Here is a 57671-nt window from a genome sequence, read left to right as displayed (position 1 = left end):
GACGGCAGCCCAAATAAAGGTATTTAAAAAGAAAAGGCCGCTCCAAAGACAGTTATTCACTGACTTTGGAGCGGCCTTTTCTTAAATAAATATAGCGGCACGGTACTACATTGTGCACTTGTTATTGAAATTTATGCATGGCTGCTATGGCTTTCTGTGCGCCCACGATCAAATTATACAAAAGAGAATTTTGAGAAAACACCAACTTTCTTATTTTCGTTTGTAATCTCAGAAGTGAATGTAAAACCTTCAGCCACTTCAAACAAGTATTATTGGTTCCTAAAATCATATTTATCATGAGGGACATTAAGAGTATGCCCGTTAATGACGACCGTGTCATTGTCAATCCAATCGATATTGGCTGTCTCCTCCCGATAATTCCAATAAATATTTCTACTTGTATTCTTTTCTTCATTAAACACTAATTCGCCGCGAACAGCGTATGAAACGGTCGCACCGCCATTTGTTACATAAGCCTTCAATTTAACATTAAATAAGGAAGTGTAATCCAAATTTTGCTAAACTAGTAGTGAAGGAGAACGGAGAAGAAGGTTATAAAATGCAGTGGAAAAATGATTAATCTGCCATTTCGAGAGGAGAATAATGTATGAAAAAACCAATAATGATGATATCGATCTTCTTCCTTTCTATGATCCTTGCCAGTTGTCAAATGGCGGACGGGAATAAAACGAACGGAAGCAATAATGGCCAAATTCAAGAAGAAAAGTGGCCCGCGCTTAAAACGGTAAGCGGCAGAAAAATTATCGCTGAACTGGAACAAACAACGACTGACACAAAAATACGGAACGAAGCGTTTGCGAAAGTGAAGGAAAGTGAAGAACTGAATAGAGGGCTTTTCGGTAAAAACACCCCAGAGTTACGGGAAGATTTAGGTGTTCAGTGGATTGAAGCCGAAGCGGCAATGCAAGCAATTGAAAAGATTTTTGGCGGCCATGGGGGAGTAAACGATGTCGGCGTTATTTTCTCAGAAAATCAATCGTCCGGTGCGGATCAACCGGGGTTTTGGTTAGGTATTAAAGAACCGGATGAAAAAGTAACTGAATTTGTCGAAGAGCTCCAAAAACAAGTAGACGAAGGGAAGATTCTAGCAAAATACATTTATATTTTTCAGAGTGAATTTACCCAAAGCGAAAACAATGAACTAATGGATCGAGTGTCTGCTGCAGTGAAAAAAATGGCAAGCAGCCATGCGACTCCAGACCGTGTTTCATACGGAGTATCAGTCGATACAATCACAGGCACAGTAGAAATCTCACATGATTTTTTGACGGATAAACAAAAAGAAGCGATTCAAAAGCAGTTTCCTGATCATACGTTTTCTATCACACAAGAAGGTCGGTTAGTGGCCGGACTTGGTGAAGCAGATATCGAGTATCCTAAAAAGAAAATCACACGCACACTATCAAAAGAAGGTGCGTATGTGATGAGCGTCTCAGAAAGTTCCATGCTAGTTGTCGAAGCCACCCCAATGGATTTTTCAGCAACAGGAGGTGAAAGTAATTTCTATTCGGCGGTTTCTTACAGCTTCCCTAAAGCGGATGAAAAAGTAGAGGTGGGCCAGCGTGTGCTAGTTGAAGCATCCGGTCCAATTATGGAGTCTTATCCCGGGCAAGGTTCAGCAAAATATGTAGAAGTGCTGCCGACGTATCAACCTGAAAAGGCTGATTTAACAGAAGCGGAAGTTGTGCGTCAAGCAATCAAACAATCAAAGAAAGAGGGCGGATTTGTACTCGCTGTCAGCCACATTGCATTTGACGTGAAAACAGATCAATGGAAGGTAGAATTCACGCAAGATCAAGATGTGTTCGAGGTTGTTGTGGATGATAAAAGAGGGGAGCTCAGTGACAACTGACTTGGAGCAGCTGTTACTGTTAGACTATAATCAACAGTTAGTGTTCGATTGTTTTAAATAACTTTATTGTTAAAAATGTTGAGCAGAGGATACTATGAGGTTATCGTTAATGTTCAGTAGTTCAAAAAGAATGTAATAGAAAAGGAAAATGAAGGTGAACACTATGAATGGACAGGAAGTTTATACTCGATTGATTGAAAATTATAATGAAAGCGGCTTGTCCCGTTCGGGGGTTAGTGGTAAACGCCTAGCGAGTCGGATTTCTGATATATCAGAAATAGGTAGAACTGAAGAAGGTGGATCCCATCGGATTGGTTTTTCAAAAGAAGAGAAACAAGCAAAACAGCTTGTGATGAAATGGATGACCGAAGCCGGATTGGAGGTAAAAGAAGATGGAGCAGGTAACGTGTTTGGAAGGCTGGAAGGCAGAGATAAACAACTCTCTGCTCTTTTATCAGGTTCTCACGCTGATACCGTTCCAAATGGTGGCCACTTTGACGGAATATTAGGTGTGTTAGTTGCGCTTGAAGTTGCGGAAGCGTGGAAAGAAACGGGGTATATACCGGAATATCCATATGAAGTGGTTATTTTCTCTGATGAAGAGGGAGCGAGATTTAATGACGGTTTTACCGGGAGTCGTTCTATGACTGGAATTGTGGATATGGAGAAACAAAAAAAGTTAATTGATTATGAAGGCAACAGCTTTGAGAAAGTGCTTAATCAGGTGGATCTTACAAGCGAACAATTTTTTTCTGCTAAAAGAGATTTGAAAGAGATTGAGGCGTTTATCGAGGTACATATTGAACAAGGCATACTCCTCGAAAAGTCTGATATACCTGTTGGCATTGTGAGCGGCATTGCAGGTCCGAGTTGGCTGGAAATTACTTATAGAGGTACCGCCGGGCATGCGGGGAACACACCGATGAATCATAGAAACGACGCTTTAGTTGCTGCAGGGGAGCTTGTTTGCCATATTCCATCTTTGCCAATGAAGGTAAGTTCAACGGCGGTCGCCACTGTTGGAAAGATGGAGGTAAAGCCGAATGGTATTAATGTCATTCCTGGAGAAGTCACCCTGTTTGTTGATATACGTGATATTTATGAACATACACGGGATGAATTAATCAAGTTAGTTATAAATGCGGCAGAAGATATCTCTAAAAAACACAAGATAGAATCAGAGTACAATGAAGTTCTTAAAATCGAACCCGTTCCAATTAAGGAAAAAATGATGGAGAAATTAAAAAGATCTATCGAAGCAAAGGGTATTGAACCATTTTTTTTACCAAGTGGTGCCGGTCATGACTCTATGATTCTCGGACGCTTTATTCCGACAGCCATGTTGTTCGTCCAAAGCAAAGACGGTATTAGTCATAACCCACTTGAATGGTCCTCTTTAAATGACTGTGTTCATAGTGTTCACGTGTTAAAGCACTTTCTCGAAAATTATTAGATGTAAACTCATAACGAGTTTTCTTTATAAAATAAAGTGACTAAGATGAAATTGTTTGTTTAATGATATAGTAATTAATTTTAAAAATAAGGTTCCAATTAATAATATTATTCAAATGCTGAGACCCTTGGTTTTATTAGGGTGTCAGCATTTTTTGTGTCCTTTTTCAGTTTTAAATCGCTAGGGTCTTATTTTAATAAACGATCGAATTAAGAATATGAATTGAAGGTTGATCACGATCTAGCGTCTAGGCAGCTTACAGCGCTCAAAATGAATAAGAAGAATGGCTTATTTAAGACGAGGTAAGGAAAAGAATCTTTATTTATACGTTGGCCAGTAATTTTTATTGTTGAGCAATTATATAAACCACTCCTGTGAAAACGATTACTTTCAGAAAATTCCATAAAAAAATCCTTGCCAAATTCCGATATTTTAATATAAAATATCAATAAATGATAACAGGTTATCAATTATTGATAATTGTCTATCTAAAATAAAGGGGTGAAATCAGATGAAAAGATTTTTGAAAAGTGCATTATTCATCGGAATTGCTTTATTGTTCATAGCAGGATGTTCAAATGGGGAAAAACAGAATGCGGATGGGACTATTACTCTTGAACTAGGACACGGAGGAAGTTTAGATTCTCACCTTAACGAAGGTGCAACTAAATTTAAAGAACTAGTTGAAGAAAAATCAGAAGGCAAAGTTACTGTGAATATCCATCCGAACTCTGAATTAGGTGCAGAAAGGGAAATGACAGAATCTGTACAAGCTCAAAGTTTAGATGTGGCTATCGTTTCCACTGGACCCGTCGGAAATTTTGCTGATAAAGTAAACGCTTTAGATTTTCCGTTTTTATTTAGAGATCACAAGCATGCTGAGAAAGTGTTAGACGGCAAGGTTGGCGAAGAAATATCTAAACAATTAGAGGAGACAAATTTAAAGAATTTATATTGGGTAGATAATGGGTCATACCATATAGTTTCTAATGAAAAACCAATAAATAAGGTTGCAGATTTGAAAGGATTAAAATTTAGAACACAAGAGAACCAAATCCAAATTGATACCATTAATGCTTTAGGCGCAACGGCAACACCTGTTCCGTTTAGCGAACTTTTTCTTGCAGTTCAGCAAGGCGTAGTTGATGGCCAAGGTAATTCTCTGGCTGTGTTAATTCCAAATAAATACTACGAAGTTCACAAATATTTAACGACTACAAACCATATGTATTCTGCTGGAATGATCCTGATGAACAATGAAAAATTCAATTCATATCCTGCAGATGTCCAAAAAATCTTAATGGAGTCAGCAAAAGAAGCTGGTACGCACGAGAGAGAGTTTGTTCAGAAGTTAGAACAAGAATATAAGAAAACCGCACAAGAAAACGGTATGAAAATAATTGAAAATGCAGATTTAAAACCATTTAAGGAAGCAGTAAAGCCTGTTTATAAGAAATATGAAGACAAATATGGAGAACTCCACAAAATTATCGAAGAAACAAAGTAATTAAATATAAACATTCAACTTTCTATAGTTTTCCTTTTACTATAGAAAGTTGTTATTTCACTAAAAGGTAGTGAGTCAAATTTTTCAGAATATTAAGTTGTTAAATGAACATAATTTTCAAAGTTACGGACATGTTCTTAATACTGACAATAACTTTAACATTATAAATGAAGGAAAAAGTTTCAAGTGGAATCACTTAGTGCCTTTTAACACTTTTTTATCTAAAGAAGGCCATAATATAGGAATTCTAAGGACGGAGTTATTTGATGCAACAATTAGCAAATTAGAAAGACATCGATTTACTTCTCAACTTTTCTATCCGATTAGCGGAAAAAGGAGCTTAGTTGTTGTCGCTAAAGGCAGTGAGAAAGAAATTGATATGTCAAAAATAGAAGTTTTTATGATGAATGGCAATCAGGGAGTATGTTTTCACCCTTTAACATGGCATTATCAACTGATACCTATTGATGGTCCAACGGAATACTTAACAATTATGTTAAAAAGCGACAAGCCGGACATCGAATATTCAAATGAGTTCCCACCCTTTACCATTGAGAAAAAAACAATTCTTGGAAAAGAGGTATGAAATGCAAAAAATTAATGAATTAGATATACCGGGTCCTAAAAGAGATTATATCGGTTATGGAAGAAGTGGTTTTTCTGTTAACTGGCCAAATGATGCACGAGTCGTTCTGAATGTTGTTGTAAATTATGAGGAAGGTTCAGAACAAATGAAATCCTTAGGTGATATAGAGAACGAAGGGTTTGTTGAGTTTCCAAATTCAATTCCTAATAATATGAGGGATTTAGCGGTTGAATCTGTATATGAGTATGGCAGCAGAGTAGGAATTTGGAGATTACAAAGATTATTTGATGACCTTGATATTCCAATTACCGTGTTTGGATGTGCATTAGCTCTAGAACGAAATCCAGAGGTAGGCTCCTGGATTAAGGAAGCCGGACATGATGTTTGCTCACATGGCTGGAGATGGGAAAAGGTTTGGAATCTAACCCGAGAACAAGAAAAAGAGCATATTTCATGGGCAGTGAAATCGATTGAAAAAACTTGTGGGATCGCACCACAAGGGTGGTATTGCAGATATGGGCCTTCAATCCACACTCGAGAATTACTTGTTGAGCATGGAGGATTTGTTTACGACTCTGATGCGTATAATGACGAACTGCCTTATTATACAAAAGTTAATGGGATAAAACACCTTATTGTTCCTTATTCTCAAACATTAAACGACGGGAAGTTCATTCGTCCTCAAGGTTATGGAGGTCCTGCAGATTTCTTAGATTCATTAAAAAGAACTCTAGATTACATGTGGGAAGAAGGAGAAACTCACCCGAAGATTATGTCCATTGGATTGCATCCAAGAATTATTGGTCAGCCTTCTAGAATATCCGCATTACGTGAATTTCTTGAATATGCCAAACAAAAAGAAGAAGTTTGGATAGCTAGACGGTTAGATATTGCGAAACATTGGTTAGGACATTATTGAATTTCATTCTCTAAATAAGGAGCAATGCTATATGAGCAGCATTATACAAATGGTTGACAATATTAATAAAGGTATAAGAGTATTTATCGCTCTTAGTTTAGGAATTATGTCAATTGTTATCATAGCACAAGTAATATCAAGATATTTTTTTGGCGCTGCTTTTACTTGGGCTGAAGAAGTTTCTCGTTACTTAATGGTTTATTCCGTCTTTTTAGGTGCAGCATTGGCATTAAGGACGCACTCTTTAATAGCGGTAGAGGTAATAGCTGAAAAAATATCATTTCATGCAAAAAGAACGCTGAAGATTATTGTTTATCTTCTAGCGATTATATTTTTTAGTGTTTTACTCATTAAAGGGATAAATATACTTGGCAATGTGCAAATGCAACGTACTCCTGCTTTGCAAATCTCTATGTCAATCCCTTATTTAGCAATCCCTGTTGGAGCGGCAGCACTTATATTAAATTCTGTAGCAGTTATTCTAGAATTAATTATAAATAAAAATCCTCCAGAACAAGAGGAGGTCTAATTATATGGTATATGTTTTATTAATTTGTCTCTTTGCACTTTTAGCCTTGTCGGTTCCTATTGCAGTCGCCATTGGTTTATCTTCAGTTATTGCCATAATTTTCGCTGGTAACATACCTTTAGACGTACTTGCACAAAAAACCTTTACTTCTATAGATTCGTTCCCATTAATGGCTATCCCATTTTTTATCTTGGCCGGTACTCTGATGGAAAAAGGCGGTATCGCTAAACGGTTGATACGTTTTTCAAATTCCTTAGTAGGCTCTTTAACAGGTGGATTGGGAATGGTTGTTGTTGTAACTTCTATGTTCTTCGCTGCTATTTCTGGATCAGGAGTCGCTACAACCGCGGCTTTAGGATCAATTCTTATTCCGGCGATGATTAAAAAGGGTTACGATCGAAGTTATGCCGGAGCACTTCAGGCGATCTCAGGTGAGTTAGGAGTCATCATCCCGCCAAGTGTATCCATGATTTTGTTCGGTGTTGCAACTGGCGTATCAATTGGTGACTTGTTCTTAGCAGGTATCATTCCTGGTATTTTAATAGGTGCCTCATTGATACTGATGGTATTCATTATATCGAAAAGAAGAGGATATAAAGGTGAGTCTAACATTCCAAAAGGGGAAGTACTAGCCGCTTTTAAAGATGCCTTATTAGCCTTATTTATGCCAATTATCATTTTAGGCGGCATATATGGTGGAGTTTTTACACCAACAGAAGCAGCTGCAGTTGCGGTTGCCTACTCATTTATTGTAGGCTTCTTCATTTATAAAGAAATAAAAGTTAAAGATCTAGTAGCTATTTTATCTAAATCAATGATTACAACTTCAATAGTAATGTTCATTATTGCTAACGCAGGTCTTTTTAGTTTCATTTTAACAAGAGAAGGGATTCCTCAAAAAGTAGCTACGTTTTTCTCAGAGGTAACAGCATCACCGATTGTATTCTTATTAATTATCAATATTTTGCTGTTAATTATTGGTATGTTCTTTGATGGCGGTATTGCCATTATTATATTAGCTCCTTTATTGACACCAGCTGCCGTAGCATTGGGGATTGACCCTGTTCATTTCGGTATTATCATGATTACTAATTTAGCCATTGGAATGTGCACACCACCATTAGGCGTCAACTTATTTGTGGCATGTCAAATAGCTAATATTAGATTAGACCAAATTACAAAAGCTATTCTTCCTTTCTTAGCAATAATGATCATAGATGTGCTTTTAATAAGTTATCTGCCTCAATTGAGCTTATTTTTGGTTGAGTTATTTAAATAATAATGTAGGCGGTCTAAAACAAGTCTTCTTTTGAGGATTTAGCAAAGTGATAAATATGACATAAAAAACACAGTCTTTTAGATACATTGAAATTTGTTAGGAGGATATACATGAGCAGTGTGATAACCATTAAAGGAAATATAGTTTTGCCAACAGAGATATTGTTTGATTCCTATTTAACTATGAGCGATGGGAAGATCACTGATATTTCTAAAGAAACAACTAGCGCTAATGTTATTGATGCTACTAATCAATATATTCTGCCAGGGGCCATTGACGCCCATGTTCATTGTTACAGTTCATTAGCAGAAGGATTCACCAACGCAACAAGGTCGGCCGCTGCAGGTGGAGTGACAACGATCATTGAAATGCCATATGATGCAGATAAATTAATTTGTACACAAGAACTTTTTGATAATAAAATAGGGCTTTTAGAACAAGAAGCCGTTGTAGATGTGGCTATGCTAGCGACAATCGCACCCCAAGGTGGCCTTGACCAAATTCCTTTATTAGCACAATCAGGAGCATGTGGATTCAAAGTTTCTTTATTTAATACTGATTCAACACGTTTTCCAAAAATTGATGAAGGTGAATTATTTGAAGCATTTCAGGAAATTGAAAAAACCGGAAGACCGGTCGGAGTTCATGCAGAAACGGACTCCATTGTAAGAAAATTTATTGAAAAGCATGCAGAAGAGGGTGAAAATGACCCGGCTGCCCATTGTAAAAGCAGACCAAAAGTGGCTGAATCAACAGCGGCGCTAACAGTAATGGAATTAGCACACTATACGAATGTAAAACTTCATTTATATCATTGTACTTTCCCCAGGGTGTTTGATTTAGTTGCTTACTATAAGGAGCAGGGAACAAACGTTACAGCTGAAACGTGTACTCATTACTTAACATTGTGTGAAAATGATATGAATAGATTAAAAGCAAAAGCGAAAATTAACCCTCCGCTTCGTTCTGAATCAGATATGGACATTTTATGGGAATTGTTAGCACTTAATCAAATTGATATGGTGACATCAGATCATGCCCCTTGGACGATAGATAAAAAACAAGCAGATAACATTTTTGAAAATTCATCGGGTGCACCAGGTGTTGAAGTGCTGCTGCCAATTTTATTTAGTGAGGGTGTAGCAACAGGAAAAATATCTTTATTACAACTCGTTAAAGTGTTAAGTGAAAACCCGGCCAATCGTTTTGGATTAGGTCATCGAAAAGGAAAAATAGAAGTTGGATATGACGCAGACATTGTTATCTTAAATCCGGAAGAAAAGTGGGTTTTAGATGAAAGCCAAATGCACTCTACTGCAGGATGGAGTCCATACAATGGAATGGAGATGCATGGAAAGGTTAAACGGACTTTTGTAAGAGGAAAAGAAGTATTTAATGGCAAAATAACTGGTAATCCTGGTGACGGTACATTCATTAGTGCTGTGCATACTAGAGAGGTGTAATGATGAACTATTTTGATCAAAATGATGAAAGAATAAAAAATGACATACTTGTCCTGTCTAAAATGATCAATGAAAACGCCGAGGGATATACTAGAAGGCCTTTTACAAAGTGGTATGCACAAAGTCGAAAATGGTTAGCAGAAGAAATGAAAAAATGTGGACTAGACGTTCAGATCGACGCTGCTTCAAACCTGATCGGTAAGCTTGAGGGGGAAAACAAAGAATTACTTCCCATCATGATCGGTTCCCATACGGATACCGTGACGGGCGGCGGAAGGTTTGATGGGATCATTGGCGTCGTGGCAGGGATTGAAATTGCTAGACAATTAAAAGAAAAAAATATTAAATTAGAGCATTCTCTATTAATTGTAGACTTCACGGCTGAAGAGCCTAGTGAGTTTGGCATTTCAACTATTGGCAGCAGGGGAATGGTTGATAATTTAACTGAAGAGATGTTAAACCGAAAGGATCCCGAAGGTTTAGTGCTTCGTGAAGGGATAAAACTTGCAGGGGGAAGACCGGAGGATATTTCTAGAGAAGCTTTAAAAGCTGGAGATGTTTCTTTATACTTAGAATTGCATATTGAGCAAGGTCCTGTTTTAGAGCAAACGAATAATGAGTTAGGCGTAGTCACTGGAATTGTAGGAATTCAGCGTTACCAGATTACCGTGAATGGACAACCCAATCATGCGGGAACAACCCCAATGAATATGCGATTTGATGCTTTAACTGGTGCCTCTAAATTAGTATTAGCGATAGAAGAAATTGCAAATAAGCCCTATGAAGAGCAAGTGGTTGGTACTGTAGGCAGGTTATTTGTTGAGCCGAATGGATCAAATGTTGTTCCGGGAAGAGTTGTATTTGATGTTGAGTTACGCTCATTAAACACAAATATAGTCGATCATATGGTTGAACAAATAAAAACTGAAATTAAAAGCATTGAAAATAGCAGGCAATTGTCTGTTTCCATTGATAAATTATCGCAATCAGACCCAATAGTAGTTAAAGAAGAAGTAATAAAAGGAATTGAAGCAGGTTGTAAAGGAGTAGGAAGAACCATTTATTTACCTAGTGGGGCAGGACATGATGCCAATCAAATAGCTAAAATTGCTCCAATAGGTATGATTTTTGTCCCTAGTAAAGATGGTAAAAGCCATTGTCCTGAAGAATGGACGGAGTACGACCAAGTGGCGAAAGGCGTTAAAGCATTAGGCAATGCCCTTTTATATTTTGATAAAAGAGATAATTCATAGCTTTTTCAGGTTTTTGATGTACATTTTAGTCTGAGAGCAGCATCTATGGCCTCCTTACTAAAACCCCCTCATTCCGTTAGGTTAGGGGGTTCTTTTTAAATACATAGGAAATCTTCAAGGAGAGAATAAAAATGAGTACAATGAAGACTCTAGAAATACTGGACTTATTTGATTTCGAAACTAGGGAATTAACTGTTGCTAAAATATCAGAGAAATTAAATCAGCCGCAAAGTACCGTATATAGGCATGTGAGAATATTAAAAGAAAAAGGATACTTGATGGATGATCATGAAGGAAATTATAAACTAGGTTATAAATTTTTAAAATTCGCTAAAATAGTAACGATGGATACGAATATAACGGTCGTATCAAATCCTATCATGCAGAAATTAACAAAAAAGATAGGGGAAACCTCACAATTAATGGTTTATTCAGATTTGCAGGCTATTTGTCTTTCATCGGTTAATTCTGGAGAAAGAATCCAAGTCTCAGCGGAGGTCGGCCAGATCTTCCCATTGTATGGAGGATCGTCCTCAAAAGCTTTACTTGCTTTTCTTGATGAAAGTATATTAAAGGAACTATTTGAAAAAGGTATAGTAAAAAAACACACTGAAAATACAAAGGCAACTATTGATGATCTGAAAAAAGATTTGCAATTAATACAAAAAAGAGGATACGCATTTTCAGATGGTGAAATTGATCAGGGAGTTGCAAGTTTTGGTGTTCCAATTTATGACTATAACCATAGAGTGATTGCTTCTTTAAGTATTGTCGGCCCAAGAGAAAGATTATTAGAAAAAGATGATAAAGAAATCATTACTGAATTAATTAAAGCTAGAGATGAAATTCAAAGTTTTTTATAAAATGAAAGTTGTTATTGGATTGTTAACATATAAGTGAAAAAACAGACGAATGAACATTACCGTTCATTTGTCTGTTTTTTTCCAGGATAATTTGTTGAATCGTTAAGTTCGGAGGATCAAGTTGGCCGCATAAAACACAAATCCTAAGGTAAGAATAAGAAATCAATCATTATTAATGAGGAAGGAGAAGTGGAAGATGGATAAGAAGGAGATTAAGAAAAAGACTCCGCATCAACTAATGTCTGAAGAAAATAATGGGTTGAGCGGTACGCAAGAAGTTTTGTATCAGAGTGAATTTAATAAAGCGGATGCAGCGTGGAAAAGTGAGGATAAGAACGAGGGTAATAACCAGTAATACACAAAAGCAAAAAGGTAACGAACAAGGGATGTCCAAAAAGCTAAACTATGGGACATCCTTTTTTTTCATTACAGTCAGTACTCATTAGTTTATAGGCGGCCGTCTTGTATTTATAGTCGGTTAAACCAAAATTACAGTCGGCTAGCACCGATTTACAGTCAAATCTCTTCTCGATAATGCGTATGTAAAAAGGAAATCATATCGCCGTTGATGCACTCAAGATAACGGTGCGAAGGAAAGTGACCCATATTGTAGGCTCTCCACTCCAATAAATTTCCAAAGATGTCAGCTGCTTTTTTGAATAGTTTATTCTCTGGGAAAAAGACGTCTTGCATCCCAGCAATGACTAAAGTGGGAGCATGATAGTGCCGCAATTCTTTTTTTAGTGACAGTTTTGGAAGATTGCGTTCAAGGGACACGTGCTGAAAGATCGTTCCGATGATTTCTTCATCAATGGCTTTCATGCTGCCCGCAGACATGGCATTCGCGATGGCTTTTCTATATTTCGTTGAATCGGTTAGTTGATAAAGGGTAAAAGAGAGAGACATTCTTTGAATGAGCCACCATTTTGAAAATGCACATATACCGGTCGGAACGACTAAAATGGCGCACGATATTTTCTCCGGATAATAAGCAGCCAGTCTTAAAACGATGCCGCTTCCGTAAGACACGCCAGCGAATGAGCACTTTTCGATGCCGTAATGGTCTAATAAATCGCTGACCCACAAGGCGAAGCTGTCGTCTTCGGGGCATATTCTCGTTTCATCACTATACCCGGGGTGCCCAATGAGATCAGGGGCATACACTTTATATTTGGCGAACAAACGTTTAAACCAGGAAAGTGTCATCGGGTTCAAGCAATTGGCGCCATGGAAAATAAATAACGGCTGTCCGTCTTCTTTGCCCAGTTTTAACACATGCGTTTTTCCAAATCTCGTCTGTACATAATCTCTTTCTATTTCGCATTCAAATAATTGCAAATAATCTTCATATTGGCGTAAAAGATGCTTTTTTATATGTGGGTGATCATAAATAGACGAATTTTCCATAAGCCTGTCCTCCTTATAACAACAGTATGCTTTTTTTTAACAAGATTTATAAATATCCTGTTAATTAGCCGTAACTTTAGAGTAGCAGGTCAGATTATGAATAAAATGCTTTAAGCAAAAGAGAAATCCCGCTTCAATAGACGAAGCGGGATGGTTATTTCTCACCGAATTTAATAAACGTCATTTCATCTTCAATCAATCCGCAGGCAGCGCATTGGATTCTCCGTTTAGGCCCGTTGTAAGCTGCATGGAAAGGACCCGGGTCATTTACACCTTCAAATCGTTCAATGACTTCTCCTGTTTGAGGATCTAGTCTGACTGCCTGAGCAACTTGTTCAACAATGTTAAATCTAGACCGGTTCGTTTTGCAGTTTGGGCAGCAATATCGAGTACTCATAAGAACCCCCTATAGTGAGTGATATCAATTATGATGTCCAGAAGCAGTCATTCTTATTATAATGAAAGGCTAAGTTCCATTCATTCCCTGTAAGATTCAAATGTGCCGCAAATCATCATTCAATTTTTTTGCTTCATTTTTAAAGTAAAGGTAAAAGCAAATCCATGAAATAGCATAAATGACAATAAATAAAGCAGTGAAAGAGAGGAAGCTTTTCATCTCAAAAGGAATCCAGCCAATACCGAAAGACAAAGTAAAGTAGAGAACAGCGACGGTAGCGAAGTGCAGGGCCGTTTGTTGCAGCAGGCGGAGTGATCTTGTTTCAAAATATAGGGGGGTGACTGAAAAGAACCAGCCGCAAAAGATCGTACCAAGTGAATTTTTGAGGAACATCCCGCCGTCCAGCCACTCTTTCCCGCCGAAATAAACGATCGCGTTCGTTGTCACAACTGAGACAAATGCTCCGAAAAAGATACCGATTAAACTTCTAAATAAAAAGGTTTTCATCTTTAATTCCTCCTATTAATTTTTAACGCTTCTTTAATGGTACTGACGTAATGTCTTGTCACGTATTCTTTTATGCCTGATTTGAAATAGACACAAAGTGTTCCGTTAAATGACGCTTCGAAATGGCTAAGTTCGTGAAGATTGGCGATGACCGATTTGGAAAGCCGGACAAATCGCTTTGACGGAAGCAGCTGTTCGAGTTCATACAGCTTTTCCTTCACTTTAAATTCCCCTTTTGAAGTGACAGCGAGTACCGTGTCCGCCTGAGAATAAAAATAGTGGATGTCGAACGGTTTTAAAATGTGCCGCATATCGCCGTCTTTGCCGACGATGAATTCCAGCTCTCTTCCTTTCAAAAAGTCAAGAATCTCCTTAATCGAATCATTTGCCTCCTTACATTGAATCGTCACTTTCGTTTCTTCATAATCACTGTCAATGTCTAGTGACACTTTCATTTGAACTGATCTCCCCTTTGATGTTTCCTCTTTATCCATATTGTGGTAGTTATCTGGGCTATTGTCTGTCTTGGAAAGGAAAAGCTTGCTAATGGATGGTCTTGAGTTCAGTTGGTCTAAAGCTTTCTATCTACCTGCAAATTGAATGACGAATACGAAGCTGATAGAAATAAAGGCCGATTGATCAAAAATAAAATGTTGGTTCCATAAGATTATTGCAAGTCACTTGCGTTTTCAATATCCATCTATCACCCTCCATTTACTGCCGTTTTTGTTAATCCCATTGTATGATGGAACCGGCTTTCTGTATCTGCAATAAAGATGACACGACACAAAAATAGAGTGACTTGCATAATTCGGCCGGTCAAACACATGAATATGCGAAATTACTTTTAAAATGGAAAAAAGAAGTGACAATAATAGGGAGGAAAGAAGAGGGGAGAGTGAGCGGGAAGGGGGCATATTTGCATAATTGCCATGCATAAACTCCAAAAAAAATGTGTAAAGAGCAGTGTTGATAAAAAAGCCCAATTTTAAGGAATTTATATTTCTCACCTATTATGATTTCAAGAGTTTTCTTTACTGCATCTAAAATAATTAGGTCCTCATCTTTTGAGAGATGAGGACCTTTGTTCTCATGATGAGCTTTGTTAGTTAGTTTTATTTGTGAATTGAAGATGCGCGTCGGCTTTCTTCTTCCCGTACAAGATGCAGCACATGGTCAAGTCGCTCTTCAGCCTGAGGATGGATCAGAAATTGATCATTTTCCGCGTACTCAACTTGTGTATCAAGCACGAATGCACCTTTCAAAATCATTCTCGCACCTAAGGCAGATAGTACCGGCTTCAAAGCATAATCAATGACTAGTAAGTGACCAAACGACCCACCAAGCACAAGCGGCAAAACTGTTTTCCCCTCAAATCCTTTTTGTGGAAGTAAGTCTAAATAGGTTTTCAAAATACCACTGTACGCAGCTTTATAAATCGGCGTTACGATAATAACAACTTCCGCTGCTGCCACCTTTGCATTAGCTTCTATGATGGGCTCACTTTTAAAGTTGGCGCTGATTAAATCTTCTGCAGGCAATTCATGAACGAGAATTGTCTCAAATTCAAACTGATTCTCAGAAAGGAACTTTTCTGCCTTGTCTAGCACTCCCTTTAATCTTGACTTTCGAGTATTGCCTCCATAAATGATAACTGCTTTTGTCATGCTAGCTCATCCTTTCTATATTTATAGAAACTCGACCTTTAGGGAAATTTATATATTTGGATTAGGCGTTTTCTTTCAAGCCTCTATCTATGAACACTTCCCAAAAATTGTTTAAGCTAGTAGTCAAACCACCAGGCCCTAATTTAATCTTTTGTCTTTTATTACTAAGGTGATTTAGACTTTGAGAAAATTTCAAAATATAATGACGACGCTGAGTAATGTCCTTCACCCCTTTTTGATAAAACCAGGAGTCAATGGTGTTGTATATGCCGCGGTTTATTCCAAATTCAGCATCAAACCATTGTACAAATAATAAATCAGGTAGATGAATAAGGCTGTTTATATCATTTTTCATATATTCTCCTTATACATTAACGAAGTGATTTTTATTTTGATTACTATAATCCATAAATAGAAACTTTCCTTTAACATAAGCAACATCACGACGGATTTGTTTAACAAGTTCCGAAACATCTTTAAAGAGCCTTTCTTTTCTTACTGGAAAACAAATATCCACATTTATCTTTTCATGATAGATATTTTTATTAAAATCCAATAAATGAACTTCGTAGCTTACCTCAGAGTGATCATTAAATGTTGGCCTTATTCCTATATTCATTATTCCTGGGAATTTACTTCCTTTCCAGTCGACAATTACTCCATAGACTCCATAATCTAAACGAGGAAGTTCAGATAATATATGCAAGTTGGCCGTGGGGAAACCAATCGTGCGGCCAATTTGTTTCCCTAAAATGACCCTTCCATGAATGGAAGAAAGGATTGAACTCATTTCGAAGCACTCCTTTGAAGAGTAAATACACAGTAAGTGTTGTCTGCTAAAAGTCCCAATGGTTTATTTTGCGGTATAACCTCCATCTATTACTAATTCAGTTCCAGTAACAAATTTCGATTCGTCTGAAGCAAGATAAAGGACTCCATATGCAATATCTTCAGGTTTTCCTAAATACGGAAGTGCTGTTTGGCTGTAAATATATTCACTACGTTCCTCATCAGTAAGCTGTTCTTCGGTCATAGGGGTTATAATATAACCAGGGAAGACAGAGTTTACACGAATATTACACTTTGCATAATCGATTGCTGTATGCCTCGATAAGGATCTAACAGAACCTTTTGACGCAACATATGCAGCAGAGCTGCTTCCTCCTACGATACTATCAATGGAGGAAATATTAACAATCGAGCCTCCACCCGTCTTAAGCATTTCGGCAATTACATATTTCATACCAAGGTAAACCCCTGTTGAATTGATATTTTGAATCTTATTCCATTCATCTAAAGTACAGTTTTCGATATTATTCGAGATAATAACTCCTGCATTATTAACAAGAATATCTACTTTTCCATAAGTTTCAAGAGTCTGTTCTATCACTGTTTTCCAATCTTCTTCCGAAGACACATCCAGCTTTATGGAAATGGCCTCACCTCCAACTTCCTGTATGTTTGAAACTACTTGTTGGAGAAGGTCAGTTTGTACATCAACAGCAACAACTTTTGCTCCTTCTTTTGCGAAAATTTCAGCTTCAGAAGCGCCCTGTCCACTGGCTGCTCCTGTAATTATGGCTACTTTTCCGTTTAAACGCCCCATTAACAACACCTCTTCATAATTTGTAAAAATACTATTTGGACTTGTGAGAAATCCATTAATAGTAAACTTTTCGATTTTGTTTTAATCTCGGAAGGACCTCTTCCTTTAATAGTCTCATTGATTTTTTCCATACTTCAGGATTGTCAAGGTAATCGTAACCAGGGGTTAGTAAAGTACCGAAACCGCCTGAAATTTCATAAAAATGATCTAGTTTCTTTGCCACAGTATCAGGTGAGCCGATAAACCAACAATTTTCCGCTATATAATCTACTGTCACATCTTCATCTGGAATATTCTCATCCTCTTTAAAAATAGACAATCTGCCTAAATTCTTAAATAAAGGAATGGTATAGTCTCTAAAATGTCTTCCCATCATTGAATTTACCGAATGCTCATAGGCTTCTTCATCCGTTTCAGCCACAAAAACGTTTTTACCGACTCTCCAATCTTGGCGATCAGGGGTTCTGCCACTACGTTTTGCGCCTTCAACAACCGACTCCCAGTTTTTAGATGCAGCGCTATGTCTATAAGCTAAACTCATAGGGATAAACCCTCGTTGTCCCGCGATTTTTAATGTTGCTGAGTGAGGACTCAAGCCAGCTACCCCAATTGGAGGGTATGGTTTTTGATAAGGCGTCATATGAGGACCTAACACTCCGTACATCCGATCAGTTTTATTTACATTCCAGTAGTTACCTCTGTATTCAAAAGGTTCATTCTCTGTCCAGAATTTAAGAATAATTTCGAGTGCTTCCGCTGTCATCTTCACATTTTCACCCGTACTTCCATCTACGTTGAAAAGAGCTAAGTCACTGCCTAAACCACTCGATCCAACACCGAATAAAAATCTACCTTGAGCTAAGTGGTCTAAGTAAGCTACACGATGAGCCAATTCAGCCGGATGATGATAAGGCAATAAGTGTGCACCAACACCTAGTTTGATCTTTTTTGTCTGAAGCAGTGCCTGGGCTACTACGAGGTCAGGAGCGGGAATTGGTTCCCATTCCGCTGTAAAGTGTTCTCCCATCCACACTTCTTCATAATCTAATTTATCTGCATACTTAATCATTTCTAAATCCCATTGTGTCGCATCATAATAAGATCTTTCCGGCGGGTGAGAAGCATATAAAAATAGGCCTAGTTTCATCGTAAATTCCTCCAAGTAAAATGTATTTGTTAATTTATACTATAATCATGGTATTTACATAAGTAAAATGAATATTTATAATATTCAGCATAAGAATAATGAATGTATGAGGTGAGAAAATGACCATTTCACGATATGAAGTATTCAGTAGAGTGGTAGAATTAAAAAGTCTTACAAAAGCTGGAATCGAGCTTAATTTAACACAACCTGGCGTAAGCCATGCCATTAATAGCCTTGAAACAGAATGGGGAATACCGTTAATTACAAGATCCCGATCGGGCGTTCAATTAACAAATGATGGAGCACGTATACTCAAACATATTCGTGAACTATTACGAGTCAATGAAGAAATTAATCAGGAAGTGGCTGCAATAAAAGGAATAGAAGTAGGAACGGTCAAGATAGGAACCTTCGCAAGTGCAGCTTCTCAATGGCTTCCTAAAATAATCACTTTTTTTCAAAAAAGCAATCCTAATATTGAAATTAAATTATTTGAAGGAGATTACAAAAGTATTGAGCAGTGGTTATTAAATAATGAAGTTGATTGTGGATTTATCGTTCTTCCTTCTTTGTCTAAATCGCTCAAGGTAATCCCATTAAAGGAAGATCCAATGGTTTGTATTGTTTCAAATCAGCATCCGTTACATAAACAAGACAAAATTACATTTCGTCAGATTGAAAAAGAACCATTTATTATCCCTAAAGAGGGAGGGGATACTGATGTAACGCGGATTTTTAAAGAACATAATATTAAACCGAATATTAAATATGAGTTGTATGAAGATAAAGCTATTGTTTCAATGGTTGAAAATAATCTTGGTATCAGTATTCTTTCAGAAATGGTAGCACTGGATGAGTCCTCTAAAGATTTTTCTATTCTTGATTTAGAGGTTGATAGTTATCGTTTGATTGGACTTGCAACTACGTCCAGTGTATCTCCAGCAACCGAAAAATTTATAGAGTGTGTAAAATCATGGGTGAAGCAGTTTGCTTAAGCTTTTATACTACATAATCTAATTTGTTTGATGAGGGAAGAGATGCGATGAAAATATTAGTTGCATAAGTAAATCTAATTCTTACTATTACTTATATTCATTTTACATATGCGAAAAATTGGTCAATACTTTAAATCAGTTGTAAAAATTTAATATTCTGTATTTTCAATTTAAAAAAGGAGGATGAGCTATGTTTTTTGAACAAGGTTGGCTAAGCTTAGAATTTCGATAACACCCCATTGTCTTGTTGCTGTCTCCTGTCGATACTTAAGAGATATGTAAACTCACTGCCGTCTAATGTTTTTTGCAATAACAAATTATTTAAAAGTGAATATAGATCAACGAAACTCGCAAAATACAATAAAGCAGTGTTAAACCGTAATTAGGATGGATTATCTTTTTTAAGAATAATAGTCCTCTTTAAATTGACCATGGTTATAAAGAGAAGAATATGGTTAATTAACGGAATGTTCTGTATCAAATTTGAATAATAGGACTGGGGGATATACATGCCAAAAATAAGTAAACAACCTCGACTTCCAAGTGTGAGAGAAATTATTGTTCTTTTATTGTTTTTCATGGCTATAATGTTCAGCTCAGTTAGTGTGTTTGAAATAGATATTTCACTCTCTCTTTTTATTGTCTGGTTCGTCGTTATATTCTTTGGACTGTATCTTGGACATACGTACGATGACCTTCAAGAGTCAATTATTAAAGGGATAACTAACGGACTTCAAGCACCATTAATTATATTAGCTGTCGGTTCTTTAATTGGAACGTGGATTGCAGGAGGGGTTGTACCGAGTATTATTTATTACGGCCTAGAAATCATGCATCCGAGTGTTTTTTTACCAGGTACAGTTATTATTTGCGCTATTACTTCGTTAGCTACTGGCACTTCATGGGGGACCGCAGGAACGGCTGGCATAGCCATGATGGGGATTGGTCAAAGTTTTGGACTGCCACTGCCACTTGTTGCTGGTGCTGTCATCTCGGGATCATTTTTTGGTGATAAGCTGTCACCAATTTCTGACACGACCGTGTTAACTGCATCTTTGTCTAAGGTTAAGTTGATGGATCATATTCGATCTATGCTTTATGTTAGTCTACCAGCGATCATTATTACGGCAATTTTGTTTTATATTGCCGGAATGCTATATGGAAATGAAAACGTGGATGTGAGTAAGGTACAAGAAAACGCTAATGCTTTGAACAGCCATTTCAATATAGGATGGTATTCACTCATTCCTGCTTTAATTGTTATGATGTTATTAGCTTTAAATAAGCCATCCATACCAACAATAACGTTTGGTGCACTTCTTGGGGTGATTTGGTCTTGGGCATTTCAAGGGGTGGATTTTATTCCGGCATTAAAAACAGCTTATGAGGGATACAGTGCAAATACGGGTATTGAATTTTTAGATATATTGTTAAATAGAGGCGGCATTAGTTCTATGTCCGGGTTAGTTGTATTTTTCTTGGTTGCTCTTGGCTTTGGTGGGTTAATGGAGCAAACAGGAGTTATAAAAGTAGTCAGTGATATTCTTTCACGGTGGGCTAAAAATGCTGGAAGATTAACTGTTTCAACGATAGCGGCAGGATTCTTTGGGAACTTTTTTGGAAGTGCTGCTTTTGTAGCTCTTATTACAGCTACTAAAATGACAGGAGAAAACTATGACAAACTTAAAATAGAACGACGTGTACTCTCAAGAAATGCAGAGACGGGAGGAACATTGACTGGTGTAATGATTCCTTGGACAGAAAACGCCATGTACATGACAGCGGTTCTTGGTGTATCTACCTTTGCGTATGCACCGTTTGTATGGTTTCCTTTTATAGCAATTACTATCGCAGTTATATATGGCTATACAGGGAAGTTTATCTGGTATGTAGAGGATGAACCTACAGTTGAAGAAGAATACAGGGCACATACGCAGTAAATTATAAAAGTTCGTACCTGTATGAAAAAACAAAACCAATAATGATAGCGCTATCATTGAGGTGCATTTTCGTGTATTGAACAGCGAACAAGGCGATCGCTGTAATTTTTAATCACCGTGTTTAACGTTCTTTTAACAATCTGCTAATGGCAGACATTCTTAAGAACTCAGAGGTCCCGGCGAGTGATAAGTGATGATGGCTTGTTACACAAACAGCCATCATTTTCATATTTTTATTAATGATAACAACAGTTTTAATGACAAAGGGGCTGTTCCGCAGTTAATTATTTACTGACTCGTGGGACAGCCCCTCGTTTAGGTGATCGTTTGAATCGAGGCTTCCAGCCGAACCTCTACATTCCCCTTGATAGCCCGGCTGATCATACATGATTTCTCAGCTTTTTCAGCCAGTCTTTGCGCTAAGGAAATATCTCTATCAGAAGCGTTTGCTTTTAAAACAATTTTCGGACGGTGGATGATTGTTTTGTATGTGATGACGCCGCCGGTTACATCGACAATGCCTTCTGACTCCATTGTCAACTCTTCTTTTTCCAGCTTGCTTCGTTCCATCATTGCGGCCAGCGTAATGATATAACAGGTAGCCGCTGCCCCGAGCAACATTTCGTCCGGGTTCGTCCCGACGCCTGGCCCATCCATTTCTGGAGGGATCGATACTTCTGTTTTTAAGTTGCCGGATTCAATATGTCCCACATCATTCCGCAGTCCGGGCCAATTCGCTTTTAAATAAAAACTATGTTCGGCCATGTGATCGCTCCTATCACTTATATATTCAAATCGCTTCCAAAATGGGCCTCGTTTACCCTCTTTATTTGGTTCGCGCTGAACGTTGATACCGTTCATAAAATGCTCGTAAAGATTTTTCATTCGCTTCACATCATATTGAATGTTGTCATCTTCCTGTCAAAAAAAGACACAATTCCCCATAAAAACCTCTACTTAGCAGCATAAAAGTCGAAAGTAGATAGTACTTGTAAAAAAATCCTTCATAAATTTGTCGAATTATGTCTGGTTAAAAACAGTTAATTAGCGTATTATTATAAATAGAGTGTATGTTCAGAAAATTCATTCAGGACATTACCTTTTCTAAGTATATTGCATCTTAGGAAGCACTACAATGTAAAGGGGTGTAATTATGCGCCATAAATATAGAAAATCATTTGAAGAGCTTGTAAAAGAGAATAAACAACAATTGCTTAACGATAAACAAGCGTTGGAAAAAATTGAAAAGCGTATAGAAGAGCGTCATGAGCCTAAAAAGCTAGCTTAATACAGCTAGCTTCAGGCTGTTGGCAAACGCTCGCTTTCTTCGTTGCTCTCCTGTCTGCGGTGCTCATGACCCTCTTGGTCACTCCGCTCCTCATCAGGCTTCGCGCCTTGAAAGACAAACGTTTTCAATCAGCCTGAATATGTCTAAAATAGAATTTGTCTACAATCTCAAGCTAGCTTAATACAGCTAGCTTTTTTATATCGGGACACCAGGAAAGACTATGACCGTTCTTTCCAAAGCTTCATCGGGTTTTCCTGACCTTCATTCAACGGCATTCGGATCATTGAAAGGGCGCGTTCTTCTTTCAGCTTTTTCAAGTCTTCATAGATGATTTTTGATGTCGCAAGTCCCGCTTCCACCGCATCCTCAACTGCCGCACAGTAAAAAACTTTTTCGATTCCGGCAAAGTACATCGCCGCTAAACACATCGGACAAGGTTCGCCGCTCGCATACATCGTATATCCCGACAAATCGTTCGTCGAAAACTTTTCCTGCGCACGCCGAATGGCCAGCATTTCCGCATGACCGCTCACATCATGCACTTTATGCAGCTCGTTCACACCTTCAGTAACGATATTATCACCTTTCACAAGAACTGCGCCAAACGGCTGGCCGCCCTCGCGCACGTTGTCTATCGCCAGTTCTACTGCTCTTTCCATAAATTTATCCATTTCACAACCTCCATTAAAAACGATTATTTCATTGAATACTATATATGTAACACAAATATACTTGATTATGAAGCAATCTTTTATAGATGAAAGGCGGGTGTTTATTTTGCAGATCCATGTTGTTCAAAGGGGACAAAGTTTGTATGGTATTGCTCAAGTGTATGGAACTTCAGTTCAATCGATCGCTCAGGCGAACGAATTACCCGATCCTTCACGTCTTGTCGTAGGGCAGGCGTTAGTTATACCCATTGTGGGACGCTATCACTGGGTGCAGCGAGGGCAATCTTTCTATACCATTTCAAGAATGTACGGCATAACCGTCAATGAGCTTGCGCGCGTGAATAATATATCCGCTGCTGCACCTCTCCGAGTGGGACAGCGTCTCTATATTCCGCCCCGGCCGAAGCCAACGATTGATGTGCTCCTTTATGTTGAACCGTCAACGACAGTTAGTCAGACGATGATCAACGAGGTGCGCAATAGAGTTGGCTCTTTAACGTATCTTGCGATGTTCAGTTACAGCGTAAACCGTGACGGGTCTTTGAATTCTCCATCGATTGACAATATACCGGCGATTGCCCGTGCTGCGGGAGTCGTGAATGCTATGGTTGTCAGCAATATAGAGAATTTTGAATTCAGCGCTGATCTCGCTCATGCTTTATTTACTAACGAATCAGCCCAAAATCAATTGTTTGGGAATATCATTCAAATTGCTAACGAAGTGGGATATGGGGATATTCACTTCGACTTTGAAATTATGAGACCTGAAGATAGGGAGCTTTATACGAGCTTTTTACGAAGAGCCCGGGATAGGCTTCATGCGGCTGGATTAACGATTTCGAACGCCGTTGCACCAAAACCAAGTGATATAACAACAGGAATTTACGGAGCTCATGACTATGCAGCTATTGGCAATATCGTTGATTTTACCGGGCTTATGACGTATGAATGGGGATATACTTACAGTACGCCTCAGGCAGTCAGCCCAATAGGTCCTGTACGTAACATTGTACAATATGCAGTGAGTGTGATTCCGCGCAATAAAATTCTGTTAGGGCAAAATTTATACGGATATGACTGGGCGGCACCTTACCCGCCGGCAGGGGGCCCTCCAGCAAGAGCGATCAGTCCTCAACAAGCGATTGCTATCGCTTTAAGGGAAAACGCTCAAATTCAGTATGACTATCAGGCCCAAGCACCTTTCTTCCGGTATATCGATGATGCAGGGGTACAGCATGAAGTTTGGTTCGAGGATGCCCGCAGTATTCAAGCGAAATTTGATTTGATTAAGCAGTTTAATTTGCGAGGGATTATGTATTGGAAGCTGGGGTTGTCTTTCCCGCAAAATTGGCTGTTGTTGAGGGATAATTTTAATATTAGAAAGAGAACATAATTCGATTGATTCAATTGCTCATTCCGAGTTGTGAAGTTTAGCTTTTTAGCATAAAAATTGCCCTAACGGTTAATCTATTGTTCATTGACTTTACGTAAAGGGGGCACTTGTCAAGATGACACAATCTAAACGGCAAGAAGAGCGGCAATGGAAAGGAAGAAAGCAATCTCAAAATCCACATGGAAAAGTCAAGTCTTTTGAGCAATTAGTTGAGGACGCGGGGAAAAATGAATCTGAAATTAAGTAAAACCATCCACAAGCTAAAGGAACCCTTCTAGAGCCGGTTATGCACTGACTTTAGGAGGGCTCTTTTTTATACTTAACTGCATAAGAGAAGAACAGATGAGAGATTTGTTAAAGAAATTATGTCAAAATTGTATAGATTAATTGACAATTTTGTGAACATAATGAATAATAAATAAAAAGGAGGATGGATGAAATGGAATCTAAAGGGAAAATGCTAAACGCGGTAAAGTATGTCGGCGGTACAATACTTACACTCGGAATGCTCATTTTTTTAGCTGGCTTTTTTGAAAGCGGATACAGTGTGTTAACGCCGGTTGGTATTGGAACGGTTTTTGGTGCTATCTTTATCTTTCTAATGGGGGTATTTTTTGTAGCAACAGAAGAGATGCATGAGAAAACATATAAAGGAATTGAGGTAGAAGCTCCAATTCCAACAGAAAAAGGAGCACCGTTATAGGCGCTCCTTTTGAATAACTATTACATATCCCAGACCAAGATTAGTAAAGTACCGAAAACGGTAACTAGAGCAATGACGACTCCGTAAAAGATATTCGTATAGATCGATCCTTTATCATCCGTTTCGCCAGCGTGCATAAACACTACTAGTTGAAGGCCTGCCTGCACGAATGCTGTTATAAGAAGAACCGTCATGCCCGCTGTAAATGACATGTCTAAGAAGTAAACTAAAAGAGCAACAGCGGTTAAGACCATTGAAAATACGAAGCCCATCACCTGTTTACGCGGAAATAATTCGCTCATATTTACATCATTCCTTTCAAGTAGACGAAGCTGAAGATAAAGATCCAAACGACGTCTAAGAAATGCCAATAGAGAGAGAAGATAAATGATTTATTCGCTGTTTCAGGCGTCAGCCCGCGTTTTTTTACTTGCAGGATGATAGCTGTTCCCCAAAGTAAACCAAGTGTAACGTGCGCTCCATGCGTTCCCAGTGTTGTTAACAGGATCGCTGTAAAGGCGCTTGTTTGTATTCCTGCCCCAATGTGAGCATAGTGAACGAACTCATAAATTTCAACCCCTAGGAATCCTGCCCCAAGAAGAAGCGTAATCGCAAAGAATGAAAGCATGGCTTTCTTATTGCCAATACGCATCGCATGAACCCCAAGACCGATAGTGAAACTGCTTGTTAACAGCACGATCGTTTCAATGAGCACCGGGGTAATTTCGAAAATGTCTGCTCCGGAAGGGCCGCTTCCCGTGCGATCAACTAATGTAAAGTATGACGCAAAAAGAGTGGCAAAAAGCATGATTTCGGCACCTAGGAAAATCCAAAAGCCCAAGATCTTTAAGCGATTTTCTTCCGTGCTATATTCAAGTGGCAGCGAGTGATCGATTTTCATTAGCTAGCACCTCGCAATTTTGATTCTGTTTCTTCAACTTCTTCAACAGAGATGTACCGGCCGTGATCTTTCTCGAACGAGCGGTGAGCCATACAAGCTAGTATGCCGATTGTTGCTGCAATGGCAGGAATCCACATGCTAAATACGAGTGAGAATCCCCATACGAAGAAGATACAGCTCATGAGAAACGGTACGCCGCTGTTATTAGGCATATGGATTTTTTCATATTCGCCTTTGAATAGTTCATGTCCTTTTTTCTTAGCATCCCAGAACGCTTCACTTGAATCAACTTGTGGTACAATCGCAAAGTTATATTCTGGTACCGGACTATGAGTAGCCCATTCAAGGGAACGTGCATCCCATGGGTCAGCACTAATATTCCGTGGAGAATAACGTACGCTGTAATAAACGTTGTAAGCAATTAAAACAAAGCCTACAGCTAATCCAACTGCTCCAATAAATGAAATCATATTCAAAGGCCCATATCCAGTTGATTCAGAGTATGTGTACATACGACGCGCCTGGCCATCTAGGCCACTGAAAAACATTGGCATGAATGCAACGAGAGTGCTGATTCCGATGATCCATGCTGTCCATTTTCCAATTCGTTCATTCAGCATGAAGCCGAACATTTTTGGCCACCAGTATGTGAGACCAGCAAGCATCGCGAAGACAACACCAGGAATGATAACCATGTGGAAGTGAGCGACTAAGAACATCGTATTATGGTACTGATAGTCAGCAGCTGACATTCCAAGCATTACCCCTGTAACCCCACCGATTGTGAAAAGTGGAATAAACAGCAGCGAATAAAGCATTGGTGTCGTAATCTCGATCTTACCTTTCCAAAGTGTAAGCAGCCAGTTAAAGATCTTCACCCCGGTCGGAACGGCAATGGCCATTGTTGTAATCGAGAAAATACTATTTGTTAACGCTCCTTGACCCATTGTAAAGAAGTGGTGCGTCCATACTAAAAATGAAAGAAGAGAGATAAGTACCATGGAGGCAACCATTGATTTATAGCCATATAGGTTACGGCGTGCAAAGGTTGAAATTACTTCACTATACACACCAAATGCCGGCAAGATTAAGATATATACCTCAGGATGTCCCCAAACCCAGAACAAGTTCGCCCAAAGCATATCCATACCGCCATTTGTCGTTGTAAAGAAGTGTGTCGCAAATAGACGGTCAAATGTTCCCATTGCAAGCAACACTGTTAATACAGGGAACGCGAAAACAATGATTACGTTTGTTACAAGAACAGACCATGTGAACATTGGCATTTTCATTAATGTCATGCCTGGTGCTCTCATTCTTAGAATGGTAGTCAAAAAGTTAACACCCGTCATTAATGTACCAATACCAGCAATCTGAATAGCAATCATATAATAATTCGATCCTACAGATTCACTAAATTCAGTACCTGCAAGCGGGAAATATGAGGTCCAGCCGGCATCAGGAGAACCACCAACGACGAAAGAGATGTTGAGTAACATCGCACCCATAAAGAATAACCAGAAGCTTAGCGCATTTAAACGCGGGAATGCAACATCCCGGGCGCCAATTTGTAATGGAACAACAAAGTTCATTAAGGCTATGATGAATGGCATAGCCATGAACAGGATCATAACGATCCCATGCGTTGTGAAAATTTCATTATAATGCTGGGCATCCAGCAGCTTGTTTTCAGGAACGGCAAGCTGGGCACGCAGCATGATCGCATCTGCACCGCCGCGGAACAGCATAAGCAGAGCTGATATTAAATACATAATACCAATACGTTTATGGTCGACTGTCGTTAACCATTCACGCCATAGATAGCCCCATTTTTTAAAATAAGTTAAGCCGGCGACGATCGCGACCATCGTAAGAGCAATGGCAACCATTGATGCGTAAATCGCAGGGCTTGGATGAGGAATGGCAAATCGCTCAAAGAACTCCATACTTTTGTGGCTCCTTTCGGAAAATATATTGCTTATCACGTAAAATTAGTTTGTTATAAAGCTTAAAATCTATTAATGGGAATGGTGTTCTGATCCTTTGTGAGACTCGCTTGATTGTTGATGTTCAGCGTGTTCATCTTCTGAATGCTCATCAGAATTGCCTGATCCATGATGATGTCCCTCTGGAGGCGGCAAAAATTTCAAGTGAGTACCAGTGTACGTGGACCGTCCAAGGTGGCCTGGTTCCAACAACTCATCAAATTTTTCTTCAGTTAGAGGTTTCGCTGTTTCTTTCACCTCATCTACCCATTCATCAAATTTTGCTTGGGGCATTGCTGTGACTTCAAATGTATTTTCAGCGAACCCTTTCCCACTGAAGTTTGCATTTCTTCCCATGAATTCACCTGGAGAATCAGCTGCTAAATGTAATGTAGTGATCATGTCAGACATCGCGTATTTTTGTCCGCCCAGCTGCGGAATCCAGAAGCTAGTGATTGGTCCGTATGAATAAAGCCTAAATTCAAGCGGCCGGTCTGTTGGAATATACAAGTAGTTAACTGTTTCGATATTTTCTTCTGGATAACTAAAATGCCATTTCCAGTTGGAGGACGAAGCGTAAACAACTAGTGGTTCTTTATCTCCGTATCCTTCCGGCTTTGCCTCTACGATATAGTTACTTTTAACGGAAACAATAGAAAGGAAAATAACGATTAAAATCGGAATCCCTACACAAATCGCTTCAACAATAATATTGCCTTCAATGTGGGGAGGCTCATAGTCTTTACTTTGTTTAGAAGCACGGTATTTAATTAACATAAATGCTAAAAGTGCGAAAACGACAATGACAATAATCGACATAAGCCCGATAGACAACATAATGTCGTGTGCTTGCCTTTCAGCTTGCGGCCCTTTAGGATCTAAGACCATTAATGGTTCACATCCTGCCAGGACCGTGGCAAGAACGAAAATTACTGATAAAAAGGCCCGTTTCATTTTCATAGAGAAACCCCTTTCTTGTGATTTAGAAATTTAACAGCATAAGTAATATTTGAAAGTGAGGCATGCTTCACAATGAATGTTTTTATCTTAATACCATAAATTCAAATAGACAACCGAATGTGATACGCTTCACAAAATGTTCAAGAAATAACCGTAAAATGTGACACAAAACTTTCAAGAAAAATTTGCGAATGTGACACAAAGTATCCATGAAGCAGAAGCCGAAGAAAGTTAAACCAATATTCACATAAAAAGGAACAGTGGTATTGGCCTAAGGAGTTTCATCGTCAATACAAAACGAAAGGGACTGCTCCAAAAGCTGTTGTTTAACAGACTTTTGGAGCAGTCCCCTTTTAAAATAAACAAAGTGAAGCGAGGCGGCATTGCGTTGTGCACAGGTTAACGGCTATGACGGTTTTCTGCGCGGGAATCGTTGAATTGTACACGGCAAATGGACTTATGCACCGGCCGCCGGGTTTTATGCACGAGTTGTGCTGATTTCTGCGCGAGGACAGCCGGAATATACATACAGGACTTCTGCACGCGAAAATAGCAATTAATCAGTAATCTCCAACTCCTTCACAAACCGCTTTTTAGCGTAGGAGGACGAAAGCTTGTACACGCCTGTCTCCACGTCATCCAAATTAAATTCTGCTGAAGCGGTGATCTTTTCGCCCGCTTTCAACGTATGCTCGACGTAAGATTGAATGCAAAAATCGGCGGTGATATCACCAGCTCCTGACAGCTTCACGCCGCCTTTATTGATGGCAATCGTCAAGTCCCCGTCACATGGGGTGCCGCCGAACGTGTAATCATTGTCGCCCGTATTTTCCACCGTGGCTGTTACCTGAATCATTTGGCCTTTTTCAACTTTGCCCGGAACAGGAGGGGCAGTCAGTTTACCATCCACCACATATTGAACGGCGAGCGTGTAGATGATGTTCGGAATTAATTCTTCTTCGTAAAAGGCAGGTTTATCTTTTCCTTCACTTTGGCTGCAAGCGGCTAAAAGGAGAGCGGGCAACAAAGCAAAATACCACTTTTTCATGAATACACCTCCGGATTGAAATGGAAAGCTTGCCTGTCCTTCTTTTATTGTATAAGGAATCCCGCTGAAAATGGACTTCAGCGGGATTTTATTATTTAGCTCTATTAAAGAGTAGTGTTGACATCTTTCTTCAACTATTGGCCGGCCTTATAATGCGAACGAGTCTAGTTGAATAACAAAGTGGTACAAGGTCATTATAATATCCCTTGTAATCCCCACATAATAATAGCGGTAACCGGCACTAGTACCCAAATGTTTCGGCCAAGGAGACCATTACCATCATGGTTCTGTCTTTCTATATGATCCAGCCTTTTAATCACTTCATCTAATTTTCTCTCAAGTTCAAGCCGCTCAAGGTTTTTTTCTTCTTCCATCATAATCATCCTTCCTTTTGTCCTTATATATACGTTTTGTATCTTATTTTAATCTCCTTAAAATAAGACCTTAAAAAGCCTTAAACATGAAATCCATAGATTTTTTAAGTGGTTTTGTGCATTTGTACAAGCAATTTTTTTCATTTAGCATTTTATAGTACTAGGGGATCCATGCACATCTTAACGAAAATACACGCTGGACAAATTCTGGCCTATAAAAACGTTAAAATATGTGTGCTGCCCTTGCCGAATTCATCAAAAGAGGGAGATTAGAAAGTGAGTTTAGATAAAAATCATGAGGATGGCTGCACTGCCGAAACGGGACAGGAAACAGGTGCTGATGAAAAGGTAGACGCCTTTGTCGAAACACTTTCAGACAAAGTTGTCGGCAGGTTTCCTATATCTGAAAAAACTAAAATTGTGATTGTCATTAACAACCAGTTCACCAGTGCGCCAAATACTACACAAATTGCAAGTGGAGCTGGGCGAAACAGTGCAGCAGGGAGTAATGCTGCCATCGATTCGTCGAATACCGAACAGCAACAGAGTGTAGGAGCTGAGGGAGAAGCCAAAAACTTTGGTATGAATGGTAACCAATGTGAGCCACACGAAAAGCATGAAGATTGGGGCGATGGTGACGAACTTGTTATTGTCATCAATAATCAGATCAATCAAGCTGGAGAAGTGTCATCGGCAACTCAAGTGGCAAGCGGCAGCGGAACTGACAGTGCGGGTGGAACTAATGCCGCCATTGCAAGTTCCAACACTAAACAGCAACATTCTGTTGGCGGGGACGGTGTTGCTGTAAACGATGGTGAGAACGGCAGCCAAGAGGAAGTGTAACTATCCCGTTAAAAGTGAAGTTATGTCTGAATCACACTAATAACACCTTTTATTTATAAGGGGTACCGGGCATAACTCCGTCTCTAACAAGAAATGGGGGAATCTGCCCCCCTTTTTCAGAGAGGGAATTTTTATAAAAACTTAAAAAAATTTACATAGAATTGACAAAAAATTTGGAAAGTTGTCCTTGTCATAGACCTTAGTATGAATTATCATATATATGTATGTAACCCAATAAAAACCATAAATTAGCAGGAGGGGGAGATGGAATTTTATAGGGCTTTAATTGTTAATGCGCAACCTATTACAGATTTTCTGAATTTTCATCCCGTCTTTAGACACGGGATGAAAATTCAGTCAGGCAAAGGATAGTTTTTGCTATTTAAGCTGGGGGAGTTTCAGGAACATCGCATTTCTTGTCGTTAATGTTGACTCAAAAGTTGATAGTTAGAAGAATTTAAAGAAAAATGCAGTGCTAAGAAACGTCAGAATAGACTGAAAATTTACATATGTAATAATTTTCGGATAAATTTTTCAGGATGTCTTTTAAAATAATTATACGAATCTGATGCAGGACGAGTCATTAACATTTCCTTATAATTTTCCAGGAGGGTAAACATTTATGCAACCAATTTATAGTCCTTGCTATGGCAAGGTTGAAAACATTTTGGTAAACAAATCATCCTATATTTATGCGTGGGAAAAGCTGTTTTTAATAAGAGATAAAAATGGCTCTGTAAACGAAATTAGAGTTGGGATGAGTGGTGTGATTACGTCTTTGGAGGTTAAAGAAAATCAAGATGTAACTCCAAATACGGTCCTGGTGAAAATACAGGAAGATTTATTTGCTACCGGATCCGATTAATCTTATAAGCTTTTAATCTAGTATAATAAACAACGAAGAACCTACATTTTTATTATAAGGAGACGAATAAAATGACAAAACAAGAAATAGTTATAGCAAGTGCGGTTCGCACGCCAATTGGAAATTTTAATGGAAGTTTAAAAGATATTTCAGCGCCAAAACTAGGTGCTCTTGTTATTCAATCTGCATTAGAGAAAGCTGGAATTACCCCAGAACAAGTAAGTGAAGTTATTATGGGCAACGTCCTTCAAGCGGGATCAGGTCAAAACCCTGCTCGACAAGCTTCGATTCATGCAGGTGTCCCTCAGGAGGTACCGGTATTTACGATTAATCAAGTTTGTGGATCTGGATTAAAAGCGGTTCATTTGGCTGCACAGTCCATTTTAGCTGGTGATGCTGACATTGTTGTTGCAGGTGGTATGGAGAATATGAGCCAAGCACCGTATTTATTAGAAAATGCCCGTTCAGGATTTCGCATGGGAGACCAAAAGGTAATTGATAGTATGATTCGCGATGGCTTATGGTGTGCATTCAATGATTATCATATGGGAATTACTGCAGAAAATCTTTGTGAAAAATACGAGCTGACAAGGGAAGAACTAGATCAATTCGCTGCTCGAAGCCAGCAAAGAGCGGTTGCAGCAATTGAGGCTGGTCGTTTTGAAGAGGAAATTGTTCCTGTTGTCATTCCGCAAAGAAAAGGAGACCCTATTGTTTTTGCGAAGGATGAGTTTCCTAGAGAAGGAACAACCGTTGAAACACTGGCAAAATTGCGTCCAGCCTTCAAAAAGGATGGTATCGTAACTGCTGCCAATTCTTCAGGTATTAATGATGGAGCTGCCGCAGTTGTTGTAATGAGCAAGCAGAAAGCTGATGAATTGGGAATTGAGCCGCTTGCAACAATTCGTGCGAATGCGAGTGCTGGTGTGGATCCAAGCATTATGGGAATTGGTCCTGTTCCAGCTACTAAAAAAGCATTGGAAAAAGCAGGTCTATCCATTGAAGATATAAATCTTATTGAAGCAAACGAAGCCTTTGCTGCACAGTCAGTAGCAGTTGGAAAAGAGTTAAAATTCAATGAAGAGATTTTAAATGTGAATGGCGGCGCCATTGCACTAGGACACCCAATTGGTGCAAGTGGAACGCGTGTCTTAGTTTCGTTGTTGCATGAATTAAAGCGAAGAGATGAGCGTTACGGCTTAGCCACTTTATGTATTGGTGGGGGCCAAGGTGTTGCAACGGTGGTTGAACGCCCTTAAGTAAAGCTTTATATGTCACAAACTAGTGCTGCCTATGCCGGTTTTTCTGCCGGGCATTTGCAGCCTTAAGGTCACGTCAACGAATTTCGTTAAAAAACTCGAAAGCGTTTATTATAATAACGAAGCCTGCCCCGCAAACCGGAATCTATCGATTTGCGAGGCAGGCTTTTGTGTGCCCTATTCATACTTTTTTATTTTTCATTGACAATGGAAAGAAAAATAAGAGTTAATAAGTATAAGCAAATCATAAGCGGCTTAAAAGCGGGCAAACATTCGCGTCATTCGTTTGGAAAGAGGGGCAGATGATTGAAAAGAAAATTTACACAGCCTACGTTATTAACACAAATGATCGGCTTTATTTCCATTATTGTTTTTCTTACTATTTTATTTGTAAGTATGATTTTTTCTTTAATGTTGGATGAGGTAGTTAAGATGTCACTAGGCAACCAAGCAATGACGGTGGCTAAAATGACTGCCCAAAAGGAAGAGATCATCCAAGCATTTGAGAAACCCAATCCTTCTTTAACGATCCAGCCAATTGCCGAAGAAATTCGCAAATCAACGGGGGCGGGCTACGTGGTGATTGGCAATAAACAAAACATTCGCTATTCTCACCCTCAAGCAAAATATATCGGTAAAGAGATGGGAACAAGCAGCAGTCAAGCTTTGGAGAAGGGAGCTTCTGTTATATATGAGGGAACGGGGATATCGGGTTTTGCTGTGAAAGCAAAAACGCCTATTTACAATAAAAAAGGGAAGATTATCGGTGTGTCATCTGTCGGTTTTTTAACAAATGAAATAGAGAAAAGAATTAACAGTTACCGGCTAAAATTGTTTCAATTTTCGATATTTATCGTTATCGCTGGTATCATAGGCGCTGTTATTATTGCTAAAAGGATAAAAAGATTGATTTTTAACTTGGAGCCGGAAGAGATTTCATTTTTATTTAAAGAGAAAGAAGCAGCCCTGGAATCGATCCGGGACGCGACTGTTGCAGTCAATAAATTTTATGAAATCACTTCCATTAATAAGCGGGCAAGAGAGCTGCTGAAAGATGACCGAATAGAGAGAGGCGGTAAAGTTGTTAACAGCAGGCTGATAAGGATTATTGAATCGGTTGTCATGACAAAACAAAGTCTCGTTAATCAAAAGTTCCTGGTTGGCCACCAGCTGTATATGATTGATGCCTCACCGATTGTGCAAAAGCAGCAAACAAGCGGTGCAGTGTTGACGATTCGTCCTGAATCGGAAATTGAACAAATGACAAATGAAGTGTCAAAAATTAAAAGCATTTCTGATAATATCCGCGCTCAAAATCATGAATATTTAAATAAGTTAAATACGATTTACGGATTGATAACACTAGAGCAGTATGACGAGGCAAGAGAACTTATATCCGATGAGGTGAAAGAGCGTCAGGATACGGTTGTTTTCTTAACATCGTCTGTTAAAGATCCTTTTATTGCCGCCTGCCTGCTTGGAAAGATTAACCGTTCTAAGGAAATGAAAGTGCAGCTGGGGATCGATGAAAACAGCAATCTCGAGCATATTCCCTCTTCTTTAAACACAAAGATGTTCGTGACTGTGCTTGGTAATATAATAGATAATGCGATGGAAGCAGCGAGCGGAACGAAAGGTGAACAGGCGGAGGTGAAGGTATCCTTTACCGATTACGGAAATGATATTATTTTTGATATAGAGGATAACGGCGCAGGGATTCCTGATGAATGGCAAGAAAAGATTTTTGCTGAAGGATTTTCTACGAAAGAAGGAGAAAACCACGGTCTCGGACTGGCAATTGTCAAACGGACAATAGAAGTATTACATGGAGAAGTTTATTTATCAGCCAGTGATTTAGGCGGTGCGAAGTTTACAATCGCCATACCAAAAAGATAAAGAGGTGAGGAGAATCAAAACAGCAAACTCATTTTTCCAAGTAATGATCATAGAAGATGATGAAACAGCAACAAAAATTTATGAAAAGTTCACCGAGAAAGTAGAAGGATTTCAAGTGATAGCTTCCGCCAGCACAGGAAAACAGGCGCTTGAGCTGCTGAATGTATTTACTCCGGACCTTATTTTGCTTGATGTGTTTTTGCCGGATATGAAAGGAACAGATTTATTGTGGGAAATTAGAAAAGAACTGCGCAGCGTTGATGTGATTATGATCACGGCCGCCAATGATGCACATACAGTGAGTGAAGCGATCAGAGGCGGAGCGTTCAGTTATATGATGAAACCAATTATGATTGATAAGTTTCTAGATACGCTTGAGCAATATAAAGAAACGAGAACGAAGCTGACTAATTTAAAAACAATAGAGCAAAATGACGTGAACAGCTTTTTTAGAATGAAGAGCCGGGAAGAACAAGCGGCAAAGGAGCAAGATCCGGAAGATTTGCCAAAAGGAATTGATAAACATACGTTAAAGAAAGTAAGAGCACAAATGGAGAAAATAAAGGACAGCATCAATGCGGAAGAATTTGCAAAAACGATTGGCGCCAGTCATTCCACTGTCCGGCGTTACCTGGAATATTTAGTAGCCAATCAAGAGATTGAAGTAGAAATTATGTATGGAACGATTGGCCGCCCTGAGCGCAGATACCGGAAAAGGTAATAGCAAGATTTCCACGTATGAGTAAAATAATATTTGACATGTTTATAGAGAGTATAGTATGTTTACTTTAAATAGTTGAATAGTTCTCCTAAAGGGGAGTAGCTTTTACAACAAAGTCGTCATTTCGGAGTGCTGTCACTCTCGGCTTTGTTGGCAACATAACGTTGTTAGCAAGACCTTTACCTATTGGTAAAGGTCTTTATTTGTATAAAAACCTTTACCACATTTGGTAAAGGTTTTTTTATTTGGTAAATTTCGTTGGAGGGAAGATTATGGGAAATAGACAGCGTTTACTTGAGGCTATAGTAAAGGAAGCCGTTAAACTCTACTAGACTTTTAAAAATTAGAAAAGGGTGATTCATTTGTTCAAGTACCTAAAAAGAATTAAATTTATGTTGAAATTTTGGAAATTCCTCCCCTTTTTAAAAGATTTTTTCGTATCAAGGGATGTACAGCTTCATAAAAAAGCACTTGGAATCTTACTGATTCTCACATATGCCTTCTTTCCTTTTGATATGATTCCAGACTTCCTGTCTTTCATTGGAATCATAGATGATGTTGTTATCGCAGGTTTTGTTCTAGAAAGAATGGTAAAAATGGCTCCACAATCTCTTAAAGAAAAATATAACGTCGTTGAGAATACGTAATAACAGAATACTAAAGGAGGAATAATATTACGTGGAACTTTCAATGTTATTAGAATACGGCTGGGTACTATTACTTTTAATTGCAATAGAGGGACTATTAGCAGCGGATAATGCACTTGTTTTAGCCATCATGGTCAAGCACCTTCCAGAAGAGGAAAGAAAGAAAGCACTGTTTTATGGACTCGCGGGTGCATTTGTTTTCCGTTTTGCTTCACTATTTGCGATTTCCTTCCTTGTCGATGTATGGCAGGTTCAAGCGATAGGTGCTCTTTATCTTTTATTTATTGCAATCAATCATATTGTTAGAAAACTGATCGTAAATAAAGGAAAAGAAAAGAATAAAGAAGCAGAGGAAAAGAAACAATCAGGATTTTGGGGAACTGTTTTCAAAATAGAATTGGCCGACATCGCATTTGCAGTTGACTCCATTCTTGCGGCAGTGGCACTAGCAGTTACGCTTCCAAATACAAATCTGCCCCAAATCGGCGGGCTGGATGGGGGGAAATTCCTCGTTATCTTTGCTGGAGGAATAATAGGTTTAATTATTATGCGCTTTGCTGCTAATTTCTTTGTAAAATTGCTTCATACGAAACCAGGCTTGGAAATTGCCGCTTTTCTCATTGTAGGTTGGGTTGGAGTAAAGCTGTCTGTTCTTACGTTATCACACCCAGAGTTGGCAGTATTACCTGAAGGGTTTGCCAAATCACCTGAATGGAAAATAACATTTTATGTGGTACTCGTTCTAATCGCATTAGGAGGCTGGTTTCTATCAAAGGAGAAAAAAGAGCTGCCTTCTGGAGAAGAATCTAATGGAAGTGTATAAATTTCCAAGTTTTATAAACTGGTTAGGGAGTACGCAAAATATAAAATCTTAAACAAATGAGGAGGGTATTCATTGTTACTGAGGAAATTCATGTCTCGTTTAGGAATAGGTTCAGCACAAATAGATCTTATCTTGCCTAAGGAAGCGTATAGTCCTGGTGAACATATTAACGGGTATTTCTTAATCAACGGCGGTACTATTGAACAAAAAATCAAACGAATCGACTGTGATTTGGTCATGATTGATCAATCTACAGATATAGAAAAAGTAATAGATTCAGCAACCATCTTGTCATCAAGGCTTATTCTTTCAGAAGAATTGAATAAAGTATCGTTTACTTTTAATCTACCAACTTCTGTCCGGGTTTCGACAGAAGATATATCGTACCATTTTAAAACAAAGCTCACTTTTAACGAAGGTGTAGAAAGTAGAGACCAGGATATCATTCAAATCATCTAATAACTCCCTTTTAGATCAATCGGATTCGTTTTTTTCATTAATTTCAAAAAAACGAATCTTTATATTTAGTTCGTTCGTAAAAATACCTAGAGACTTTAGACGAGTAAAGTAGGCTATACTTAGCTAAGCTTAGTACTAAGTTATTAAATTTTGTCCTTAATCTATTCTAGATTAAACAAAACAACAAGCTCTACAAAAAGATGAAAAGAGGTAAAAAATGTTTAAAAAAATATTGAAGCAAATCAAGCAACTTTCCCAAGGCAGCAGCGAGCGAAGACATGGTCATTATCACCGAGGAAGCAGCAGTAGCAGCCGACGGTATAAACGATCTCCAATGAGTGGAAGTAACCGCTACAAACGGAAAGGCCGGAGCAGCAGCTAATCTTCCTCTCTAAAGAGCTCATTATTTTTTAATAAAATGTTTGGAATACGTAAATCTTGATAACGTTGTAAATTCGGAATTACTGACTGTCCTATAGAGGGGGAGGAGAAAGAAAAATGACAAAACTGGGTGTTAACGGCAGTGCATGCTGGTTAACACCCGGTTTTTATCATAAGCTTTTTTCTGCCAGAGCCATCCATTCGTCAATAGTCAGTGATTGAATGTCATCGTTAGTTGAATGAATAGAAAAGTAGTCTTGAGTAACTTTTCCAGCGGAAAGAAGGTGGGCATCGACTTGTTTAATTTGTTCCGCTGATGTGGTCGTGCGTCTCACCCAATCCGGATAATTGAACGTCTTTTTGCGGAACGCTTCTTTTTGTAAAGTTAAGCCGGCCTGTTCAAACCAGACCGTCCACTCTTTCACGGAATAGCTGCGGACATGGCTGTCATCACGCAGTTTTTCCAGACGATTGACGAAATCATCCAGTTCTTTTTCTTCAGGAGCAATGTTATCAATGAGCAGAAATTTTCCTCCAGGTTTTAATACGCGTGCCACTTCTTTGACAAACTTCTCCGGATGAGGGAAGTGGTGTGGGGCAATCCGGCATGTAGCCGCATCAAACGTATTGTCTAGGAATGGAAGGGACTCTGCGTCTGCAGTTACATAAAAAATATTCGCTGCAAAAGGATCCAAATGGCGTTTAGCGGTTTCCAGCATTTTATAAGTTAAATCTGTCGCAAATACTTGGGCCGCATGGGGTGCCAGCGCTTTTGCCGCATGCCCGCCGCCTGTAGCAATATCAAGGGCGACGGAGTTGGGATGGAGCTGCAGCCAGTCAGGAAGAAGAGCCAAGTCGGATCCGGTTGCATGGGTGCTGCTCGTTACATACTTCTCTGCGTGTTGGCCGAATTGTTGCTGCACTTTCTTTTTAATGTCTTCAGATTGTTCCTTCATTTATAATTCACTCCTTTGGAATGGATAAAAAAGAGAAGAGAGGCTGTCTCTTCTCTTTTAGTTTATTTTTGCATGTTCAGTGATTCGAGAATTTCTTGAATTAATTTTTCCTGTTCGTCCAGGAACTTTACGAAGTCTTCAGAGTTTTTATAGCCGTCTTCCCAGCCGTTTGTTTCCAAAACTTTTTTCCACTCAGGTGTTTGTGTCATGTCCGCTAATGTTTTATTCCAATAATCCACTGCATAGTCCGGCATTTCTTTTGGACCGAAGAGACCGCGCCAAATGGTGAACTCTGCATCAATTCCTGCTTCTTTATAAGTTGGGATATCCGCATACGTTCCTTTTAGTCTTTCAGGTGAAGATACGCCAAGCACACGCACTTTTCCTGCTTTTAAATATTCGCCGGTACCGGAAATATCAGTGGCAAGCACGTCGGCATTTCCGCCAATCAAAGCTGTCATCGCTTCCCCGCCGCCATCATAAGAGACGTATTTAATTTTAGCTGCATCCACACCTGCTTTTACTGCCGGAAGCATGGCGACTAAGTGATCTTGTGAACCAGGTGCTGACCCCCCGGCTAATGTGAGACTGCCAGGATTTTTCTTTAAATCAGCAAATAAAGATTTTAAATCTTTATATTTAGAATCAACCGGTACAACAATGGCCCCATAGTCTTTTGTCAGCTGTGCTAAAGGTGTTAAATCTTTATAAGAGTACGGGCTGTTTCCTTCTTTTTTCAAATTGTTAATGAGCAATGGCGCGGAAGGAAGAAATAAACGGTAAGGATCTTTAGGATCTTGATTAATAAAGTCAGCAAGACCAACAGCCTGGCCGCCGCCCGGTTTATTTTCGACTGTCATGGACTGCTTTGTCAGCCCTGTGTCATTTAATACTTTTGTTACTGCACGAGCGGTTGTATCAAGACCGCCGCCTGCGCCGGATGGTGCGTTAATGACAATTGGTTTTTCAGGATAAGAAGCTGCCGCTTTGCTGTCGCCGCTTCCTGCTGAAGAGGAACCTGACCCTCCGCAAGCTGCTAAACTGAGAGCCAGAGCACCGCTGGCAAAAACACTTCCCCATTTCTTAAAATTGATTGTAGAAAACATATCTCTTACCCCCTTAATTATTGATAGCGCTTTCATATTTGAATCGTACCACCGGGTTTAAAATCTGAATAGTTTACACACATTTTTTCTATTAAAATCATAATTTTCACGCAACTATAAAATTTCGTGAAAAATATAAAAAATATTAAAGATATGATTTAAAACTTTCAATAAAAATAAGATTCTGATAATTTTTAGAAAGCGGTTACAAAGTCTAGCTGCAGGCATCTATGAAGAGAATAATGGGGGTGGATAAAGTGAGTAAAACTTTTGATCGTTATGCAGGTATTATATTTTTATTAATTGGCGCTTTGTTTATTGTTGAAAGCCGGAAGATTTCGGCAAGCTCCTACGGCAGTAACGTAGGACCAGATATTTTCCCTATCGCTCTTGGCATCGTATTAATTCTATTAAGTATACGACTTTTATTTGAAACATTTAAATACAGCGGAAAAGAAAAGAAAAAAAGTAAGCCAGATTACAAGCGTTTCTTAATCATTTTGGCTGCTGCTGTGCTTTATGTAAATCTTCTTGAATCGCTTGGGTATGTGATTACGACATTTTTGTTTTTAATGGTCAGTTTCCAAGTGATGGAGCGGGGCGGCTGGCTGAAAACAATCATGATCGCTGCGGCTTTTTCCTTTGGTGTTTATTATTTATTTGTTGAAGTTTTACAAGGATCGTTACCTGGATTTCCAATTTAATTTATGCGGGAGGTGTATATATGGAAACCATTCAATTTCTTATAAATGGATTTAGTGTGGCTTTGCAGTGGCAAAATTTATTATTCGCGTTTTTCGGCGTACTAATCGGCACGGCGGTCGGGGTGCTTCCGGGAATTGGGCCGATGAGCGGTGTGGCGCTTTTAATACCGATTACTGCCACACTGACATCAGGTCTTGATGCCGAAAGCGCTGCGGCTAGTTCCATTATTTTACTTGCCGGTGTTTATTATGGGGCTATGTACGGCGGCTCGACTACTTCGATTTTGTTAAATACACCGGGAGAATCATCCTCGGTTGTGACGGCTCTTGACGGCTATCAAATGGCCAAACAAGGAAGAGCAGGAGCCGCTTTATCCATTGCTGCGATCGGGTCATTCGTTGCTGGAATTATTTCATTATTAGGGCTGGCTTTATTAGCAGAACCTTTATCCGCACTAGCTCTTTCATTCGGTCCGGCTGAGTATTTTTCCTTAATGCTGCTCGGTCTTTGTGCAGTCAGCGGACTTGCCGGAAAATCCATTACAAAAGCGTTAATTATGACAGTCATGGGGCTTTTGCTGGCAACAATTGGCGTCGATAATGTATCAGGTGTGTCGCGCTTTACGTATAATTTCCCTAATCTATACTCTGGACTTGAATTTTTAACGGTAGCTGTCGGTTTGTTTGCGCTGGGGGAAGTGTTCCGGACGATTTTGGACAGAGACAATGAAGAGGGACAAGTTTCGAAAGTGGGCCGGATCTTGCCGACAAAACAAGATTTGAAAGACAGTTCCACACCCATTTTACGGGGATCGCTGCTCGGGTTTTTCATCGGAGTGCTGCCCGGTGCTGGAGCAACACTTGCTTCTTTCTTTTCGTACATTGCGGAAAAGAAATTAAGCAAACATCCGGGGAAATTCGGAAAAGGGGCGATTGCCGGAGTTGCTGCTCCTGAATCGGCGAACAACGGTGCATCCGGCGGAGCGATGATTCCATTGCTGACAATGGGTATTCCGGGCTCAGGGACGACAGCGATTTTGATGGGAGCTTTAATCATGTATAACATCCAGCCAGGCCCGCTTCTCTTCGAAGACCATCCACAAGTGGCGTGGGGGCTTATTGCCAGTATGTTTATTGGAAACGTCATGCTGCTAGCCTTGAATATGCCGCTCGTTAAAGTATTTGCGAAGGTCATTGAAACACCGGCTAAGTATTTGCTTCCGATTATTATCGCTATTTCGATTTTCGGTGTGTATGCTGTTCAATTCAATACATTTGATTTAATGCTGCTTCTTGCTTGTGGTGTGCTCGGCTATTATTTCACAAAATATGATTACCCGGTTGCGCCGCTCGTTCTTGCGCTTGTTCTCGGGCCAATGATTGAAAACAATATGCGCCGGGCGTTAACTGCCTCGGACGGTGAATTTTCAATCTTTGTGACAAGTCCGGTTTCTCTTCTCTTTTTAATTATTGGAGCTTTGTGGATTTGTATTCCGCTCTTTTTAAAGTGGAAAGGCCGGGAAGTGGTCATTAATGAAGAAGGGTAAAACAGCGAAAGCAGGCGGAGATCGCCTGCTTCTTTGCTGTTTTTGTAGACTTTGTTGCTTTTCGCTATTTTTTATCCGAATAAAGTGCCTTATTAGCTAATTTCTCCTGTTTATTATCCAAATAAGCTGTTTTATTATCCGAATTCGTCATTTTATTATCTAACTTAAAGAAAAAGGTGAGCGGAGTGGAGATTTTTTATCAAATTTTATTGAATATTATTTTTCCGTTGTTTGTATTGATTGGAGCGGGGGCAGGCCTGCATCGCTTACTGAAGCTCGATTTATCCACATTATCAACGATAACGGTGAATTTTTTGCTGCCGGCTGTTTGTTTTGTGAATATTTATGAAAGCAATATGTCCGGAAAATTGGTTGGTCAAACGCTTTTATTTTTACTGCTGTTTAATTTGCTCCTTATTTTCATTAGCATGTTGCTGGCTAAAGCAAATGGATTTGACCGCCGGCTGTCAGCCACCTTTAAAAACAGCTTAGTTTTGAGCAATTCGGGCAATTATGGACTTCCCGTTAGTGAGCTTGTTTTTTCCGCCAATCCGGCCGGCATGTCCATCCAGATTATCGTTTCCATTTTCCAGAACTTACTCACCTTCACATATGGATTTTACAATTCGGTTTCTGCTCAAAGCAGCGGGATGGCGATCGTGAAAAAAATTATGAAGCTGCCTGTTATTTATGCTTTGCTTCTTGCTGTTTTACTGCGCTGGCTGCATATTGATATCCCTGATTTTTTGTGGAAACCGATAGAAAATACCTCTAATGCCTTTTTGGCCATTGCTCTCGTAACGCTTGGAGCACAAGTAGCTTATTTAAAAATTACTCGTATTTCTAGACCGATTGTCTGGGCGGTCCTCGGCCGTCTCGTTATTTCTCCTGCTATTGCGTTATCACTTATATTCTTGCTCGGATTATCAGACACAACTGCGCAGGCGCTTTTTATTGCCAGCTCCTTTCCGACATCAAGAAACAGCGCTTTACTGGCACTTGAATACGATAATTATCCGGAATTCGCTTCACAAACCGTCCTGCTCACAACTATTCTCAGCAGCTTCACCGTGGCAATTGTTGTCTATCTATCAAAAATACTCTTCTAAGCGCAGAGTGAACTAATTATAAATGAATTTCACACATCTTAGCCGCTGCACTTCAAGACTCGAAAAAGCAGGGCACCTCCCCAAGTTCTGTATAATGGTAGTTATCATAACAACGAAACAGAAAGAAAATTGCATACGACAAGAAAGCTTATTGAAAGGCAGGGGAAAAAGAAATGGATAGCAAACCATATATGCATTCATTGGTCACTATGTTGGAAGAGCATCGCAACCCGGAAAACGCTATTGCAATGGAGAAGTATATGAAGGGGTTATTTCCGTTTATTGGTATTAGGGCGCCTGAGAGAAAACAAATTTCTGCAAAGTGGCTGAAAAGCGTCGGCCTGATTCCAAACGAATCGCTGCGGCCCTTCATTACTGAATTGTGGGAAGTGCCTGAAAGGGAATATCAATACATTGCGCTGGACTACCTCGTTAAAAAGAAACAGCATTTAGCAGCAACAGATATCGATTTGCTGGAATATTTAATTGTAACAAAATCATGGTGGGATACGGTTGATACGATTGCGAGCCATTTAGTTGGAGAGTTGTTTTTAAAATATCCACACTTTATTACAGAACGCGGTGGCGAGTGGCTTCAGTCAGAAAATGTGTGGCTAAAGCGGACAATGATTCTTTTCCAATTGAAATATAAAGGTCAAACGGATGAACAACTGTTGTTTTCCATTATTGAGCGTACAGCTCACATTAAGGAGTTCTTTATACAAAAAGCGATTGGATGGTCGTTGAGAGAGTATTCCAAAACGAATCCGGATGCTGTTGTTCATTTCATAGAAAGCCATAATTTATCAAATTTAGCCGTGAGAGAAGGCTTAAAACGTATACGATCATGAAGAGAAGAATCTCTGTGTGGCTGTAATTGTTCTGCCATTCAATGGCGGAGGCACAATGAAGTTAACCGCTCGTTGTTAGGGAGTGTCATGATTTTTCTGCTTAGCATAAAAATTGCCTTAAAGGTTAATCTATTAGTGAATCACTTTATGTAAAGGGGCACTTCGAGATGACTGAATCTAAACGACAAGAAGAACGACAATGGAAAGGCCGAAAGCAATCGCAAAACCCACATGGCAAAGTCAAGTCTTTCGAGCAGCTAGCTGAAGATGCGGGAAAAAATGAATCGGAAAACAAGTAAAACTAAGGACCAAGACATGTTTAGTATGTCTTGGTCCTTTAGTTTGGAATTTATCTATATTGACTCTAAGATGCGGTTTGTTACGTCTAACTTATTTTTGAGTTTTGTCAATGTATTCAAAGAGGAACGATTGGCCTTTCCGATAAAATCTTGGATCATAAATACCAAGCTGCTGGTTATTATCCACGACCACCACAAAAGGGGACCATTCATATAATGTTTGGGCTTTCGGGTTCTGCTTAAATAATGTGTCTAAGTCGTGATCACTGCCCGATTGCAGTTTGTACATCAAATTTCCTTTCGTTAAGAGTGAATCCTGAATGATATCCACTCTGTTCCCATCTTTACCGATAATCGAATAATTCCATGGAATAAAGCTGGCTGATAAAGCGACTTGTTCATAATGGGGTTTATACTGCTTATAAACAATATATCCTTGGGCAGACTGAGCGATAACATGAACCGCAATCAAAGCCCAGGTGATACGGTAAAGACGATATTCTTTCATCGTTTTTACTTTTTTGGCCATAACAAAAGCTAATAAGAAGAGGAACCAAATAACAAAATCGATAATGGAAATGGTGCCAAATGTCAGCCTTGCGTTTGAAAAAGGCTCAAAATATCCAGTTCCCCACGCATTGAAAACATCACTTGTATCGTGAATAAATACAGCAAGAAGAGCAATCCAAAAGAAAGGCCAGCTTTTGAGACGGAAAAAAAGATAGTTGAGCATAAAAAATAACAAGGCCCATACTGGTGTAAGGAAGACAGAGTGGGTAATTCCGCGATGCCACATTTGATATTGCCCCGCTGTGTCCCAAAGCTGTGAAATCACATCAATATCAGGAATTTGGCTCGCCCCTACAGAGGTAAAAAGAAGAGCTTGTTTTTCTTTTTTGCTCATTTTTTCTTTATTGACCGCTTTATAAATTCCAAGGCCAAACAACGTATGCGTAATGGTATCCATATATTCCTCATCCTTAGACGCCCAGGACGTCATATAGTTATTCTTCATATCGCCTACTTATTATAAAATGCGGGCTTATAGTGTGTAAAAGAAAAGCATCGCACAAAGCCCCAGCAAACGTAAAAAAGTTGAAAGATGATGTTAAAGGTTCAGAGGCAGTATTATTGGCAGTCCCTGAATATAACTTCTCCATTCCAGGTACAATGAAAAATGCAATCAACTGGTTATATAAACGGATACTTTAATTGTTAAGACTAATATCTAGCTCCTAGAAGAAGCTGTGGGTGTTTCATGATGAAGCGGTTAAGTATTTATGAAAGTTGATAATCTGGTAAAATAGTGGCAGATACTAATTGAGGGGAGAAAGCCATGCCAATATACAACAAACTCGTCCGCAACCGCATTCCGGAAATTATCGGGAACTCCGGAAAAACATGCAGCACCCGCATTCTTAACGAAATAGAATACGAAGCCGAAGTCCGCAAAAAAATGACCGAAGAACTGACGGAATATGAATCAGCCGTCAACGACGAAAAAGCATTAGAAGAGCTCGCCGACCTGCTTGAGCTCATCCATGCAGCTGCTGCTATTCACGGAGCAGATTACAATCAACTTGAAGAGATCCGCAAGAAAAAAGCGGCTAAACGTGGCGGATTTGATGAGCGGATTTTTTTGATTGAAGCTAAATAACCATCTATTTTTAAAGGAGCACAGATATGGACATTAATACTCTTCTGCAATGGATAGATGAGATGAAACTGCATCGTTCCAGTAAAGCAGGCACAGCGCTAAAGAAGCCGCTCCTACTATTGCTTCTCCTTTCTAAAATTGATCGTGATGAAAATATAAAAAATAAATTTCATTACAAAGAGGTAGAGGCAGAGCTCGATTTAATAATAAAAAGCTTTGGAAATAGAACAGGCAGACCCAATTCTTTTCAGCCATTCCACCACCTAAATTCATCCCCAATTTGGGACCTTAAGCTTCCAGAAGGAGTTCAATTAACAAGTTCTAAAACAGCTGCTGTTTCACTTCTTCGACAAGAATCGGTTTATGGGTTCATAAATGAAGAAGCTTTTAAATTACTTGAGAAAGATAAGCGGAGCCGGACTATTCTAATCAATTATATACTGGAAAAATACTGGCCTCAGACCATCCAAGATGAGTTGCGGACATATTTTAACTTTTCTTTTTACAACCCCTATAAATTAGTGAAACGTGATCCGAGGTTTGCTCGACATGTCCTGGCAAACTTTAGGTATAAGTGTGCTATGTGTGGGTTTCAAGCTTTATTTAATCAAACACCCTTTGGGCTTGATGCGGCGCATATTCTCTGGCATTCCTTTGAGGGACCAAGTACGATAGATAACGGTCTCGCTCTTTGCAAACTTCACCATTGGGCCTTTGACAAAGGGGTCGTTACCGTGTTGCCAGATAAAAAGATTAAGGTATCTAAACACTTTATTGGAGCGGAAAATACAAGTCAGACTTTTATTGAAGGTTTGGATGGCAGCGATTTGTTGGAGTGGAAAGAAGTGGAGCCATCGGTAGAGTACTTTAACTGGCATAATAAGAATATATTTATTAGTTAGGGAGAGAGAAAGCATGACTCACACAATTCCGGCTTTTCTAAATGTAAGAGATTATCAAAAAGAAGCAATTACTGAGTGGTTTAAGAATGAAGGTAGGGGCCTTTTGGAAATGGCAACAGGGACGGGAAAAACGATTACCGCTTTGTCATTGTCCGCTAAGCTCTACGAAGCACTCGATAGGTTAGCAGTTGTAATTGTTACTCCTTTTACTCAGTTATCTCTTCAGTGGATGGAGGATTGCAGAAATTTTGGGTTAAGACCTGTCAAAGCTTTTGAAAGTAAAGAAAAATGGTTTCCTCAAATGGAGGAATATATACGAGCATTTAATAGGGGAGTTACTGATAATATCTCGATTGTAACAACAAATGCTACTTTTAGTCAGAAAAGCTTTCAAGAGCTACTCTCTTCATTAAATAATCCCGTTTTGTTAATTGTTGATGAAGCTCATTACTTCGGAGCAGCTAAATTAAATAAAAGCTTGCCGGCCCATGTCCAGTACCGACTCGCATTGACGGCAACCCCAAATCGCTGGATGGATGAAGAAGGAACTGAGAATCTGCTGTCTTATTTTGGAGGAAAAGTCGTCTATACCTTTGACCTAGGGCGAGCAATTGAGGCAGGCTTTTTAACGAAGTATTATTACTATCCACACTTGGTAACTCTTACAGACGAAGAGGCAGAAGAATATTTAGAGTTATCAAACAAAATAAAAAAGCTTGTACACCAGGCTGAAAAAGACCCGGAAAAGAAAGAAATGATGAATAGGCTTGCTATTAAGCGAGCTAGAATTATTTACTCGGCGCAAAATAAAGTGGTCGTTTTAAAGGAATTATTGAAAAAACAAGAAACAGTCTCAAAAGCTTTATTTTACTGTGGGGATGGCAAGGTAAAAGAAGCCAGTGGGGAAGATCAACGGCAAGTGGATGCCGTATTGGATCTTGTTGTCAATGAATTTAACATTGAGGCGAAGCGATTTACTTCTTCAGAATCGAACAAAGAGCGGAGCAATATTTTATCTCAATTTGAGCAGGGTGAGATTGATGCGCTTGTTGCCATTAAATGTTTAGATGAGGGAATAGATGTGCCAGCTACCCAAACAGCTTATTTAATCTCTAGCACGTCGAATCCTAAAGAGTTTATTCAACGCCGTGGACGGGTGTTGAGGAAGCATCCTGACAAAAAGCATGCTATTATTCATGACTTTATTGTAATGCCTCCTGACCCGGAGTTATACGAAGACAAAGATGACGAACTATTTAACATTGAAAGAGCCCAATTGAAAAAAGAAATTGAGCGATTCAGTGAATTCTCAAGACTAGCAATTAATGGACCGGAAGCAGATATGGTCATTTGGGAAATGAAAGAGAATTACCACTTACTTGATGTTTAATAAAGGGGGAAATAAGGATGAGTGCGAAAAAAATAGAGGACGTTTTAAAGAATCTTACTCCTAAGGAATTTCAAGTGCTGGAAAAGATACTAGATGCAGAAAAGGAAATGCTTCACAAAAAATCTTTAAAAGGCACTCAAATACGCAAGGATGTTTACAATATTATCAAAAGTGGGGTTGAAGAATAATGCTTCTTAAAAAAATTATTTTACATAATTTCCGGCAATACTACGGCACACAAGAAATAAATTTTTCAATTGGTCCCAAACGAAACATTACAGTGATCCACGGAGAAAACGGTTCAGGAAAAACAGCTTTGCTAAATGCTTTTAGTTGGTGTCTCTACGGAATTACAGATTTGCCGGATTCTAAAAGACTAATCAATGAGTATACGGTGAAAAATATTGAAAATGGATCGAAGGCAGAAATGTATATAGAATTGCATTTTACCTCACGGGATATAGACTATATTCTTTTGAGGAAAGCTACTTATGATAAATTTGATAGTAGCATAAAGGTGAATAATACGACGGTAGATTTAAAATTTTTTAAGGATGGAAAGTGGATTACACTGCGAAATCCTATAGTTCAGGTAAATAGAATGCTGCCTGAAAACTTGCGGAACTATTTCTTTTTTGATGGGGAAAGAATTGATAGCTTGGCTCGTCATGAAGATAATGACGAAATTAGGCAAGCGATTAAGACGATTATGGACCTTGAAATAATAGAGCGGAGCATCAGACATACGGAAGAGGCAAAAAAAGAATTCTTACAAAATTTAAGCGAGAGTTCGGATCGTGAAACAAAAGCCTTGATTTCTGAACAACAGACGAAAGAAGCAGAGGAAAAAGAATACAGAGAAGAGATAGAACAACTAACAAAGAATATCAGTCTAATCAGAAAGCAAAAAGAAGATCTTGATGAACGGTTGGCAAAAGTAGAATCTATAAGTGAGATTCAAAATGAGAGAAAACGTCTTGAAGAAAGAAAGGAAAAAACAAGTCAAAAATTAGTGGGTGTTGAAAAAAGTATTAATGTTCATATTACAAAAAAAGGGTATTTAGCTTTAACAGAAGGGATTGAACAAAGGGTAATTTCCAATCTGAATTCTGAATCCTACAGTGCCAAAGAAACTTATCCAGATTTAACAGCTCAATTAATTGAGGCAATTTTAGAACAAGATCGATGCCTATGCGGAGAAGACCTAATTTCGAACAAATTAGCAAGGGAAAGGGTAGAGACATTATTGCAGCAGGTGGCTCCTCATAACCAGTATGCTTCAATGACGGAGCTAAAAGGAGAAATAAAGCTGGTTAAAAACAGCCGCCAACATTTCTTCACTGAATTGGCAGCGCTTCAAACAATGCAGACAGAGTATAGCCAAGAATTAAACGATATTAACAATTTACTTGAAGAGAAAAGTGCTGAAATTTCTAAAAGAGACTCTGAAGATATTCAGAAACTTGAGCAGCGCAGAAAAGAGTGTGAAGAAGATACGGAAAAATTTATTAAAGAACTGGCTATAAAAGAGAAGAGAGCGGAAGAAATAACAAAAGAACTCAGAGATATTTTGAAGAAGCTCGATAAACAACAGCAGTTCGAACAAAAAGCAATTATTGCAAGAAAAAGGTATGATCTTTCAGTAAAACTTATTGAGACAATGCAGGTGATTTATTCAATTAAGGAAGAAGAAGTTAAGAAAAGTTTAAGAGAGAAATTAAAGAATGTTTACTCTTACTTCCTTCGCAAAGATTACGAGATTGATCTAACGAATGAATTTAAATTGATAGTTAAAAATTCTAATGGGAATAAAGTCGCTATGTCTCAGGGGGAAAGGCAGATTACCAGCCTTTCATTTATTGGGGCTATTGTTGATATTGCCAGAGAAAAATATAGAGAAAAAAGTAGCGGTGGAATTGGGGAGGGTGGCATTTACCCATTGGTAATGGATTCACCTTTTGGAGCCCTGGACTCTGATCACAGACGCAGGGTTTCTCATGGAATTCATAAACTGTCTGATCAAATTATTGTCATAGTTTCAACCTCCCAATGGAAAGGCGAAGTTGAAAAGGAAATGAAAGATTTTGTAGGGGCTAATTATACGTTAGACTATCATGACGCTAAGAAAAATCCGAAAGCTGAATTGGAGTATACTCAGATACTGGAGGGGAATTAATTGGCAAGCCAAAGAATAAGAAGACCCGAAGAACAAGAACATATATATAAAGCAATGACAGATAAAAAAGAATTTGGTATTTTTGATACGTATAAAGATTATTTTATGCTTTCTCTGGCTGTGGGGTTTTTAGAAGGGAAAAGAAAGAGTTTTTCAAAATCGCTTGAGCTGATTCATTGGAATGTATTTAACGAAGATACGGACGAATCTTTAATGAATCTGATTACGTACTTGGAAACACATGATTTCAAAGTTTTATATGGTACCGACCAAGGGTTAATCAAACAAAAGATCACCATTATTGAGGAATATGCTGCCGCTGGTGCTGAAATTCTCTACGAAAAAATAATGAAAGATCCAACGCAAACAAGTGAGGTTTTAATCAATTATTTATTAAAGTTTCAAGATTATAAAAGTACGCAGGTGAATGAACCATCTCGCTTAATTGAAAGGCTTTCATGGTAGAGATCTTATCAAATTGATTACAAAGAGAGGTCACTGATTAAGTGTCCTCTCTTTGTAAAAAATCCTCAATTGATCTTACTAGCACTCTGAAGAAGTCTTCATTATTCTTCGATGAATAATGAATGAGTTTTAAATATAAAGAAGTTGGAATCACTACAGGGGTTTGCCCGTCTTTGGAATCAGATGAGAAATCTTGTAGGTTGTTGCACCAACTTTTCAGTAGTTTTATTTCTTTGGAGCTGAATTTTAAAGTTTCTTCTTCAACCACTTTTTTCCCAGAGTTAAGAGAAGTCTCTTTGGATTGTGTGTCACTTTCTTCTTTAAAGGCCAAAGTGTTTGATTGAACAAATTCTTTTTCACAGTCAGCTTTATGAAGTGAAGGTTCTTCAAGAAAATCATAGTCCAAAAATTTTTGATAAAGTACATCTTGGTTGATGCTCTTTTTCTGGCAATATTCTTTAAGTTCCATCTGTGAGGCATTGTAGTCATTAAATAAACTCGTAATAACATCATAGTTGCTTTTGTGAGTCCATTGTTGAATAAGATGATCAAATCTTATCCCATTATTTTTCAAGAAAATTCTTAGCGCTGTTAAATTAGTTTTGTATTTCTCTTCCAAGTCACTTATGGAAAATTCATTGTTTAAGTCTAGGATCACATTATCCTTAGTAAGTTTTGGAGGAGTATTTTTTTTGCCAGATGGGATTTCCTCTGTAAGTTCTTTTTTATCGATTGGTTTTAAAGTTTCACCATATTTTTTTACCATTTCATAAATATCCACGAGATAGCACTTCCTTAAAGCTGATTGAAAATATCTAACTCTTCTTTTGTTTGATACGGAGAAAGTGAAAACCTAACAGATTCACGAACTTCGACCAAATTTAGGCCCATAGCCTGTAGTACATGAGAAGGCTTAGCGCTGCTGCAAGCTGAACCTGTAGAGGCAGCAATAACAGTTGAGAGCTTTTTAAGTAGAACCTCATTATTTAGACCCTTAAATCTTATATTTATTATACCGGGGATCTTATCCTCGCTATCTGAATTTAGGATAATACGTTCTCCAAATTTAGAATGGAGAATAGATAACAAATGCTCTTCAAGTTCTATCAAGCGATTGTAGTTTTGATCAAATCTTTCTTTTGCCAGTCTTGCAGCTTCCCCTAGACCAACAATATTGTGGACGGCATATGTACCACTGCGAATGCCGTGTTCTTGTCCGCCTCCATGGATTAACGGAGTGAGAGGGAGGAGTTCCTTATATTTATTGCTTCTTATTAAAGTAATTCCTGCGCCTTTTGGACCGAACAATTTGTGAGCTGATGCAGATAAGAACGAAATACCAGGATGCTCATGCCAATTCATTTCAACTTTTCCGACTGCCTGGGTAGCATCTATATGAAATAAGACTTGATGTTTGTTTGCTAATTCGGCAATTTCCTTAATCGGATTTAGGGAGCCAGTTTCATTGTTCCCCCAGATAATAGAGATTAATATAGTACGATCATTAATAGCTTTCTCTACATCTTCGATATTTATCCTACCAAAGCGATCAACATCTAAATAGGTGACTTCAATTCCCTTTGTTTCTAAAAACCTACAAATATCTAATATAGAATTATGCTCGGCTTTAGTAGTGATAATATGGTTACCTTTATCAGTATAAAGATCCGCCACACCTTTTACGATCATGTTATTACTTTCAGTAGCTCCGCTCGTGAAGATAACCTCATGTGTATAGCTTCCAAGCAATTGGCTCACATGACTTCTTGCTTCTTCTACAGCTTTTTTGGCGTCTTCAGCGAGACCATAATATTTCCCCGATGGATTTCCGTATTCTTCTGTCAAATAAGTGAGCATCTTTTCTTTTACTTCCATAAGAATGGGGGTAGTTGCACTGTTGTCTAGATAAAGCAATAAAAATCTCCTCCTCAAGAGATTTGTTTAACAAGGTTTACAATAAATTTATCATAGTTACCGGAGTATTTGTACTCTTGCTCAAGTAATTCTGCACCTCTTGCTAAATGAGCGTTAAAAAGACCAGGAAAATAATCTTCTTCCTCCACCGAACGATTAGCGTGTTGGCGAATAAGTACTTTATAGAAATAATCTTGATCTCCAGTTAGTGTATTGCGGTTAAACTCTAGTCCACCATTATCACTCTGGACAGAGTTTGGCATGTTTTGATCACGCAATGAAAGGGAGATTGCCAACCTTGAAAGAATATTAGGTGTTAAATTTGTTGTACTTTGCAGCGACTTTAGTATTTCTGCTGTTTTGGTATTTGTTTTTAGACGAAAATTCAAGAGTTCGGCACCTCCTTAGCTGAAGAATTGAAAAAACCACTTTCAATTCGCGTTTGTTTTATTTGTGAATCAAAATTGAGAGTATATTCTTTTGCAATATGCCCCTGAATTTGTGTATGCAGTTCACGGTCAATTTCAGAGTCCGTTGATAAGACAATGACTTGCCTGCCGAATTTTGGAATTAAGCGTGTAACAATAGCGGCTTTGTGTTCCAAATCCAATCTTCCCAACAAAGTATCAAAGATGAAAGGGAGCTCCCGTTTGGAAGAAGTGAAAATCCCCCAAATGATTGATAAGATTAAAAGTTCTTTTTCACCAGCAGAAAGAATGTCCTTATCCAATACATCATTGTTCGAATCAATCACTTGAATATTAAACGTGTTAGGATGAATTTTAATCTGATTAATAAATGCTTTTTTACGCATTAGATCTTTAAACATCTTGGAAGCGAAATATTCTACATCTTTCATTTTATTGCGCAACTGCAATTCTCTAAATTTCTGGCTGACTGACATGATTTTTTGCGATTGAATGAACGAGGAATTTTCTTTTCTCAAATTAAATAATTTAGTTGAAATTTTTTCTAACTTAACAGTAAGTTCATTTATTTCATTAATTAAATTAGTTGATTCTCCTTCTAAAAGAGCTTGCTCACTTTCATTTTGATGAATAAGTCGATTCAGTCTTTCCATATCTAGAATCATTTTTTCAAATTCACTTGTACCTTCATTGACTTTTAACTTCTGCTTTAAAGTCTGCATATTTGCAAGAGAATCTTTATTTTGCTGAAGGCTAGAAGTGAACTCACTTAGACGATCGTCGTTCAGTCGGTGAAAGAAAGACTTTACTTGTTGTGCTTCTGTATTAGAAGCATGATGAACTAAGTTTGTTTTTTGGTCTGATACAAGTTGCTCCAATAATAAAGATTTAACGGTCTGATCACTATCAGAAGAAGATGAAATATTTGCTTTTAATAAAATTTCACTAATTGGCAAGTTTGTAATTTTCTTTTTCAGAGCTTCAGAAATATGATAATCTTCTTCATTTTCCAATTGTTGCACAGCTTGGCCCATTAATGAGCGGGTAATGAAAAAAGGTAAATCTTTCGAAATAAACTCTTTAATTTGTTCATTAACAACTTTACGTTGAGTTTCAACAGAGGAAATTTCTTGGCTAATCTGTTCTCTTTCCTCTTGGACCAATCCGCCGTGTAAAGAGAAGTCTTTCTTTATTTGCTCTAATTCTAACGTTAAACTTTCTAGAGTGTCTCGTCTTTCGTTTCGTTGCGCAAGCAGTTTCTCGGCTTGTTGTTTTTTGCCGAATAGCTCCTGCTTTACGGCTGCTTCTTCTTGAGCCAGTTGGGTTTCCTGGGTGTTATTGATTGTCTGCGAAACGTAGGATGATAAATCTATCTCAAGGTTATTAAATAAATCTAAGTTAAAGATCTTTAAAGATAGTCCATTCAGATATTCAGAGATCCGATCATTACTTATAATTTTAGCAATTTCTTCACCATCAAATAGACATAGTTCTAAAAGTGAAGGGGGGAAGTTTGTCCTTAAGGAAGTAAAGAAAACGTCTTTCTCTGCTTCATTTAAATGGTGGCCTTCCTTGATTACATGAACTTGCTCTTTTACCTGTTCATCTTTGACAGTCCAATTACGATAGATTGAGCAGTTAATCCGCTGAAAATCTTCTACCATTGAGAAATCAATACGTACTCTGAAATTATTTTCTGCATATTTTAAAGCCTGGTTATTTAAAAGAGAATGTATCTTTCGATAATATTCTCTTGTTTCCGTCTTTTGACCATACGTTAGGGGACCATATAGGGCTAGACGAACGCCTGTTAAAAAAGTAGTTTTCCCAGCCCCGTTTTTCCCTCCAATGAGAATAGTATTAGAGTCTGTATAGATGGGAAATTCAAATGTATTTAATCCTCGATATGGTCCAATATTTGTGAGTGATATTTTATGGAAGATCACAATGATGATATCCTTTCAATATAAACTTATAAGTGTAGGTAGTCTTGTTTTAAAGCTGAAGCAAGCTGCTCCATCAACCCTCTGCGAATCTTATAGCCTGCAAAGTTTTTTTCGATTAAAATTAATTTCTTAAATAGTTTAAAATCAATCCCTTCTTCTTTACACAACATTTCAAGCTGGGAAAGTTCATTTGGGTCGAACATCATTCGTTCATCTTTTTCCCAATCCAAGGTTTCACCTGTAGTCTTTTCATAAATGGAAGGAAGGCTGTCTTCAAAGTCTCCATGTTTGAACCAAACTTTTCGGATCTCCCGTAGTTCCTCTTCCTGGATTAATTCATAACTTTCATCTGTTGGGTGCTTCAATTGTTTTTGTACGCGAAGCAACCTTTCAAGAATTTCTTGCCTTGCTTCCAGTGTGAAAGGTCCAAGTCCCAAACGATAAAGTTTTCCCTCTTCATCTTTAATCAATACACTCGGATCATCGGAAGAAGAAAGGTCAATATGGTGTTTATCTAAGTATGTTTGTAGTCCACCCTTTTCAATTACATCGAAGTCTTTCAACGGAATAAGTTCTTTCTGTCGACTTCCTTTTTTCGGAATGTTTACATACCGGACCTCATCCTTTGTTTCAATTTGGACTTCACGAAAATACACTTGGCCGTTCATGCGATATTTCATACGCATGTTGCGGTCATCACGGATATTAGTTAACCAGTCTCTAAAATTCAGTAGTGGTTTCATCCAATCATGACCGCTTTGAATAAAGCCAGTTAAGGCTTTGTCCTCGTTAACAACGGTACAAACCCAGCAGCCAAACCGGCTGTTACCGCATGAGCCTGCAGATTCTTTAATTGTTTTGTCCACTACTAATGGACATTCTCCACTGTTAGAATCCTGGTATAAACGATGTAATTCATAATTATCGTCCCCCCATGGAGAAGTTACTGTTAATAAGTAGTTCCATACATCATCTAATAAGAACTTTTTAATCGGTGCATATACATAAGCATTCGATAAAGTAGAATGACGCATTAAAACTTTTCCTTCAACTGTGTGAGAGCGGATTACATTAGCCCTTGTAGCAGATTCGCTTTCCCGAACACCTAAAACCATAATTACTTCCCCAAATGAATCTACTTTATCCATAATGAATTGGTTTGCCGGATCAATTTTCAAACGGTCTGTGCACCAGCGAAACTGTTGGTTAGGGGAGGGGTAGCCTTTCCCAATAATGTTTACCCAAAACGATTGGTCAACTACAGGTTTTACTTTATGTGTTTCAATTGGTAAATCCATTTCTACAGCTTTTTCTTGTATTCGTCTCAAAGTTGTAGTGATCGATTGAATAATTAAGGGCGTTTCAACTAACGTATCAGATGAAATAATATACACCTTTTTATTTAAAGCTGTTTTGGGAAGTTCAACTAAAGCTTCAAAGACAAGCTGCACAACAACAGTGGAATCTTTACCACCGCTGTAACCTACTACCCAAGGTCTTTCATCCGATAAATAGACTTTTTTTATCTCCTCTTTTGCTTCATCAATAAGAGAGGTTCCCTCATTAAATAAATCCGTTATAATGCCGGTCATAATGACCTTCCTTTCTGAAAA

At 38.6% G+C, this 57671-nt stretch carries 63 protein-coding genes and 1 pseudogene (1 of these 64 cut by a window edge); 37 read left to right on the top strand and 27 right to left on the bottom strand.

Annotated elements, in window-relative coordinates:
* Positions 1-269 precede the first annotated feature (269 nt).
* A pseudogene (locus F9802_RS09205) lies at positions 270-482 on the bottom strand (DUF5412 family protein); the annotation flags it as partial.
* A 125-nt stretch (positions 483-607) separates the two neighbouring features.
* On the opposite strand from F9802_RS09205, the gene F9802_RS09200 reads away from it, so the two are divergent.
* The 11 genes from F9802_RS09200 to F9802_RS09150 all read left to right on the top strand — a co-directional run bounded on the left by F9802_RS09200 (position 608) and on the right by F9802_RS09150 (position 12080).
* Positions 608-1873 carry a DUF3221 domain-containing protein gene (locus F9802_RS09200; RefSeq protein WP_152151169.1) on the top strand — a complete coding sequence of 422 codons (1266 nt, stop codon included), beginning with the start codon at positions 608-610 and terminating at the stop codon, positions 1871-1873.
* Between the two features lie 163 nt (positions 1874-2036).
* The gene (locus F9802_RS09195; RefSeq protein ID WP_152151167.1) at positions 2037-3326 is read left to right on the top strand and encodes a M20 family metallo-hydrolase; all 1290 of its coding nucleotides are present in this window, start codon (positions 2037-2039) and stop codon (positions 3324-3326) included.
* A gap of 511 nt (positions 3327-3837) precedes the next feature.
* A complete protein-coding gene (locus tag F9802_RS09190) occupies positions 3838-4833 on the top strand; it encodes a TRAP transporter substrate-binding protein (RefSeq protein ID WP_152151165.1) in 996 nt (331 codons plus the stop codon).
* 97 nt (positions 4834-4930) lie between these two features.
* A complete protein-coding gene (locus F9802_RS09185) occupies positions 4931-5419 on the top strand; it encodes an ureidoglycolate lyase (RefSeq protein ID WP_191991831.1) in 489 nt (162 codons plus the stop codon).
* Between the two features lies 1 nt (position 5420).
* Positions 5421-6338 (top strand): polysaccharide deacetylase family protein, encoded by a 918-nt coding sequence (locus F9802_RS09180; RefSeq protein ID WP_152151162.1) that lies wholly within the window; start codon positions 5421-5423, stop codon positions 6336-6338.
* 31 nt (positions 6339-6369) lie between these two features.
* Positions 6370-6867, top strand: coding sequence for a TRAP transporter small permease (locus F9802_RS09175; RefSeq protein ID WP_152151160.1), 498 nt, complete (start codon positions 6370-6372; stop codon positions 6865-6867).
* 4 nt (positions 6868-6871) lie between these two features.
* Positions 6872-8146, top strand: a complete 1275-nt coding sequence (locus F9802_RS09170) for a TRAP transporter large permease (protein WP_152151158.1) — start codon at positions 6872-6874, stop codon at positions 8144-8146.
* Positions 8147-8256: 110 nt separating this feature from the next.
* Complete coding sequence (locus tag F9802_RS09165; RefSeq protein ID WP_152151156.1) at positions 8257-9609, top strand: dihydroorotase; 1353 nt, start codon at positions 8257-8259, stop codon at positions 9607-9609.
* Positions 9610-9611: 2 nt separating this feature from the next.
* Entirely contained in the window at positions 9612-10862 is a 1251-nt protein-coding gene (locus F9802_RS09160; RefSeq protein WP_225435270.1) for a Zn-dependent hydrolase, read from the top strand.
* 131 nt (positions 10863-10993) lie between these two features.
* Positions 10994-11725 carry an IclR family transcriptional regulator gene (locus F9802_RS09155; protein WP_152151151.1) on the top strand — a complete coding sequence of 244 codons (732 nt, stop codon included), beginning with the start codon at positions 10994-10996 and terminating at the stop codon, positions 11723-11725.
* Between the two features lie 196 nt (positions 11726-11921).
* Entirely contained in the window at positions 11922-12080 is a 159-nt protein-coding gene (locus F9802_RS09150) for a YfhE family protein (protein ID WP_152151149.1), read from the top strand.
* Between the two features lie 161 nt (positions 12081-12241).
* Here F9802_RS09150 and F9802_RS09145 read toward each other — a convergent pair whose 3' ends face one another.
* From F9802_RS09145 to F9802_RS09105, 9 genes are all read right to left on the bottom strand, one after another.
* On the bottom strand, positions 12242-13132 hold the full coding sequence (locus tag F9802_RS09145) for an alpha/beta fold hydrolase (protein ID WP_152151147.1): 891 nt from the start codon (positions 13130-13132) through the stop codon (positions 12242-12244).
* Positions 13133-13286: 154 nt separating this feature from the next.
* Positions 13287-13529 (bottom strand): DNA alkylation repair protein, encoded by a 243-nt coding sequence (locus F9802_RS09140; RefSeq protein WP_152151145.1) that lies wholly within the window; start codon positions 13527-13529, stop codon positions 13287-13289.
* Between the two features lie 96 nt (positions 13530-13625).
* Positions 13626-14036, bottom strand: a complete 411-nt coding sequence (locus F9802_RS09135; RefSeq protein ID WP_152151143.1) for a DUF3021 domain-containing protein — start codon at positions 14034-14036, stop codon at positions 13626-13628.
* A 2-nt stretch (positions 14037-14038) separates the two neighbouring features.
* Positions 14039-14491 carry a LytTR family DNA-binding domain-containing protein gene (locus F9802_RS09130; protein ID WP_152151141.1) on the bottom strand — a complete coding sequence of 151 codons (453 nt, stop codon included), beginning with the start codon at positions 14489-14491 and terminating at the stop codon, positions 14039-14041.
* Between the two features lie 660 nt (positions 14492-15151).
* Positions 15152-15703: an NADPH-dependent FMN reductase gene (gene ssuE / locus F9802_RS09125; RefSeq protein ID WP_152151139.1), complete on the bottom strand. Its 552-nt coding sequence runs from the start codon at positions 15701-15703 to the stop codon at positions 15152-15154.
* A gap of 61 nt (positions 15704-15764) precedes the next feature.
* A complete protein-coding gene (locus F9802_RS09120; protein WP_152151137.1) occupies positions 15765-16058 on the bottom strand; it encodes a hypothetical protein in 294 nt (97 codons plus the stop codon).
* Between the two features lie 9 nt (positions 16059-16067).
* A complete protein-coding gene (locus F9802_RS09115) occupies positions 16068-16493 on the bottom strand; it encodes a riboflavin kinase (protein WP_152151134.1) in 426 nt (141 codons plus the stop codon).
* A gap of 63 nt (positions 16494-16556) precedes the next feature.
* Complete coding sequence (locus F9802_RS09110; protein ID WP_152151132.1) at positions 16557-17309, bottom strand: SDR family NAD(P)-dependent oxidoreductase; 753 nt, start codon at positions 17307-17309, stop codon at positions 16557-16559.
* 55 nt (positions 17310-17364) lie between these two features.
* Positions 17365-18456, bottom strand: a complete 1092-nt coding sequence (locus tag F9802_RS09105) for an LLM class flavin-dependent oxidoreductase (RefSeq protein WP_152151130.1) — start codon at positions 18454-18456, stop codon at positions 17365-17367.
* Positions 18457-18575: 119 nt separating this feature from the next.
* Here F9802_RS09105 and F9802_RS09100 point away from each other — a divergent pair, with 119 nt between their 5' ends.
* Entirely contained in the window at positions 18576-19451 is an 876-nt protein-coding gene (locus tag F9802_RS09100) for a LysR family transcriptional regulator (protein ID WP_152151128.1), read from the top strand.
* Positions 19452-19960: 509 nt separating this feature from the next.
* Positions 19961-21391 carry a Na+/H+ antiporter NhaC gene (nhaC, locus tag F9802_RS09095; protein ID WP_152151126.1) on the top strand — a complete coding sequence of 477 codons (1431 nt, stop codon included), beginning with the start codon at positions 19961-19963 and terminating at the stop codon, positions 21389-21391.
* Positions 21392-21706: 315 nt separating this feature from the next.
* On the opposite strand, the gene F9802_RS09090 is transcribed toward nhaC, so the two are convergent.
* Positions 21707-22156: an OsmC family protein gene (locus tag F9802_RS09090; protein WP_152151378.1), complete on the bottom strand. Its 450-nt coding sequence runs from the start codon at positions 22154-22156 to the stop codon at positions 21707-21709.
* A 388-nt stretch (positions 22157-22544) separates the two neighbouring features.
* Between F9802_RS09090 and F9802_RS09085 the strand changes: the two genes are divergently transcribed.
* Positions 22545-22679, top strand: coding sequence for an FbpB family small basic protein (locus F9802_RS09085; protein ID WP_152151124.1), 135 nt, complete (start codon positions 22545-22547; stop codon positions 22677-22679).
* Between the two features lie 218 nt (positions 22680-22897).
* Here the strand turns inward: F9802_RS09085 and F9802_RS09080 are convergent, their stop codons facing one another.
* Positions 22898-23350 carry a nucleoside deaminase gene (locus tag F9802_RS09080; protein ID WP_152151123.1) on the bottom strand — a complete coding sequence of 151 codons (453 nt, stop codon included), beginning with the start codon at positions 23348-23350 and terminating at the stop codon, positions 22898-22900.
* 106 nt (positions 23351-23456) lie between these two features.
* Between F9802_RS09080 and F9802_RS09075 the strand changes: the two genes are divergently transcribed.
* The 3 genes from F9802_RS09075 to F9802_RS09070 all read left to right on the top strand — a co-directional run bounded on the left by F9802_RS09075 (position 23457) and on the right by F9802_RS09070 (position 25446).
* Positions 23457-24743 (top strand): LysM peptidoglycan-binding domain-containing protein, encoded by a 1287-nt coding sequence (locus F9802_RS09075; RefSeq protein ID WP_152151121.1) that lies wholly within the window; start codon positions 23457-23459, stop codon positions 24741-24743.
* A gap of 115 nt (positions 24744-24858) precedes the next feature.
* Positions 24859-24990, top strand: a complete 132-nt coding sequence (locus F9802_RS19930) for a DUF6254 family protein (protein WP_225435268.1) — start codon at positions 24859-24861, stop codon at positions 24988-24990.
* 192 nt (positions 24991-25182) lie between these two features.
* Positions 25183-25446 (top strand): hypothetical protein, encoded by a 264-nt coding sequence (locus F9802_RS09070; protein ID WP_152151120.1) that lies wholly within the window; start codon positions 25183-25185, stop codon positions 25444-25446.
* Positions 25447-25466: 20 nt separating this feature from the next.
* Here the strand turns inward: F9802_RS09070 and qoxD are convergent, their stop codons facing one another.
* The 6 genes from qoxD to F9802_RS09040 form a co-directional block, all read right to left on the bottom strand.
* Entirely contained in the window at positions 25467-25748 is a 282-nt protein-coding gene (gene qoxD / locus F9802_RS09065; protein ID WP_152151118.1) for a cytochrome aa3 quinol oxidase subunit IV, read from the bottom strand.
* Between the two features lie 2 nt (positions 25749-25750).
* Positions 25751-26347 carry a cytochrome aa3 quinol oxidase subunit III gene (gene qoxC / locus F9802_RS09060; protein WP_152151116.1) on the bottom strand — a complete coding sequence of 199 codons (597 nt, stop codon included), beginning with the start codon at positions 26345-26347 and terminating at the stop codon, positions 25751-25753.
* Positions 26347-28293, bottom strand: coding sequence for a cytochrome aa3 quinol oxidase subunit I (gene qoxB / locus F9802_RS09055; protein WP_152151114.1), 1947 nt, complete (start codon positions 28291-28293; stop codon positions 26347-26349). Before qoxB ends, qoxC begins: the two co-directional genes overlap by 1 nt.
* Before the next feature lie 72 nt (positions 28294-28365).
* Positions 28366-29292, bottom strand: coding sequence for a cytochrome aa3 quinol oxidase subunit II (gene qoxA, locus F9802_RS09050; RefSeq protein WP_152151113.1), 927 nt, complete (start codon positions 29290-29292; stop codon positions 28366-28368).
* A 556-nt stretch (positions 29293-29848) separates the two neighbouring features.
* Entirely contained in the window at positions 29849-30340 is a 492-nt protein-coding gene (locus F9802_RS09045) for a hypothetical protein (protein ID WP_152151111.1), read from the bottom strand.
* A 194-nt stretch (positions 30341-30534) separates the two neighbouring features.
* On the bottom strand, positions 30535-30717 hold the full coding sequence (locus F9802_RS09040; protein WP_152151109.1) for a hypothetical protein: 183 nt from the start codon (positions 30715-30717) through the stop codon (positions 30535-30537).
* Between the two features lie 273 nt (positions 30718-30990).
* Here F9802_RS09040 and F9802_RS09035 point away from each other — a divergent pair, with 273 nt between their 5' ends.
* The 8 genes from F9802_RS09035 to F9802_RS09000 all read left to right on the top strand — a co-directional run bounded on the left by F9802_RS09035 (position 30991) and on the right by F9802_RS09000 (position 38227).
* Positions 30991-31557: a hypothetical protein gene (locus F9802_RS09035; RefSeq protein ID WP_152151107.1), complete on the top strand. Its 567-nt coding sequence runs from the start codon at positions 30991-30993 to the stop codon at positions 31555-31557.
* A 622-nt stretch (positions 31558-32179) separates the two neighbouring features.
* The gene (locus F9802_RS09030) at positions 32180-32422 is read left to right on the top strand and encodes a hypothetical protein (protein WP_152151105.1); all 243 of its coding nucleotides are present in this window, start codon (positions 32180-32182) and stop codon (positions 32420-32422) included.
* A 71-nt stretch (positions 32423-32493) separates the two neighbouring features.
* On the top strand, positions 32494-33681 hold the full coding sequence (locus tag F9802_RS09025; protein ID WP_152151102.1) for an acetyl-CoA C-acetyltransferase: 1188 nt from the start codon (positions 32494-32496) through the stop codon (positions 33679-33681).
* A gap of 306 nt (positions 33682-33987) precedes the next feature.
* Complete coding sequence (locus tag F9802_RS09020; protein WP_225435265.1) at positions 33988-35577, top strand: ATP-binding protein; 1590 nt, start codon at positions 33988-33990, stop codon at positions 35575-35577.
* A gap of 4 nt (positions 35578-35581) precedes the next feature.
* Entirely contained in the window at positions 35582-36298 is a 717-nt protein-coding gene (locus F9802_RS09015; RefSeq protein WP_404799154.1) for a response regulator, read from the top strand.
* 392 nt (positions 36299-36690) lie between these two features.
* Positions 36691-36945 (top strand): YkvA family protein, encoded by a 255-nt coding sequence (locus F9802_RS09010; protein WP_152151100.1) that lies wholly within the window; start codon positions 36691-36693, stop codon positions 36943-36945.
* 31 nt (positions 36946-36976) lie between these two features.
* Entirely contained in the window at positions 36977-37768 is a 792-nt protein-coding gene (locus tag F9802_RS09005; protein ID WP_152151098.1) for a TerC family protein, read from the top strand.
* A 72-nt stretch (positions 37769-37840) separates the two neighbouring features.
* Positions 37841-38227: a sporulation protein gene (locus F9802_RS09000; RefSeq protein ID WP_152151096.1), complete on the top strand. Its 387-nt coding sequence runs from the start codon at positions 37841-37843 to the stop codon at positions 38225-38227.
* A 551-nt stretch (positions 38228-38778) separates the two neighbouring features.
* On the opposite strand, the gene F9802_RS08995 is transcribed toward F9802_RS09000, so the two are convergent.
* Both F9802_RS08995 and F9802_RS08990 read right to left on the bottom strand, forming a co-directional pair.
* Positions 38779-39564, bottom strand: a complete 786-nt coding sequence (locus tag F9802_RS08995) for a class I SAM-dependent methyltransferase (RefSeq protein ID WP_152151093.1) — start codon at positions 39562-39564, stop codon at positions 38779-38781.
* Between the two features lie 62 nt (positions 39565-39626).
* A complete protein-coding gene (locus tag F9802_RS08990; protein WP_152151092.1) occupies positions 39627-40670 on the bottom strand; it encodes a Bug family tripartite tricarboxylate transporter substrate binding protein in 1044 nt (347 codons plus the stop codon).
* 257 nt (positions 40671-40927) lie between these two features.
* On the opposite strand from F9802_RS08990, the gene F9802_RS08985 reads away from it, so the two are divergent.
* From F9802_RS08985 to F9802_RS19925, 5 genes are all read left to right on the top strand, one after another.
* Positions 40928-41374, top strand: a complete 447-nt coding sequence (locus F9802_RS08985) for a tripartite tricarboxylate transporter TctB family protein (RefSeq protein ID WP_152151090.1) — start codon at positions 40928-40930, stop codon at positions 41372-41374.
* Between the two features lie 20 nt (positions 41375-41394).
* Positions 41395-42921 (top strand): tripartite tricarboxylate transporter permease, encoded by a 1527-nt coding sequence (locus tag F9802_RS08980; protein ID WP_152151088.1) that lies wholly within the window; start codon positions 41395-41397, stop codon positions 42919-42921.
* Positions 42922-43106: 185 nt separating this feature from the next.
* Entirely contained in the window at positions 43107-44030 is a 924-nt protein-coding gene (locus tag F9802_RS08975) for an AEC family transporter (protein WP_152151086.1), read from the top strand.
* A gap of 173 nt (positions 44031-44203) precedes the next feature.
* A complete protein-coding gene (locus F9802_RS08970) occupies positions 44204-44881 on the top strand; it encodes a DNA alkylation repair protein (protein WP_225435264.1) in 678 nt (225 codons plus the stop codon).
* A 167-nt stretch (positions 44882-45048) separates the two neighbouring features.
* Positions 45049-45180, top strand: a complete 132-nt coding sequence (locus F9802_RS19925; protein WP_225435262.1) for a DUF6254 family protein — start codon at positions 45049-45051, stop codon at positions 45178-45180.
* A gap of 91 nt (positions 45181-45271) precedes the next feature.
* Here the strand turns inward: F9802_RS19925 and F9802_RS08965 are convergent, their stop codons facing one another.
* The gene (locus F9802_RS08965) at positions 45272-46147 is read right to left on the bottom strand and encodes a metal-dependent hydrolase (RefSeq protein WP_152151084.1); all 876 of its coding nucleotides are present in this window, start codon (positions 46145-46147) and stop codon (positions 45272-45274) included.
* 80 nt (positions 46148-46227) lie between these two features.
* Between F9802_RS08965 and F9802_RS08960 the strand changes: the two genes are divergently transcribed.
* The 7 genes from F9802_RS08960 to F9802_RS08935 all read left to right on the top strand — a co-directional run bounded on the left by F9802_RS08960 (position 46228) and on the right by F9802_RS08935 (position 51770).
* Positions 46228-46392 (top strand): NADPH-dependent FMN reductase, encoded by a 165-nt coding sequence (locus F9802_RS08960; protein ID WP_404799153.1) that lies wholly within the window; start codon positions 46228-46230, stop codon positions 46390-46392.
* A 124-nt stretch (positions 46393-46516) separates the two neighbouring features.
* Entirely contained in the window at positions 46517-46837 is a 321-nt protein-coding gene (locus tag F9802_RS08955; RefSeq protein WP_152151082.1) for a nucleoside triphosphate pyrophosphohydrolase, read from the top strand.
* Positions 46838-46863: 26 nt separating this feature from the next.
* Positions 46864-47739, top strand: coding sequence for a phosphorothioated DNA-binding restriction endonuclease (locus tag F9802_RS08950; protein ID WP_152151080.1), 876 nt, complete (start codon positions 46864-46866; stop codon positions 47737-47739).
* A 13-nt stretch (positions 47740-47752) separates the two neighbouring features.
* Entirely contained in the window at positions 47753-49129 is a 1377-nt protein-coding gene (locus F9802_RS08945; RefSeq protein ID WP_152151078.1) for a DEAD/DEAH box helicase family protein, read from the top strand.
* A gap of 17 nt (positions 49130-49146) precedes the next feature.
* Positions 49147-49317: a hypothetical protein gene (locus F9802_RS19610; RefSeq protein WP_191991825.1), complete on the top strand. Its 171-nt coding sequence runs from the start codon at positions 49147-49149 to the stop codon at positions 49315-49317.
* Positions 49317-51305 carry an AAA family ATPase gene (locus F9802_RS08940; RefSeq protein WP_152151076.1) on the top strand — a complete coding sequence of 663 codons (1989 nt, stop codon included), beginning with the start codon at positions 49317-49319 and terminating at the stop codon, positions 51303-51305. The genes F9802_RS19610 and F9802_RS08940 overlap by 1 nt, the downstream gene beginning before the upstream one ends.
* Positions 51306-51770, top strand: coding sequence for a DNA phosphorothioation-associated protein 4 (locus F9802_RS08935; protein WP_152151074.1), 465 nt, complete (start codon positions 51306-51308; stop codon positions 51768-51770).
* A 37-nt stretch (positions 51771-51807) separates the two neighbouring features.
* Here F9802_RS08935 and F9802_RS08930 read toward each other — a convergent pair whose 3' ends face one another.
* The 6 genes in view from F9802_RS08930 to dndB are tightly spaced (at most 26 nt apart) and all read right to left on the bottom strand, a layout consistent with a single transcriptional unit that may run on beyond the window.
* Positions 51808-52551 carry a hypothetical protein gene (locus F9802_RS08930; protein ID WP_152151072.1) on the bottom strand — a complete coding sequence of 248 codons (744 nt, stop codon included), beginning with the start codon at positions 52549-52551 and terminating at the stop codon, positions 51808-51810.
* Between the two features lie 14 nt (positions 52552-52565).
* Positions 52566-53684 carry a cysteine desulfurase family protein gene (locus F9802_RS08925; RefSeq protein ID WP_152151070.1) on the bottom strand — a complete coding sequence of 373 codons (1119 nt, stop codon included), beginning with the start codon at positions 53682-53684 and terminating at the stop codon, positions 52566-52568.
* A 14-nt stretch (positions 53685-53698) separates the two neighbouring features.
* The gene (locus tag F9802_RS08920) at positions 53699-54073 is read right to left on the bottom strand and encodes a DndE family protein (protein ID WP_152151068.1); all 375 of its coding nucleotides are present in this window, start codon (positions 54071-54073) and stop codon (positions 53699-53701) included.
* Complete coding sequence (dndD, locus tag F9802_RS08915; RefSeq protein ID WP_191991823.1) at positions 54070-56058, bottom strand: DNA sulfur modification protein DndD; 1989 nt, start codon at positions 56056-56058, stop codon at positions 54070-54072. The genes F9802_RS08920 and dndD overlap by 4 nt, the downstream gene beginning before the upstream one ends.
* 26 nt (positions 56059-56084) lie before the next feature.
* Positions 56085-57650, bottom strand: coding sequence for a DNA phosphorothioation system sulfurtransferase DndC (dndC, locus tag F9802_RS08910; RefSeq protein WP_191991821.1), 1566 nt, complete (start codon positions 57648-57650; stop codon positions 56085-56087).
* Positions 57647-57671, bottom strand: the end of a protein-coding gene (gene dndB / locus F9802_RS08905; RefSeq protein ID WP_152151062.1) for a DNA sulfur modification protein DndB. 1076 nt of this gene lie beyond the right edge of the window; only the last 25 of its 1101 coding nucleotides appear in the window; its start codon lies off the right edge, out of view; its stop codon occupies positions 57647-57649. Before dndB ends, dndC begins: the two co-directional genes overlap by 4 nt.

The sequence above is a fragment of the Bacillus aerolatus genome (assembly GCF_009183655.1).
In the GTDB taxonomy this organism is placed as follows: domain Bacteria; phylum Bacillota; class Bacilli; order Bacillales; family Domibacillaceae; genus Pseudobacillus; species Pseudobacillus aerolatus.
Note: the sequence above shows the minus strand (reverse complement) of the source record. Positions and strands in the feature narration are given on the sequence as shown.

Bases quoted from the DNA above. Each gene is read 5' to 3' on its own strand.
- F9802_RS09200 (WP_152151169.1), top strand. From the start codon at position 608: ATGAAAAAACCAATAATGATGATATCGATCTTCTTCCTTTCTATGATC.
- F9802_RS09195 (WP_152151167.1), top strand. From the start codon at position 2,037: ATGAATGGACAGGAAGTTTATACTCGATTGATTGAAAATTATAATGAA.
- F9802_RS09190 (WP_152151165.1), top strand. From the start codon at position 3,838: ATGAAAAGATTTTTGAAAAGTGCATTATTCATCGGAATTGCTTTATTG.
- F9802_RS09180 (WP_152151162.1), top strand. From the start codon at position 5,421: ATGCAAAAAATTAATGAATTAGATATACCGGGTCCTAAAAGAGATTAT.
- F9802_RS09175 (WP_152151160.1), top strand. From the start codon at position 6,370: ATGAGCAGCATTATACAAATGGTTGACAATATTAATAAAGGTATAAGA.
- F9802_RS09170 (WP_152151158.1), top strand. From the start codon at position 6,872: ATGGTATATGTTTTATTAATTTGTCTCTTTGCACTTTTAGCCTTGTCG.
- F9802_RS09165 (WP_152151156.1), top strand. From the start codon at position 8,257: ATGAGCAGTGTGATAACCATTAAAGGAAATATAGTTTTGCCAACAGAG.
- F9802_RS09160 (WP_225435270.1), top strand. From the start codon at position 9,612: ATGAACTATTTTGATCAAAATGATGAAAGAATAAAAAATGACATACTT.
- F9802_RS09155 (WP_152151151.1), top strand. From the start codon at position 10,994: ATGAGTACAATGAAGACTCTAGAAATACTGGACTTATTTGATTTCGAA.
- F9802_RS09150 (WP_152151149.1), top strand. From the start codon at position 11,922: ATGGATAAGAAGGAGATTAAGAAAAAGACTCCGCATCAACTAATGTCT.
- F9802_RS09145 (WP_152151147.1), bottom strand. From the start codon at position 13,132: ATGGAAAATTCGTCTATTTATGATCACCCACATATAAAAAAGCATCTT.
- F9802_RS09140 (WP_152151145.1), bottom strand. From the start codon at position 13,529: ATGAGTACTCGATATTGCTGCCCAAACTGCAAAACGAACCGGTCTAGA.
- F9802_RS09135 (WP_152151143.1), bottom strand. From the start codon at position 14,036: ATGAAAACCTTTTTATTTAGAAGTTTAATCGGTATCTTTTTCGGAGCA.
- F9802_RS09130 (WP_152151141.1), bottom strand. From the start codon at position 14,491: ATGAAAGTGTCACTAGACATTGACAGTGATTATGAAGAAACGAAAGTG.
- ssuE (WP_152151139.1), bottom strand. From the start codon at position 15,703: ATGACAAAAGCAGTTATCATTTATGGAGGCAATACTCGAAAGTCAAGA.
- F9802_RS09120 (WP_152151137.1), bottom strand. From the start codon at position 16,058: ATGAAAAATGATATAAACAGCCTTATTCATCTACCTGATTTATTATTT.
- F9802_RS09115 (WP_152151134.1), bottom strand. From the start codon at position 16,493: ATGAGTTCAATCCTTTCTTCCATTCATGGAAGGGTCATTTTAGGGAAA.
- F9802_RS09110 (WP_152151132.1), bottom strand. From the start codon at position 17,309: ATGGGGCGTTTAAACGGAAAAGTAGCCATAATTACAGGAGCAGCCAGT.
- F9802_RS09105 (WP_152151130.1), bottom strand. From the start codon at position 18,456: ATGAAACTAGGCCTATTTTTATATGCTTCTCACCCGCCGGAAAGATCT.
- F9802_RS09100 (WP_152151128.1), top strand. From the start codon at position 18,576: ATGACCATTTCACGATATGAAGTATTCAGTAGAGTGGTAGAATTAAAA.
- nhaC (WP_152151126.1), top strand. From the start codon at position 19,961: ATGCCAAAAATAAGTAAACAACCTCGACTTCCAAGTGTGAGAGAAATT.
- F9802_RS09090 (WP_152151378.1), bottom strand. From the start codon at position 22,156: ATGGCCGAACATAGTTTTTATTTAAAAGCGAATTGGCCCGGACTGCGG.
- F9802_RS09085 (WP_152151124.1), top strand. From the start codon at position 22,545: ATGCGCCATAAATATAGAAAATCATTTGAAGAGCTTGTAAAAGAGAAT.
- F9802_RS09080 (WP_152151123.1), bottom strand. From the start codon at position 23,350: ATGGATAAATTTATGGAAAGAGCAGTAGAACTGGCGATAGACAACGTG.
- F9802_RS19930 (WP_225435268.1), top strand. From the start codon at position 24,859: ATGACACAATCTAAACGGCAAGAAGAGCGGCAATGGAAAGGAAGAAAG.
- F9802_RS09070 (WP_152151120.1), top strand. From the start codon at position 25,183: ATGGAATCTAAAGGGAAAATGCTAAACGCGGTAAAGTATGTCGGCGGT.
- qoxD (WP_152151118.1), bottom strand. From the start codon at position 25,748: ATGAGCGAATTATTTCCGCGTAAACAGGTGATGGGCTTCGTATTTTCA.
- qoxC (WP_152151116.1), bottom strand. From the start codon at position 26,347: ATGAAAATCGATCACTCGCTGCCACTTGAATATAGCACGGAAGAAAAT.
- qoxB (WP_152151114.1), bottom strand. From the start codon at position 28,293: ATGGAGTTCTTTGAGCGATTTGCCATTCCTCATCCAAGCCCTGCGATT.
- qoxA (WP_152151113.1), bottom strand. From the start codon at position 29,292: ATGAAAATGAAACGGGCCTTTTTATCAGTAATTTTCGTTCTTGCCACG.
- F9802_RS09045 (WP_152151111.1), bottom strand. From the start codon at position 30,340: ATGAAAAAGTGGTATTTTGCTTTGTTGCCCGCTCTCCTTTTAGCCGCT.
- F9802_RS09040 (WP_152151109.1), bottom strand. From the start codon at position 30,717: ATGATGGAAGAAGAAAAAAACCTTGAGCGGCTTGAACTTGAGAGAAAA.
- F9802_RS09030 (WP_152151105.1), top strand. From the start codon at position 32,180: ATGCAACCAATTTATAGTCCTTGCTATGGCAAGGTTGAAAACATTTTG.
- F9802_RS09025 (WP_152151102.1), top strand. From the start codon at position 32,494: ATGACAAAACAAGAAATAGTTATAGCAAGTGCGGTTCGCACGCCAATT.
- F9802_RS09010 (WP_152151100.1), top strand. From the start codon at position 36,691: ATGTTGAAATTTTGGAAATTCCTCCCCTTTTTAAAAGATTTTTTCGTA.
- F9802_RS08995 (WP_152151093.1), bottom strand. From the start codon at position 39,564: ATGAAGGAACAATCTGAAGACATTAAAAAGAAAGTGCAGCAACAATTC.
- F9802_RS08990 (WP_152151092.1), bottom strand. From the start codon at position 40,670: ATGTTTTCTACAATCAATTTTAAGAAATGGGGAAGTGTTTTTGCCAGC.
- F9802_RS08980 (WP_152151088.1), top strand. From the start codon at position 41,395: ATGGAAACCATTCAATTTCTTATAAATGGATTTAGTGTGGCTTTGCAG.
- F9802_RS08970 (WP_225435264.1), top strand. From the start codon at position 44,204: ATGGATAGCAAACCATATATGCATTCATTGGTCACTATGTTGGAAGAG.
- F9802_RS19925 (WP_225435262.1), top strand. From the start codon at position 45,049: ATGACTGAATCTAAACGACAAGAAGAACGACAATGGAAAGGCCGAAAG.
- F9802_RS08965 (WP_152151084.1), bottom strand. From the start codon at position 46,147: ATGGATACCATTACGCATACGTTGTTTGGCCTTGGAATTTATAAAGCG.
- F9802_RS08955 (WP_152151082.1), top strand. From the start codon at position 46,517: ATGCCAATATACAACAAACTCGTCCGCAACCGCATTCCGGAAATTATC.
- F9802_RS08950 (WP_152151080.1), top strand. From the start codon at position 46,864: ATGGACATTAATACTCTTCTGCAATGGATAGATGAGATGAAACTGCAT.
- F9802_RS08945 (WP_152151078.1), top strand. From the start codon at position 47,753: ATGACTCACACAATTCCGGCTTTTCTAAATGTAAGAGATTATCAAAAA.
- F9802_RS19610 (WP_191991825.1), top strand. From the start codon at position 49,147: ATGAGTGCGAAAAAAATAGAGGACGTTTTAAAGAATCTTACTCCTAAG.
- F9802_RS08940 (WP_152151076.1), top strand. From the start codon at position 49,317: ATGCTTCTTAAAAAAATTATTTTACATAATTTCCGGCAATACTACGGC.
- dndC (WP_191991821.1), bottom strand. From the start codon at position 57,650: ATGACCGGCATTATAACGGATTTATTTAATGAGGGAACCTCTCTTATT.